Origin of the sequence: Candidatus Oscillochloris fontis (assembly GCF_004138135.1) — a bacterium.
In the GTDB taxonomy this organism is placed as follows: Bacteria; Chloroflexota; Chloroflexia; order Chloroflexales; family Chloroflexaceae; genus Oscillochloris; species Oscillochloris fontis.
In genome coordinates, this window is sequence record NZ_RYFD01000035.1 from 1 (window position 1) to 45,401 (window position 45,401).

General features: G+C 60.0%; 43 protein-coding genes. 17 read left to right on the forward strand and 26 right to left on the reverse strand.

Annotation, left to right across the window (positions count from 1 at the left end; all coding sequences use genetic code 11):
* Window positions 1-168 precede the first annotated feature (168 nt).
* The 5 genes from EKD03_RS13040 to EKD03_RS13060 all read right to left on the reverse strand — a co-directional run bounded on the left by EKD03_RS13040 (window position 169) and on the right by EKD03_RS13060 (window position 7,268).
* Window positions 169-1,080 (reverse strand): class I SAM-dependent methyltransferase, encoded by a 912-nt coding sequence (locus EKD03_RS13040; RefSeq protein WP_129631456.1) that lies wholly within the window; start codon window positions 1,078-1,080, stop codon window positions 169-171.
* Between the two features lie 22 nt (window positions 1,081-1,102).
* Window positions 1,103-2,338: an ABC transporter ATP-binding protein gene (locus EKD03_RS13045; RefSeq protein ID WP_129631461.1), complete on the reverse strand. Its 1,236-nt coding sequence runs from the start codon at window positions 2,336-2,338 to the stop codon at window positions 1,103-1,105.
* Window positions 2,339-4,177, reverse strand: coding sequence for an ABC transporter permease (locus EKD03_RS13050; RefSeq protein WP_129631464.1), 1,839 nt, complete (start codon window positions 4,175-4,177; stop codon window positions 2,339-2,341). It lies immediately after the preceding gene.
* 315 nt (window positions 4,178-4,492) lie between these two features.
* Entirely contained in the window at window positions 4,493-6,247 is a 1,755-nt protein-coding gene (locus tag EKD03_RS13055) for a polysaccharide deacetylase family protein (RefSeq protein ID WP_129631467.1), read from the reverse strand.
* A gap of 418 nt (window positions 6,248-6,665) precedes the next feature.
* A complete protein-coding gene (locus EKD03_RS13060; RefSeq protein WP_129631470.1) occupies window positions 6,666-7,268 on the reverse strand; it encodes a nitroreductase family protein in 603 nt (200 codons plus the stop codon).
* Between the two features lie 315 nt (window positions 7,269-7,583).
* On the opposite strand from EKD03_RS13060, the gene EKD03_RS13065 reads away from it, so the two are divergent.
* Window positions 7,584-8,906, forward strand: coding sequence for a polysaccharide deacetylase (locus tag EKD03_RS13065; protein WP_129631473.1), 1,323 nt, complete (start codon window positions 7,584-7,586; stop codon window positions 8,904-8,906).
* Between the two features lie 83 nt (window positions 8,907-8,989).
* On the opposite strand, the gene EKD03_RS13070 is transcribed toward EKD03_RS13065, so the two are convergent.
* Genes EKD03_RS13070 through EKD03_RS13080 form a run of 3 tightly spaced genes read right to left on the reverse strand, consistent with a single transcriptional unit; the run spans window position 8,990 to window position 11,377 of the window.
* Window positions 8,990-10,048 carry a type 1 glutamine amidotransferase family protein gene (locus tag EKD03_RS13070; protein ID WP_174842869.1) on the reverse strand — a complete coding sequence of 353 codons (1,059 nt, stop codon included), beginning with the start codon at window positions 10,046-10,048 and terminating at the stop codon, window positions 8,990-8,992.
* A complete protein-coding gene (locus EKD03_RS13075) occupies window positions 10,041-10,616 on the reverse strand; it encodes a methylated-DNA--[protein]-cysteine S-methyltransferase (protein WP_129631476.1) in 576 nt (191 codons plus the stop codon). Before EKD03_RS13075 ends, EKD03_RS13070 begins: the two co-directional genes overlap by 8 nt.
* On the reverse strand, window positions 10,610-11,377 hold the full coding sequence (locus tag EKD03_RS13080) for an alpha/beta fold hydrolase (RefSeq protein WP_129631479.1): 768 nt from the start codon (window positions 11,375-11,377) through the stop codon (window positions 10,610-10,612). Before EKD03_RS13080 ends, EKD03_RS13075 begins: the two co-directional genes overlap by 7 nt.
* Window positions 11,378-11,607: 230 nt before the next feature.
* Here EKD03_RS13080 and EKD03_RS13085 point away from each other — a divergent pair, with 230 nt between their 5' ends.
* The 3 genes from EKD03_RS13085 (at window position 11,608) to EKD03_RS13095 (ending at window position 13,072) form a co-directional block, all read left to right on the forward strand.
* Complete coding sequence (locus tag EKD03_RS13085; RefSeq protein WP_129631482.1) at window positions 11,608-12,261, forward strand: Crp/Fnr family transcriptional regulator; 654 nt, start codon at window positions 11,608-11,610, stop codon at window positions 12,259-12,261.
* 58 nt (window positions 12,262-12,319) lie between these two features.
* Window positions 12,320-12,505 carry a type II toxin-antitoxin system HicB family antitoxin gene (locus EKD03_RS13090; protein WP_129631485.1) on the forward strand — a complete coding sequence of 62 codons (186 nt, stop codon included), beginning with the start codon at window positions 12,320-12,322 and terminating at the stop codon, window positions 12,503-12,505.
* Between the two features lie 330 nt (window positions 12,506-12,835).
* Window positions 12,836-13,072 carry an indolepyruvate ferredoxin oxidoreductase subunit alpha gene (locus tag EKD03_RS13095; RefSeq protein WP_129631488.1) on the forward strand — a complete coding sequence of 79 codons (237 nt, stop codon included), beginning with the start codon at window positions 12,836-12,838 and terminating at the stop codon, window positions 13,070-13,072.
* 42 nt (window positions 13,073-13,114) lie between these two features.
* Here EKD03_RS13095 and EKD03_RS13100 read toward each other — a convergent pair whose 3' ends face one another.
* The 6 genes from EKD03_RS13100 to EKD03_RS13125 all read right to left on the reverse strand — a co-directional run bounded on the left by EKD03_RS13100 (window position 13,115) and on the right by EKD03_RS13125 (window position 20,296).
* Window positions 13,115-13,711 carry a nucleotidyltransferase family protein gene (locus EKD03_RS13100; protein ID WP_129631491.1) on the reverse strand — a complete coding sequence of 199 codons (597 nt, stop codon included), beginning with the start codon at window positions 13,709-13,711 and terminating at the stop codon, window positions 13,115-13,117.
* Complete coding sequence (gene selA / locus EKD03_RS13105; protein ID WP_129631494.1) at window positions 13,708-15,054, reverse strand: L-seryl-tRNA(Sec) selenium transferase; 1,347 nt, start codon at window positions 15,052-15,054, stop codon at window positions 13,708-13,710. Before selA ends, EKD03_RS13100 begins: the two co-directional genes overlap by 4 nt.
* Before the next feature lie 241 nt (window positions 15,055-15,295).
* Entirely contained in the window at window positions 15,296-16,582 is a 1,287-nt protein-coding gene (locus EKD03_RS13110) for a putative sugar nucleotidyl transferase (RefSeq protein ID WP_129631497.1), read from the reverse strand.
* A 4-nt stretch (window positions 16,583-16,586) separates the two neighbouring features.
* Window positions 16,587-17,771 carry a gluconeogenesis factor YvcK family protein gene (locus tag EKD03_RS13115; RefSeq protein WP_129631500.1) on the reverse strand — a complete coding sequence of 395 codons (1,185 nt, stop codon included), beginning with the start codon at window positions 17,769-17,771 and terminating at the stop codon, window positions 16,587-16,589.
* 15 nt (window positions 17,772-17,786) lie between these two features.
* Window positions 17,787-18,920 (reverse strand): phosphohexomutase domain-containing protein, encoded by a 1,134-nt coding sequence (locus EKD03_RS13120; RefSeq protein ID WP_129631503.1) that lies wholly within the window; start codon window positions 18,918-18,920, stop codon window positions 17,787-17,789.
* Window positions 18,917-20,296, reverse strand: coding sequence for a phosphomannomutase/phosphoglucomutase (locus EKD03_RS13125; protein ID WP_129631507.1), 1,380 nt, complete (start codon window positions 20,294-20,296; stop codon window positions 18,917-18,919). Before EKD03_RS13125 ends, EKD03_RS13120 begins: the two co-directional genes overlap by 4 nt.
* A gap of 445 nt (window positions 20,297-20,741) precedes the next feature.
* Here EKD03_RS13125 and EKD03_RS13130 point away from each other — a divergent pair, with 445 nt between their 5' ends.
* From EKD03_RS13130 to EKD03_RS13155, 6 genes are all read left to right on the forward strand, one after another.
* Window positions 20,742-22,250, forward strand: coding sequence for a trigger factor (locus EKD03_RS13130; RefSeq protein ID WP_129631511.1), 1,509 nt, complete (start codon window positions 20,742-20,744; stop codon window positions 22,248-22,250).
* Between the two features lie 141 nt (window positions 22,251-22,391).
* A complete protein-coding gene (locus tag EKD03_RS13135; RefSeq protein ID WP_420808804.1) occupies window positions 22,392-23,048 on the forward strand; it encodes an ATP-dependent Clp protease proteolytic subunit in 657 nt (218 codons plus the stop codon).
* A gap of 82 nt (window positions 23,049-23,130) precedes the next feature.
* Window positions 23,131-24,426, forward strand: coding sequence for an ATP-dependent Clp protease ATP-binding subunit ClpX (gene clpX, locus EKD03_RS13140; RefSeq protein ID WP_129631514.1), 1,296 nt, complete (start codon window positions 23,131-23,133; stop codon window positions 24,424-24,426).
* A gap of 45 nt (window positions 24,427-24,471) precedes the next feature.
* Window positions 24,472-25,209 carry a response regulator transcription factor gene (locus EKD03_RS13145; RefSeq protein WP_129631517.1) on the forward strand — a complete coding sequence of 246 codons (738 nt, stop codon included), beginning with the start codon at window positions 24,472-24,474 and terminating at the stop codon, window positions 25,207-25,209.
* A 110-nt stretch (window positions 25,210-25,319) separates the two neighbouring features.
* Entirely contained in the window at window positions 25,320-25,946 is a 627-nt protein-coding gene (gene upp / locus EKD03_RS13150; protein ID WP_129631520.1) for a uracil phosphoribosyltransferase, read from the forward strand.
* A gap of 2 nt (window positions 25,947-25,948) precedes the next feature.
* Window positions 25,949-27,052 carry a glycosyltransferase family 4 protein gene (locus EKD03_RS13155; protein ID WP_129631525.1) on the forward strand — a complete coding sequence of 368 codons (1,104 nt, stop codon included), beginning with the start codon at window positions 25,949-25,951 and terminating at the stop codon, window positions 27,050-27,052.
* 120 nt (window positions 27,053-27,172) lie between these two features.
* Here EKD03_RS13155 and EKD03_RS13160 read toward each other — a convergent pair whose 3' ends face one another.
* Together EKD03_RS13160 and EKD03_RS13165 are read right to left on the reverse strand one after the other, a co-directional pair.
* Window positions 27,173-27,397 (reverse strand): YiaA/YiaB family inner membrane protein, encoded by a 225-nt coding sequence (locus tag EKD03_RS13160; RefSeq protein WP_129631528.1) that lies wholly within the window; start codon window positions 27,395-27,397, stop codon window positions 27,173-27,175.
* Window positions 27,398-27,628: 231 nt separating this feature from the next.
* Window positions 27,629-28,366: a polyprenol monophosphomannose synthase gene (locus tag EKD03_RS13165; protein ID WP_129631531.1), complete on the reverse strand. Its 738-nt coding sequence runs from the start codon at window positions 28,364-28,366 to the stop codon at window positions 27,629-27,631.
* A gap of 131 nt (window positions 28,367-28,497) precedes the next feature.
* Here EKD03_RS13165 and EKD03_RS13170 point away from each other — a divergent pair, with 131 nt between their 5' ends.
* Both EKD03_RS13170 and EKD03_RS13175 read left to right on the forward strand, forming a co-directional pair.
* The gene (locus tag EKD03_RS13170) at window positions 28,498-30,015 is read left to right on the forward strand and encodes a hypothetical protein (protein WP_129631534.1); all 1,518 of its coding nucleotides are present in this window, start codon (window positions 28,498-28,500) and stop codon (window positions 30,013-30,015) included.
* A 233-nt stretch (window positions 30,016-30,248) separates the two neighbouring features.
* Window positions 30,249-31,760: a hypothetical protein gene (locus EKD03_RS13175; RefSeq protein WP_129631537.1), complete on the forward strand. Its 1,512-nt coding sequence runs from the start codon at window positions 30,249-30,251 to the stop codon at window positions 31,758-31,760.
* A gap of 11 nt (window positions 31,761-31,771) precedes the next feature.
* On the opposite strand, the gene EKD03_RS13180 is transcribed toward EKD03_RS13175, so the two are convergent.
* On the reverse strand, window positions 31,772-32,191 hold the full coding sequence (locus EKD03_RS13180; protein ID WP_129631540.1) for a response regulator: 420 nt from the start codon (window positions 32,189-32,191) through the stop codon (window positions 31,772-31,774).
* 137 nt (window positions 32,192-32,328) lie between these two features.
* A complete protein-coding gene (locus EKD03_RS13185) occupies window positions 32,329-33,747 on the reverse strand; it encodes a sensor histidine kinase (RefSeq protein ID WP_129631543.1) in 1,419 nt (472 codons plus the stop codon).
* A gap of 270 nt (window positions 33,748-34,017) precedes the next feature.
* On the opposite strand from EKD03_RS13185, the gene EKD03_RS13190 reads away from it, so the two are divergent.
* The 5 genes from EKD03_RS13190 to EKD03_RS13210 all read left to right on the forward strand — a co-directional run bounded on the left by EKD03_RS13190 (window position 34,018) and on the right by EKD03_RS13210 (window position 38,505).
* Window positions 34,018-34,845, forward strand: a complete 828-nt coding sequence (locus EKD03_RS13190; protein WP_129631546.1) for a response regulator transcription factor — start codon at window positions 34,018-34,020, stop codon at window positions 34,843-34,845.
* Between the two features lie 9 nt (window positions 34,846-34,854).
* Window positions 34,855-36,903: a hypothetical protein gene (locus EKD03_RS13195; RefSeq protein ID WP_129631549.1), complete on the forward strand. Its 2,049-nt coding sequence runs from the start codon at window positions 34,855-34,857 to the stop codon at window positions 36,901-36,903.
* A 21-nt stretch (window positions 36,904-36,924) separates the two neighbouring features.
* The gene (locus tag EKD03_RS13200) at window positions 36,925-37,671 is read left to right on the forward strand and encodes a hypothetical protein (protein ID WP_129631552.1); all 747 of its coding nucleotides are present in this window, start codon (window positions 36,925-36,927) and stop codon (window positions 37,669-37,671) included.
* 63 nt (window positions 37,672-37,734) lie between these two features.
* A complete protein-coding gene (locus tag EKD03_RS13205) occupies window positions 37,735-38,073 on the forward strand; it encodes a hypothetical protein (RefSeq protein WP_129631555.1) in 339 nt (112 codons plus the stop codon).
* Window positions 38,074-38,076: 3 nt separating this feature from the next.
* The gene (locus tag EKD03_RS13210) at window positions 38,077-38,505 is read left to right on the forward strand and encodes a SufE family protein (RefSeq protein WP_129631558.1); all 429 of its coding nucleotides are present in this window, start codon (window positions 38,077-38,079) and stop codon (window positions 38,503-38,505) included.
* A gap of 134 nt (window positions 38,506-38,639) precedes the next feature.
* On the opposite strand, the gene EKD03_RS13215 is transcribed toward EKD03_RS13210, so the two are convergent.
* From EKD03_RS13215 to EKD03_RS13250, 8 genes are all read right to left on the reverse strand, one after another.
* Window positions 38,640-41,627 (reverse strand): hypothetical protein, encoded by a 2,988-nt coding sequence (locus tag EKD03_RS13215; RefSeq protein ID WP_129631561.1) that lies wholly within the window; start codon window positions 41,625-41,627, stop codon window positions 38,640-38,642.
* Between the two features lie 151 nt (window positions 41,628-41,778).
* Complete coding sequence (gene rplL, locus EKD03_RS13220) at window positions 41,779-42,171, reverse strand: 50S ribosomal protein L7/L12 (protein WP_129631564.1); 393 nt, start codon at window positions 42,169-42,171, stop codon at window positions 41,779-41,781.
* A 70-nt stretch (window positions 42,172-42,241) separates the two neighbouring features.
* Window positions 42,242-42,778: a 50S ribosomal protein L10 gene (rplJ, locus tag EKD03_RS13225; protein ID WP_129631567.1), complete on the reverse strand. Its 537-nt coding sequence runs from the start codon at window positions 42,776-42,778 to the stop codon at window positions 42,242-42,244.
* Between the two features lie 283 nt (window positions 42,779-43,061).
* Window positions 43,062-43,778, reverse strand: a complete 717-nt coding sequence (gene rplA, locus EKD03_RS13230) for a 50S ribosomal protein L1 (protein WP_129631570.1) — start codon at window positions 43,776-43,778, stop codon at window positions 43,062-43,064.
* Between the two features lie 75 nt (window positions 43,779-43,853).
* Window positions 43,854-44,279 (reverse strand): 50S ribosomal protein L11, encoded by a 426-nt coding sequence (rplK, locus tag EKD03_RS13235; protein ID WP_129631573.1) that lies wholly within the window; start codon window positions 44,277-44,279, stop codon window positions 43,854-43,856.
* Window positions 44,280-44,430: 151 nt separating this feature from the next.
* Window positions 44,431-44,943 carry a transcription termination/antitermination protein NusG gene (gene nusG / locus EKD03_RS13240; protein ID WP_420808805.1) on the reverse strand — a complete coding sequence of 171 codons (513 nt, stop codon included), beginning with the start codon at window positions 44,941-44,943 and terminating at the stop codon, window positions 44,431-44,433.
* 80 nt (window positions 44,944-45,023) lie between these two features.
* On the reverse strand, window positions 45,024-45,251 hold the full coding sequence (gene secE, locus EKD03_RS13245; protein WP_129631579.1) for a preprotein translocase subunit SecE: 228 nt from the start codon (window positions 45,249-45,251) through the stop codon (window positions 45,024-45,026).
* Between the two features lie 76 nt (window positions 45,252-45,327).
* A partial coding sequence (locus tag EKD03_RS13250) for an EF-Tu C-terminal domain-related protein (RefSeq protein ID WP_153188297.1) occupies window positions 45,328-45,401 on the reverse strand: 74 nt, incomplete at its 5' end.

The window sequence follows — 45,401 nt, forward strand, 5'->3', positions numbered from 1 at the left end:
TGACTGATTTCCCCTTCCATCAATGCGGACAACCCGGTTGCCGTCGTTTGACCGAAGGAGCTAATGAGATAATCACTATAGAGGTCGAACAGTTCATCGTTTTTCATAGTTCAGATTGTAGCATATCCCTGATTTTCTGGGTGCGTAAGGTGAGCTAGGTAATTCATCCTACCCACGGCGTAACATACGCATGATACGCATAATCCGACCTGCTTCGATACGTTCGATGGTAGCCTTTAATTCATTGATCTGGGCGATCTTCTGAGCCAAATCCTGCTCAAGCTGCGCTGTATAGGCAATATGCTCTGCGTTGAGCCGTTCGTACTGGGCTTGGGAATGAGCCTGAGTTTCAGCCTGAATCATCTGATGTAACTCAGTAAGATTCTGGGCATGTTGGTGTAAGCCTTCGATCTGCTTGCGTTGCTCTACCGCTAGTTCACGCAGATCGGTATTAGCCTTCCAAAGCTCCCAAAAACGCCGCTCATAGTTGCGCACGATACGGTGCTGCGGCTCGCTGCTACGCCGGAACCGAATCGCCCATGGGGTGAGGAAACTGGCATCATAGTCTACATCGCGCACAAAGCCCTGGCGTGCAAAGAGATCGGCCCAGTATTCAATCGGATGCACATTACAGTGGGTGGCCTCTTTGAAGTCAAGCGGTGATGACGAGAAGAGAATATCGTCGCTATACTGGCAGAAGTTGATCACCGCCTGCTCGGCTTCTGCACACGGCATGTGTTCGAGTACTTCAATACAGACAATCAGATCGTAACGCTGGCCGAATGGTTCGGCGATAGAGCCAACCCGCATCAATGCTCGAATACTCTCAGGGGCACTGTTGATGGCATATTCAGAAATATCAATCCCCGCAACCTCAACCCCACGCAGATGCAGTTGCTCAACCAATAAGCCTAGCGCACAGCCGGCATCAAGTACCCGCTTGGGCGCAATGCTGGATACAATCTGCTCCGCAATGCGGCCAAAGAAGGTCATCCAATGCTCATCACGACGATAGGGCAGACCACAACCAGTTGCGTAATAGTATTCGTCATAGATATTCTGCGGATTTGGATCGCTCACAATTCAACTCCTCTATGTGTTTTTATCCATTCTGCTGCCACCCACCAGGAATGGAGAATATACCATACCGCTCACGCGCATTATTGCTGTGGACAACCAGGGAATAGATACGATCATGATGATCATACGTGTGCAGTTGGGTCGAATCGACGACTGCTGCGCTGATCCGGTAGTGTCCAGTGAGGAGTGGCAGATTCGGTATGCTATAGTCAATGCTGCCGGTGCCCTCAATCATTCCGATCTGAAACTGATCAAAACCGGTATTCGGCCCGGTCAGCCAGATTCCATTCTCCAGATAGATCCCGACTCCAAAAACCGGCCCCTGGATGGGTTGGTGGGCATGGTAGTGGATGCGGATGGTGAGGTTTTGGTGGGTGTGGAACGAGGCGCGTTCAAGGCCCGCAGCATCAAGCAACTGGACGCCGGTAATCTCCACTTCGCGGGTACCGTGGCGGAGGGGGTTATCATCGGCGTCGGCGGGGCGAGTGGTATGACGTTCCGCCGCCAGACGGATCTCCTCTTGGCGGTTGACATTGGCGAGGTAGGCGTCAATCACTTCGCCTGCGGCCCCACTCGCTCGCATCTCGCCGTGATCTAGCCAGACGGCCACGTCGCATAGCGAGCGCACCACTTCGAGCGCGTGCGAGACGAAGATGATCGTCTTACCGGCGCGCCGGAAGCTGTAGATGCGCTCCATACACTTGCGCTGGAAGGCCTCGTCACCCACCGCCAGTACCTCATCGGTGATCAGGATGTCGGGGTCTACCGCTGTGGCCACGGCAAATGCGAGGCGGGTGTACATGCCCGATGAGTAGTGTTTGATCGCCGTGTCAATAAAATCGCCAATATCGGCAAAGGCGATGATCTCCGGCAGCCGCGCCGCCATCTGTTCGCGGCTCAGCCCCATGAGCGAGCCGTACAGAAAGACATTCTCGCGCCCGGAGAGTTCGGGGTGGAAGCCGCTGCCCAGTTCGAGCAGCGCCGCGATGCGCCCACGTGTCCGCACGCTGCCACTGGTTGGTTCAAGGATGCGCGTCATCAGCTTGAGGATGGTGCTCTTGCCCGCCCCGTTGTGGCCCACTAGCCCCAGGCTCTGCCCCGGCTCCACACTGAAACTGACATTGCGCGTGGCCCAGAACTCCTCGCCGGAGGGGCGGCGGCTGAGTAAACCCGCTACGCGCTCCTGAATCGTGTCACGGCGATCCCGGTGCAGGATGAAGCGCTTCGAGACATTGTTGAATTCGATCACTGGTGCCATTTAGATCTCTTCCCCAAACTTGCCGCTGGTGCGTTCAAAGACCCAGTAGCCCGCAACGAGGATGACGAGGGCGGTGATACCCACGCGCAACATACTGGAGAGCGCGGGTACTGCCGGGGTCGGGATCTGACCCACCGCTACCGCCGCCCCATAGATGGTCTCGCGGTAGAACTCGATCAGCGAGGCCATTGGGTTGAGCCAACGGACTAAGCGCACGCCCAAGCCATCACCGAAGTTGCTCAACGGGTAGATCACCGGGGTTAGGAAGAACCAGATGTTGATCACGATCCCCACCAGATGCACCACATCGCGGAAAAAGACCGCCACCGCACCCAAGAACATGGCGATCCCGGCTAAGAGTGCCGTCTGCATGATGATCAGCACCGGGAGATAGGTCACGCTCCAGGCCAGATTCAGGTAGCCCAGGCTGCTCCACTGCACATAGGCGATCACCAGGAACATCATCGGTAGCGAGAGGATAAAATTGACGAGGCTGGAGAAGACGCTGACGAGTGGTAACACCTCACGCGGGAAATAGACCTTCTTGATCAGCGCGGCGTTATCAATAATACTGCGCGTGCCACCAATGATCGCCTCGGCGGTGTAGTTCCAGGGCAGCAGCCCGACGATGATGAAGACCGGGAATTGGGCGATGCCCCCCGGCATCAACACGCTGAAGACGACCACATAGACCAGCATCATGCCCAGTGGGGCGAGTTGGGTCCACAGGTAGCCCAGGGCACTGCCCTTGTAGCGCGTGCGCATGTCACGCATGACGAGGTTGCGGATCAACTCGCGGTAGGCCCAGATCTCCTGTACCTTCTCGGTTAGGCGCGCCGTGCGATCCACGGCAACCCCGGCCACCCCAAAGAGCAACCCGAACACGAGGGTCAGGCCGATCAGTTGCAGGGTGTAGCGTGGTTCGGGGGTGGTGGGCAGGCTGGCGGCCACGCGCTGCACCGATCCGGGCTGATCAACCAGGAAGGTTGCGTCATGGGTGCGGAGCAGGTAGCGTAGCGCGGCGTCAACTGCGCGCATGCGCGCAATCTCGCGGTTGCGCTCGATCAGTTCGGTATTGACCTTGAGATCATTCGCTGCACAGGTGAGCAAAGCCGTCTCACGAGTGGGATCTTCGGCAGTACCGCACCAGGCATCGAGCGTCGCATTGCGCGTATTGATCGCAAAGCGCCACAGGTCGTAGCGCGATTCGAGGGCACGCGCAATATCGAGCAACTCCTCGCGGGGCATGTTCTCTAAGGCGCGTGGCTCGGAGAAGGGTTCCAGATCGCGGGACATCGGGAATGCCTGGGTGCGCACAATCTCGCGCAGCAACAGATCAAACTCGTTCAGGCTGAGGGCTTGCTGATCGAGTGCTAACCAGAGTTCCCAACCCAACATATTACGCAGGATCTCGCGCCCACCGGCAGCGCGAATCTGGCGCGCCAACTCGGCGGCCCCAGCGTTGGCCAACGTCTGCGCCTCCGCCGCCGTCGGGGCCACCCCGCGCACCAGCACCGTACCGGGCGTTTCGCCGGGGATGAAGGTGACATCAAAGGTGGGCAGTCCCAACCGTAGCTCACGCCGCGCCAGCGCATTCTGGCGCAGAGTCTCAGCCGCATCACTGATGGCAACGTCTAGCCCGGTACGCGCCGGCCCGACGAGGCTATAGATCCCGCCATAGCGCTGCATATCAAACTGAGTCTGGGCGGTGGCGTAGTAGATTTCGGGTTGGGAGAGAATGCGCGGCATGGCCACGGCTAATGCTCCAACGAGTGTTAGGAGCATCCAGATCCAGTGGTAGGAGCGCAGGTTGCCAGCAATAGACTTCAGGCCGGTCATAATGTTCCTATTAGCATCCCGATTTTAACGCAAAGACGCTAAGGCGCAAAGCCTTTAACATAGACTCCAAAGTAACTGTTCACGATGGAGGTAAACGGATTGCCACTCTTACCCAAAATGACAGGTTGACGCCAAGGCGCGAAGACGCAAAGATCGCAAAGATTGGGGTTGGTTCCCCAATACCATGCGTTGCGTCTTGGCGTCTTGGCGTCTTTGCGTCAAAATCTTGATGTTCGGGGCAGTGTGAATAGTTACGACTCCAATCAAACCCTCTGCGTCCTTGCGCCTTGGCGTCAAAAGTAAGGCTCCACATCTTCACCCTCCGATCTCCAGCGTCTGCCCCGCGCCCAGATCTACCTCTACGCGCTGGTCGCCAAGCTGGAGCGTCAGCCCCGGCAAGGCCAGATCACTCGGATTATGCAGACGGTAGCGCCCCGCCCCCAACGCTTCAATCTGCACCTGGGCCACCGCGTGTTGCCACGCGGCGATCTCGCTGAAGGGGGCCACCCACACCGCCGGGTTTTCGGCGGCAGCCTGCACCACCCGCTCCCAGGCAGCGCGTTGCTCTGGGCTGATCACCTCTTCGGTGTGCGCCCAGATGTCAATCATGCCACCCTGCTCCACCGCGCGCTCGATCTGTGCCAGTGCCAGATCGGCGCGTTCGGGCTGCAAGTAGAAGTCGGGGCAGGCCAGCATGCGCCCCTCGCGCCCCGGCAACCAGCGGCAGCGCGATTCAGCGACGAGACCCGCCGCGTCGAGCGCGAAGAGGTTGTACTGGGCCTGGTCGCTCAGCCGGGTGACGGCGCTGATCCCGGCTTGCTCCAACGCCTCCCAGGATCGCTCGCTCATCCCGGCGCTGCTGCTCCACGGGAAGGCCAGCGCCTGGGCTGCGGGCACACCCGCCTCGCCAGCGATCTGGTTCCAGGTGGCTAGATCGCTCTGCCAAGTGGCCGCGTCCACATAACCACCATAGAAGTGGCTAAAGGTATGGCTCTGGATCTCGTGGCCCGCCCCGCGCAGGATCGGCACCAGATCGCCAAAGTACCACGCCGGATCGCTCTGCACCGTTCCGTATGGGTCATCGGCGAACCAGGGGGTGCTACGCCAACGCTCGGCCAGCCAGCCATGCTCCGGGGTGGCCCACGTAAAGGTGGGGTTATTCATGAACTGCCGCCGTTCCACATTCCCCATGAGGAAGTTGTAGCCGGTGGCAAAATAGGTCGCCCGCACATCATAGCGGGCAAAGATCTGCATGGTGGTGGTGACGCCCTCGCGCATGCGCAGCCCACGCGCCAGCGGGTCTTGGTCGAAGTTGGGGTCGCCGAGCGAGCGCGAATGCACCAACCCGCCCATGGCGGTCTCCCAATCGAAGCTGAAGGCAACCGCAGCGCGGCGACCGTTGGGCCACGCGGCGATCTGGGGTTGGAGCGGATCTTCCGCCGCCAGATCAGCCAGATCCTCCCCGCCACGTTGCAGGTGCATGGCATCCAGGTAGAGGCGATCATCCGAGGCGGCCTCGATACGCACGCGCAGGCTACGTGCATCGGGGGGGGCAACGAAACTGGCTTGCAGCGCCGACCAGCCGCGCAGATCGGGTGTCCAGAGGCGTACCGGCTGCCAGATGCTGGCCGCCTCGGCGGTGGGAGTGCCAGCGGCGTTGTACCACTCGAAGACCAAGCGGGCGCGGGTGGGCGAACTCAGCGGCGAGTCGGTCAGTGCGAAGCCGCTGAAACAGTAGCGTTGCCCCGGTTCAACCGGGGTGATCGGGGTTTGTACCGCGTTGGCGATGCCGATCAGTTGCAGCGCCCGGCCATCGCCATCGAGATCGAAGCCCGCACCATCCACCGCTGGGCCACGCAGTTGCACGCCACCGGCGGCGCGGCTCCATCCGGCGGGCATCCCCGCCACCTCACCGGGGCTTGCGAAATCGTGGTTGGGCAGCAACTCAGCGGCGAGGAGCGGCACGTAGGCACAGCGGGCGATCCGCTGTTGCGTGAAGATCAGCACCCCCAGCATTCCGACCAGGATCGAAACCAGGGCCGCGCTGATCAAGATTCGTTTGGAGAGCATCAGTCGTTATGGTTACGCTTCTGAGAAGCTGGGTATCTTGTCAAGCGCCCCATTGTATCATACTCAGCTTGTGCTTCTGCGTTAGGGCATGTACAAAGTCACCTCCGGTGAGGGTTCGGGGGCGGCGAAGTCGCACTCGAACATTTTTTCTGTGTTGTTTTGTAACGACGAGGAACAACAAGGCGTGTTGCGCGACACTGTCGCCCTCTTGCCCCCAGCTGTGCGCGTGATCGTGTTGGCCAATAGTGTGATGACCAACCTTCCTGCGACGTGGCAGACCTACCCTATCGGCAGTCGGCGCATGGGGATTGAGACCATTGATTTGTGTATAATTGACACCATCAAAAAGTGGCACCCTTTGAGGGGGTGAGGATCATGACGCACGTGTCAAACAGATTTGTCCCTTCTGAAACCATGTCTAAGCACGGAATGTGGTGATGCGCTCAACACGATGACGATGATGTGGGTAGCCTGCTTCATCTGGGCGACCTAGCGCAATCATCGCCGTAATCGTGGCATGAGCGGGCAGGTTGAGTAAGGTCTTAACCTCTTCATGCATAAAACCAAGCATTGCAGAAGTTGCGTACCCCATGCTTTGTGCTGCCAATACCAAGAAACCGAGGGCAATGTTGGACTGCGCATTGGCCCAGTTGGCGCGTTCTTCGATACTCATCTTGGCAAAGTTCTGGCGCATCCCTTCAGCTCGACTGCGAACCTGCTCCTCACCCATCCCCGGATGAACGGTCTCCTCCGCATGAGCCAGCGCATCCTCCATATCGCTATAGATCACGATCAGCGCCGGTGCTGCGGTTACCTGTGCTTGATCATAGGCAACCACCCGCAACTGCTGCTGAAGTTCTGCATTCTGGATGACCACAAAGCGCCAGGGCTGAACATTCATCGAACTAGGTGCCAGACACGTGAGCCGCAGGATTTCGTGCAAGTCAGCTTCACTGATCGGTTCTGAGGTATAGCGGCGAATACTGCGACGGGCTTCGATGGCGTTGGGAACGGTTAGCATAGGATAGTTCCTTTATTATATGTGAATGTAAGCACAAGAAATCAACATGAGAAGTATACCACAACTGTATCGCGTAACTATTCACACGTCTCCTATCATCTCGGTTTTGACGCAAAGGCGCAGAGGCGCAAAGACTTCAAGAATATGCCCCCATCAAAACCTTTGCGTCTTTGCGCCTTTGCGTCAACCAGAGGTTTCTTTTACCCCCAAGTGTGAACAGTTACTGTATCGCGTAGTCTGGACAGCACCCGACGCCCGTGCTATAGTCCGGGGTGCTGAACGAGGGCCGCGAACTGAGAACAAGCGTGGTGCGCGATGGTCATCCCATTCCAGATTGTGGTGGAAGCACGGGGCGAGGGGTATGTTGTGCGGGCGGCATCGGCGGGGCGTAGTGCCGAGGCAGCGTTAGAGGTGCCAGACCTCAAGGGCGAATTGGGGGCCGATGGGGCGGCGCTGGGGCAGGCGATCTTTGCGCCACCGATCCGTCAGATGCTCATGGATGTGGCCCAAGAGGCCGATGATGCTGGGGCACGTATGCAGATCCAACTGCGACTGCCGCCGGCGGAGTTCAACACGCTGCCCTGGGAGTGGATGACGCTGGGAAGTAGCACGCTCTGGCAACCCGCCCTGCGCGATGACTACGCCCTGGTGCGGATCAATCCCGCTGTCTTGGCACCACCCACGCTGGCGGTTACACCACCGCTGCGCCTGGTGATCGCCACTGCCCCCGGTTGTGATCGCCAAGCCGATGTGCTAGGAGTCGCGCTGGCCAGTGAGGTACGGGCGCGGCGGCTGATTGTGGATCGGCTGCGCGATGCCGACCCCGATGCGCTGGCTGATGCCTTGGCCGAAGAGCCGTGCCACCTGCTCTACCTGATCGCTCCGGCGCTCTCCAGCACACGTGGAGGCCCAGCACGGGCCGCTCAACCACGCATGCGTCTGGGGCGAAACATCGATCCCCTGGCACTGACCCGCATTATTGCGGAGTACCCCGACCTGCGTATGGTGACGGTGGCCGCCGATGGCCCCGAGTCAGAGGCGGGGGTAATGGAGTTTGCGGCGATGTTGCACGCCAGCAGTGGGGTGGCGACATTGGGCCTGGGCAACTTCGAGCCGAGTAATGCGGCGGGGTTCTGTGCGACATGTTTCGGGGCTTTGGCGACGGGTGAGCCGGTGGATCTGGCAGTAACGTATGGCCGCGCACGCTTGGCCGAGATGGCGGGGGCGTGGGGGGCCGCCCAACTCTCTGTCGGCAATGGTGGGGAAACCCTCTTCCGCATCGGAACACCCGCGCCGATCACGCCGAGCGCCCCGGCGCGTTCGAGCCGCCCGTTGCGCTCGGAGCCGCGCCGTCGCAGCAAAGCGACCTATACGCCCAATGATCCGGTGCGCCCGGTGCGCCGCGAACCCGAAGCGGATGATGTCCCTTTACCGAGTATCAGTATCCCTTCCTGGCTAACGCCAAAGGTGGCGGCCTTAATTGTGGCGGGTCTAATCCTCGTCATTCTGGTCAGCCAGAACCTTAGCCACCCGGAGCCAACCGCACCGCCCGCAACACCCACGCCACCCCTGGTGGTGACGATCATGCCATCGGGAACGGTACCGTCCGACATGCCCACCCCGACGATGGTGCCGTAGAGACGCAAGATATTGCGTCTCGGACGCAAGATATTGCGTCTCGGACGCAAGATATTGCGTCTCGGACGCAAGATATTGCGTCCCTACGCACCACCGGGATCAATAACCGGGCCATCCGGGGTATCACGCACCTGCCAACCTGCGGCCACAATGTGCGCCCGCAGCCGGTCGGCGGCGGCCCAATCACGCTGGGCGCGGGCAATCTCGCGCTGCTCGACCCAGGCCATGATCGCGGCAGGTGGAGACGAAGAGGAGGAACGATCAGGCTGAGATGCACTTGCCGCCCACACAGCGGGCGGTATGCCCTGCGCCGGATCAATCATCTGGAAGGGGCCGAGGTCGGTGAGGGCAAACTGCTCACGCCGCGCATAGGATCGCGTCTCCCCGCCGCGCATGACCGTCACCCCGCCGCGCCCCAGCACCTGGGCGTGGCCCGCGCCGAGATCGAGCACCAACCCGGTATGCTCATCAATCCCAATAACCGTCTGCTCAGGGGGTAACAGCGCCAGCAGTTGCGTAGAGCGCGCCCGCCCCATAAAGCAACAACTGGTATCCAATTCCGTGCCGCCATCGCTATTGTTCCAGTGCGGCAGGAAGATGAGCGAGAGGCCATAGGGGCCGAGCAGATCGAGACCCGGTTGCCAGTGCAGGTCGGCCCCAACTTTGTAGATCTCATAGACCGGCAGGGCCAGGCGACCCATCGCTATCGTCGCGGCGCTAGCCGTGACCAGCGCAGCCCCCCGACGATGGCGGGCTTGTAGGCGTTGCCACGCGAGGCTCCCCGCAAGTTGGCGCACGGCATAGGTTGGGCTGCCCGGCCCCAGAAAGATCATGTCGGAGTGAAGCAGCGCCGCGCTGATTGCCGGGTCATCGGGGCTGAAGGCGGTGCCACGGGCACGGGCGGGCACCAGCGCAATGTCGGGGCGCAGACTCTGGAGGCGCACGCGCAAGAAATCGGCCACCTTGGCCGCGACCGATTCGGAGTTGGGTTGAAAGCCCGCCGGGGTTTCCAGAACCGCCACCTGCAAGGGTGGTTCGGCGTGGCGGGTGAGCCGATCATAGACCACCCCGCTACTCGGTGCGGTCTCGCCAGAGCCGAGGAGCGCGATCATCCCCGGCTGGTGTGGTGTAGCGTTAGGCATCCAGAATCCCTCGCTCCAGATCAAGAAGCGCTTGTTTGTAGTTCGGTTCCAAGAATTCTTTAAGTTCTTTCGTGGCTCCAACCCGCTCCAGATCAAGAAGCGCTTGTTTACGCGCCAAGCCCCAACGAAACCCATGCAGTTTCCCATCGCTACCCACGGCCCGGTGGCAGGGCACCACGAGTGAAACCCGATTGGTGGCACAGGCACGTCCCACCGCACGTACCGCCTTGGGGTTGCCCAAGGCGGTCGCAAGCTGAAGGTAGGTACGGGTCTGCCCATAGGGAATGGCGCACAACGCATGCCAGACCCGCTGCTGGAACGGCGTCGCCACGACATCCAATGGCAGATCGAGGCACGTCGTCTGGCCCACCAGATAGCCCAGGATCGCCGCGAGCGCAGGCGGCGGGGTTACGGCGGGCATGAGCGTGGCCTGAGGATAGTCGGCCCGTAACGCGGCCTCCAGGGTGGCATCGTCATCGGCCATGGCGACGGCACACAGCCCCTGGGGGGTAGTGGCGACGAGCAGGCGGCCAAGCGGCGAAGTGGCGATTGCGTAGGTAATCAGCATACCTGCTCCAAGAACTCACGAATCAAGCGGATCAAGCGTTCCGGCTGATCATCCTGAATGGCATGACCCGACTGAGCCACAAACTCCAGGCGCGCATTGGGGATACGTTCAGCTAAACGGCGTACATCCTCTGGCAGGTTATTCACCTCACCATCGCCATTGATCAGCAACACCGGGCAGCGGATCTGATCGGCCTGATCATAGACAATATTCCCACCAGCGGCCAGAATCGCCGCCACCGCCGCCGCCCAGCCAGCGATGAGCGGTTCGAGCATGGCCTCGCCCTGGGTAGCGATAATCTCAGTGCGCCATTCCGCCCGGTTCTCACCCCATGCCGAGACAGGCAACCAGCGTTGCGCCGCCGCCGCCATTGGGGGCGCGATCACCCCAGCGACGCCCCACGCCACCACCCCGCGCAGCAGATCGGGGCGACTGGCGGCCAGCACCAAGGCACTCTCGGCCCCATCGCTAAAGCCCAACACCACCACTGGGCCAGGAGCAAGTTGTTCGAGCAGCGCGGCCATATCAGCCGCATCACGCTGGTAGAAATCGGGCGGAAAGTCGCGGACTGGCGGACGACTCGCGCCATAACCACGCAGATCGGGCGCAATCACGCGATAATCCCGCGCCAGATCATCTATGAGGCCACCCAGGTGGCTACGGGCGGTGCCGGTAAAGCCGTGCAACACGAGCAATGGCGGGCCAGCGCCGAGATCGTGGTAAGCCAGAGTAGCCCCGTCGGGGAGAGTTATCTGGTGCATAGGTATTTCCGAAGGTTTTTTTGGCTTCAGCTTCACTGATTAGGGCATGTAGAAAATCCTTGGGGCTACGCCCCAAATCCCAATTTTTGGTGTGTTTTGGCGGCTTCGCCGCCAAAACACACCAAAAAGATTTTCGGGGGCGGCGTAGCCGCCCCCGAACCTCCACCGGAGGTGACGTACTGATAGCCATACTACCACCAATCCCCAGCGCAATGGTATACTACATCCAAATGTCCACTACCAATGATCTGCGGGGCATCCCGCTACTTGCCAGCCTAGATACACCGACCCTGGCCGACACCGCCCGCCGCATGCGCCATTGCACCTATCGTCCTGGTCAGTATATCCTGATTGCGGGCGAGCAAGCGCCGGGGCTCTTTTTCGTGTTGCAGGGCAAAGTACGCCTCTCGCGCACCGCCCCCGATGGGCGCGAGCAGGTGTTAGCCATGATCGGCCCCGGCGAGCCATTCGATCCCGTCCCGCTCTTTGATGGTGGCCCCAACCCCAGTAGCGCCCGTGCGATGAGTCCCGTCAAATGCCTGCTGCTCTTACGTGAAGATCTGCTGGTGCTGATCGAACGCCACCCCGGCTTGGTCTTCTCGATGCTCGGCCTGATGGCCAGCAAAGTCCGCGAACTAGCCGGGTTAGTTGAAGATCTCGCCTTCCGCACCGTGCGTGCGCGCCTCGCCCGCCAACTGCTCGCCGAGGCCGCCGAGGGTTCAGCCGATCTGACCCACCAAGAGTTGGCCGAACGCACCGGTACCATCCGCGAGATTGCCGGGCGCGCCCTGCGCCGCTTGGCCGAAGAGGGTCTAGTGCGCCTCGAACGGGGCCGGGTGATCGTCCTTGATCCCGAAGGGCTGACGAAGGTCATTGAGGAGTAGGTAGGGTGATACAATAGTGTTGGGTTTGTCTTCTTGTAACACCCCATGGGAGAAACCAATGACGTTTACTATTGAGACTGAACAAGAAAACGATAGGCGCTGGATCGCAGAAATCTTAGAACTTGCGGGTGTACTCGCCTATGGTCGCACTCAAGAAGAAGCTGTTGCACGGGCGAAGGCATTGGCTCTGCATGTACTTGCAGACGCGAAAGAAAACTGGGATGCACCGCATGGTTTCAATTAAGGAACAGTGCGTAGGGGCGCGTCGTGACGCGCCCCAGGCGTCCTCAAGCCTTATGTCGCCGCGATCATCACGCCAGAGGGCGCGTCGCGACGCGCCCCTACGCATGCAGGTAGCACCGGCTTCCAGCCGGTGCTACCTGCATGCGTAACCAAATGTATATCAGGCTTCGCCGCCAAAACACACCAAAAACTGGGATTTGGGGCTTCAGCCCCAAGTTAAGGAACTAAAGTCCTATACAACCCATCCAAAACCGAGTAATCTGAGATCGAACAACGGCGGAATTGGCTGCCTGCGTAGACCTATCGTGCTAATGCCTAGAGGAGTGACACCGTGGCGTATGTGATTGCTGAGCCGTGCGTGGGGACGAAGGACGGGGCGTGTGTGGCGGTCTGCCCGGTAGATTGCATCTACGAGGGCGAGGATCAGTACTACATCAATCCTGATGAGTGCATCGAGTGTGGCGCTTGCGAGGCCGAGTGCCCGGTTGAAGCCATCTTCGCCGGCGATTCCGTCCCCTCCCAGTGGGTCAGCTTTGTTGAGAAGAACCGCCTCTTCTTCGGTGCGTAGAATGAGGTACGGCACACGGGCGGTAGGAGAGGGCAATCCTTCCTACCGCCCGTGTCTGTTTTGCGCATAATCGGCGGGTGTGTCGAGATCCACCACCACCGCCGGATCATCCACCGCCACCCGACACACCCGGTCGGGGTACGCGGCGAACACCGCCCGCGCCCCCACATCCCCGTCTAGTTCCCGCAGGTGATCAAACATCTCGCGCCCCAGAATCGTCGGTGTCCCGCGTTGCCCCTGGTAGGTTGGCACAAGTGCCAGCGCATCCGGTTGCGCCCGGTAGGCGGCGATCAGATGATCGATCAGGCCGGGTGTCACCAGCGGCTGATCAACGAGCAACACCAGCACCGCCGCGCTCTGCGCAGGCAGCGCCGCCAAGCCCACCCGCAACGAACTGGCCTGCCCCGTCGCATAGGCGGGGTTCTCGATCAGCGTTAGGCGCGGCCCTAGCCCCGCCAGTGCGGTGCGTACCTGCGGCGCAGCCGCCCCCAGCACCACAATCACCCGCTCAACCGCGCGCGCCGCGAGGGCTTGACGGGCCACATGGCGCACCAGCGGCTGGCCCTGCCACGCTAACAACTGCTTGGGTTGCCCCATGCGCCGCGAGCTTCCCGCCGCGAGCAGCAACGCCGGGATCATCGGGCGGCCCGCACAGCTTGAACCAGATCGGCATCCTGTTCGGGGAGCACCGTGCGCAGATCACACACCAGGTGCCCATCGGTGAGCCGCGCCACCAGTGCTGGTTCACCCAGGCGCAAACGCCGACTCAGCGCCGCATCCCCGCCGTGCAGCACGAGGCCCACGCTGGGTAGCGTGGCCCCCGGTAGGGAACCACCACCCACGGTACTGACACATTCCACCCGGCTGGCTGCGTTGCCCAACTGGCCCACGAGTGCTTCGGCACGCTGTTCTAGTTCGTTCAACGGCGTGGCGATCATCCGCCACACCGGAATCTCGTGGATGGCCCGCCCATGCAGGTAGCTCAGCAGAGTCGCCTCCATCCCCGCAATGGTGGTCTTGTCCACCCGCAGCGCACGCGCCAACGGGTGGTGCTTGAGTTGCTCAACTAGGCTACGCCGCCCAACGATCAGCCCCGCCTGTGGCCCGCCTAACAGCTTGTCGCCACTGAACGTGACCAGATCGGCCCCGGCGGCGACACTCTCCTGCACGGTAGGTTCGGGGAAGAGGCCATACGCAGCGGTAGGGAGGAGTGTCCCACTGCCCAGATCATCCACTAGGGGCAGCCCGCGCTCCTGGCTGAGTGTGGCCAGTTCAGCCAAACTGGTCTCGTGCGTAAAGCCAATCACGCGGAAATTGCTGGTATGCACGCGCAAAAGCAGCCCCGTGCGCTCCGTAATTGCGGCAGCATAATCGCGCAGGTAGGTGCGGTTAGTGGTACCCACCTCCACCAGATGCGCTCCGCTCTGGCGCAACACATCGGGGATGCGGAACCCACCACCGATCTCGACCGCCTGCCCGCGCGAGACGATCACCTCGCGCCCCAGTGCCAGCGCACTCAGCACCAGGTAGATCGCGGCGGCATTATTATTCACCGCCAGCGCCGCCTCAGCCCCAGTGATACGGCACAACAGGGCTTCCAGATGCACCGTGCGGCTACCCCGGCTACCCGCATCGAGATCATATTCCAGGTTGGAATAGCCCGCCCCCACCCGCTGCATCGCCTCTAGCGCCGCCCGGCTAAGCGGAGCACGCCCCAGGTTGGTCTGGATGATCACCCCGGAGGCATTGATCACCGGGCGCAACGTCGGGCGCAGATCCGCATCCAGACGACTCAGCACACGCTGAATCAGGTAATCGCGCAGCGGAACTGCGGGCCGCTCGCCCTGCCGCATCTGCACCCGCAGCCGATCCACCTCCTCGCGAGCAGTGGCACGCAGCAAGGCGTGGGGTAGATCGGGCACCACTGCGACCAGCGCAGTTAAGAGCCGATCAACACTGGGAATATCGCGGAGATTCGTCATCAATACCTCATGCGTAACAATTCAGCCTTCTCCTAGCGCCCAGATGTTGACGCAAAGACGCAAAGACGCAAAGACGCAAAGCTTCCAATACAACATGCACAACCAATCACCCTTCACATAAATAATATAAATCTGCGTAATCTGCGTAATCTGCGGACAAATCCGAAATATAATCTGCGTAATCTGCGTAATCTGCGGACAAATCCGAAATATAATCTGCGTAATCTGCGGACAAACCCACTTACCCCACCAACGCCGCCCGCGCCAACACCGGCAGATCAAGCACCTCACCCCGGCTAGTCCGCGTGAGATCAAAGACCGCCCGCAGCAACGCCTCATACGAACCACTCATCTCGCGCTTACGCCGCCCCATCACCGTGCGCGCCACACGGATCATATTCTCGATCCGGTACTCGCGGAAGATCTCGCCACCCCACGTAAAGGGCGGGATCGTCTTGGGCGCACTATGCACCCCAAAAATATTACTCGCCGTGCCGATCACCGTGCCACCATTCAGGTGCAAGCCAATCCCCAGTTTCACATGATCAGCCAAGAAACAGCCCAACTTGATCAGTCCACTCTCCACCTGACCCAACCCGTCCAGCGCCACACGCACACTGCCATAATTATTCTTCAGATCGGAATTAGTAGTCATGGCCCCAATATTGACCCACTCACCCAGCCAGGAATGGCCCAGAAAGCCATCGTGGTGTTTGTTGGAGTACCCCTGAATGATACTCGCCTCCACCTCGCCCCCGATGCGACAGACCGGGCCAATACTCGTTTCGCCCCGGATGCGGGCACTAGAAATCAGGGTCCCGGAACCAATATAAGTTGGCCCCTGAATAAAGCTGAAGGGTTCAATATGCGCTCCAGCTTCAATACAGATCGGCCCATCGCGAGCATCGAGCACCAGCGGCCCATCGAGACGCGCCTCTGGCGCGACGAAGACATCCGTGCCACGCACCACCACATGCGGATCATCGCCCTGGTAGCGCGGCAACCGCGCCTGGAGCAGCGGCAGATCGCGGATAATCTGCTCCCCCGACTGCGCAATCAGATCCCAGGGGTAGACGACGCGGGCGGGATGCTGGGCGGGCGCTAATTCCACCACCCGCGCAAAGCGCAGCAACTCATCACGGGCATCGGCGGAGTATTGCGCCCGCAGATAGTAGAGCACCGCACTCGTCAGCGCAGGCGTGAGGCGCGCCCCAATCAGATCGCCCTCGGCCAGATAGATCGTATTGATCGGCTCTTGCAGTAGGCGCGGCAACCAAGCCAGATCGAGACAACGCCCATTGACCAGCACCGTCGGTTCGGCGCTATACATCGCCGCCAGACCCGTTGGCGGGCCAAAATGCCCCATCAGGTGTGGGCGTGCCAACCCCAGCACCTGATCATGCCCCAGCAACGCCGCCACCCGTTCGCGCACAGTATAGCCACCGCAGCGCAACTCAAAGAGTGGGCGAGCCTGGGCAATCGTGGCCAGATTGGGCCACATCTCATCTTCAAAGACGATCAGACTCATAAGCCTAGGTTCGCCGCAACAACTCTAAAATCGTCGCCGTCAACTTCTCACCATCATGGCGCAACACCCGCACCGCCCGGCTCTGGTTGGGGTTCTCCAGCGTCGCCGTATACTGAATGACCGACGACGAGAGATCAGCCTCAATCACCACACTCCCCTCGACGACCAAGCGCCGCTGACTATCACGATCCCCGGCCAGCACCGCCGTCTCCTCATACTCTTCGGGCGAGAGATAGACCGGCGACTGATTCGCCGCCGCATAGAGCCGATGCACCTCTGAATCAATCCGCTGCGCATTCACCAACACATAGTCGGGGCTAAACCCAGCATACTGCTTGATCATCCGCAGATGATCGCCAACCCCAAAGCCGGTGGTGCGACCCGGTTCGGTCATCAGATTGCAGATATAGATCTTACGCGCCCGACTCTGAGCCACCGCTTGGCGAAACGCATCGAGCAACAGATTAGGTAAGACGCTCTCGAAGAGACTCCCCGGCCCCAGGATGATCGCATCCGCATCGCGGATCGTCTCAGCCACCACTCGTGGTAGTGGCATAGCGGCGGCAGCGGGGTCGCGCAGTATCAGGCGTTCCACATGGCGCTCGGCCAAGGCCGGATTCAAGGCCACATGACGCACATCCACCTGCTGGCCATCGTCCAATTCAGCCAAGACATCCAACGGCGTCGGGGTGGGCACCACATAATAGACATTCTGAAAGTTGAACAGCCCCGCAGCGCGGTAGTAATACTCAACCGGATCATGGATCGGCACAATACAGGTCATCTTCTCGACATGCGACCCCAGACTGGCCAATACCAACATCCCCGCTCCACCCGAAAGCACCACCACCTGTGGCGGTTTGCCCGCCTGTTGGAACCCAACCACCAACTCACCATCGGGGCTTTGGGTATGCTCATCCACCGGGATGACCACCAACTCACTCAACTTCCACAAGCCATACCCAAGCACCCCCAACCCAAACACCAGCAACAGGATGCCACGCCACAAGCGCGGGATGAACTGGAGAGTAAGGAAACTAAAGACCGGCGGCAAGCCCTCCATCGTGCGGTAGGCATGAATGAAGAGATACGCCACCCCCAGCGAGAGCAGCACAATCCCCACAAAGGTGAGCGCTAAAGGGGCCGTGAGATAGACAAGACGCCCAAGGCGTCGGCTAATCATTCGCATCAGAGAGTACCGCACCTACTTGAGTTGATCACGCTGCGCATCGAGCAGGGTGCGCAAGCTCCCCCCACTCCGCGCCACCATCTCGGCCACCAGTAACCCTGCCAGCAGCGCGTCAGGGTAAGCGGCGAAACGCCCGATGCTGATCTCACCATCACGATTGACGCCCAAAAGCAGACCGGGGCGATCCTGGGCCAGCAACTTAGCCATTCGTGCATCGGTATCCATCGTCAACTCAAGCTTGATGCTATTTGCATCCTCCCAAGCAGCCAAGCGTGTCGCATTAAAGGGCGAATCACTCGCAGACGGAGGAAGCAATACCAGCCCTTTGTGGCGATGTTGGCGCACCAAATAACTACTCAGCAGCAAAGCGACATCAATGAGGCTCAACTGCTCACCACTCTTATCAATCACCGCCAGAGCCGTTCCATCCGCCGAGATGGCCAAACCCAAATGCGAATCACTCTCACGCACCAACTTCTTGAGTCGCAACAAACCCGACTCACCGGGGTGCGGCGTCACTTTCGCGAAGTGGGGGTCAGGCTCGCGATTAATCTCAATCGCCCGTGTCTGCCCACCTTCCCCTAACAGCGATGTCCAAGCTCCCGCCGTCGTCCCATGCATCGAATCGACAAAGATCGTCATCGAGACCCGGCGGATAAGATCGAGATCCACCACCCCACGCAGCGTCTCAAGGTACCCAGCGCGCAGATCGGGCAGATTAGGCGGCAGCGGAGCAGGATCGATCAGGGGCGTAAAAGCAGATTGCGGTTGGTCATCAGCCATCCCCAGCGTAATGCCGGGCGGCGGCGTGATCAGCACCAAACCATTATAATAGTAGGGGCGTTTACGTGCGGTAACAACGAGCGCACAATCAGCCATTCGGCGTTCAAGCGCCGCATAGACCGCCGGAATAGGCGTAGGGCAAGCCGCCAAATGCGCATTAACCCCGCGTGCCAGCAGATCGGCATGCAGTGCGCGCGCAAAGAGATTGCCCATAAAGCGCGTATCATAGGCAACCATACACGTCCAACCACGCGAAGCCAAACCCGCAGCAATCATCGCCCCACGGCGCCGCACCTGATCCAGCGTAAAATCAGCAGCGTAGACCGCTTCCCACGTATAATCGAGCGAACGGTAGTGCGGGTTCATAATTGGTTGCGGAACTCCTCTACCGCCGACAACATCATGGCACGAATCTCACATGCACGATCCATGGTCAATGCCTCAAAACGGGTAGTGATGGCTGGCTCAGTATTAGAGGCCCGTACCAACCCCCAACCATCACCAAAATCCACCCGCACGCCATCAATAGACACCACTGGATAGTGCGGAGCGAAGCGCGCATACAGATAATCGATCACCCGAAACTTCTGCTCCTCGGCAAAGGCGATCCGCCCCTCATCTATTGAAGATCGATCCGGGTAGGGCGCCAACACCTCGCGTAAGGTGGTGCCCATCTGAGCCAGCGCGAAGAGCAGGTGCGCACCAGCAAAGACGCCATCATCAAAATAGTGGCCGGGGTAGGTGGCAAACGTATGCCCACTCAAATCGGCACCCAACACCGCGTTCAGTTCGCGCATCTTGGCCGAGATGCTAGGGTAGCCGGTCTTCCACATCACTGGAATGCCGCCCAGTGCGGTAATCGCTTCGGGCAATACCACACTACATCGCACATCAAAGATCACATGGCCGGAGCGCTGCCCTAAGAGGTAGGTCGCAAGTGCAATCAGGTAGCGGTCGGCAAAGACAATCTGGCCCTGGTTATCCACCACCCCCAGGCGATCACCATCACCATCCAGGCCAATCCCAATATCCGCGCCATGCTCGCGCACCGCCGCAATCAGATGTTGCAGATTCTCCGCCTTGAGCGGATCGGGATGATGGTTGGGGAAGGTGCCATCAGGCTCAATAAAGAGCGGCACCACATCCAACCCCAGCGCCTGATAGGTACGCAGGCCAATCGGGCCACCTACCCCATTGCCCGCATCGAGGACAACCTTGGGGCGACGCCCTTGGAAGGGTAAGAGCCGACAGACCGAGGCCACATAGGCATCACTCACATCCACCCGGCTGAGCGTCCCCTGGCCTTGGGCGAACTGACCGGCCAGCGCCACCTGACCCACCTCCTGCACATCCTCGCTGGTGAGCGGTTCGCTGCCAAAAGCTACCCGGCCACGGCGTAACTTCAGTCCGTTATAGGCGGGCGGATTGTGGCTCGCCGAGACAATCGCCCCCGCATCTAGGTTCAGGTGTTCAACCGCAAAATACATCACCGGCGTTGGCACTTGGCCAATATCCACCACATCCATACCGGTGGATTGCAAACCCGCGATCACTGCCGCCTGGAAGCGCGGTGAACTCAGGCGCGCATCACGCCCTACCGCTATAGTGCGCCGCCCCTGAGCCAAAAAGATCGTCCCAACCGCCTGACCCAAGAGCCGGTAGATCGCCTCATCGAGATCAACATCAACAACGCCGCGAATGTCATAGGCGCGGAAGATGGTTGGATTGAGCGCCAGGGCCATCGCATACTCCCCACTAAGAGGGTGGTAACAGATGCTTCGATCCTAGCGTGACGGCTCCCACGGGTGAACACGTGGGCTTCTCCGGTATCACAACCGAGGCCATGCCGCCCCAGGGCCATTGTTTACGGGCTCGACAGAACGTTTTACGCAGTGCGCCGGTGACGTTATGCGCTACAACCACCCGAACGTTCACTTGTGCATGTGCCACACGCTATCGGGATTATAGTACAAGCATCCACTCTGGTCAATGGTCTGCCGCTAAAACATGCTTATTATTTCTTTGCAACACCCCACAGACATGCTATAATGGCCAATAGCATGCCCTCGGAGGGTCTTGTATGTTGCGTGTTTCCTACGTTGTGTCTCAGGTGCGCCCGTGCCATCTCGTTGGCGCTGGAAGCAACCTGTCGCTACCTTGTATCTATAGAGATGGAGAGTATCAGGCGTGAAGGTTACGACTGAGAAGCTTCCTAAGAGCCTATTGGCCTTAGAGATCGAGATTGACCCGGATCAGGTCGAGCGTGGCTTAGACAAAGCCGCCCGCCGTCTCTCCCAGAAGTTCCCGATTCGCGGTTTCCGCCCTGGGAAGGCCCCGCGTTCAATCATCGAGCGCTCCTATGGACGGGCCGCCCTCATGGAAGAGGCCACCGATGATCTGATCAACAAGGCATACCGTGACGCCCTCGAACAGGAGAAGATCGCTCCGGTCGGCCCACCCAACCTTGAATCGATCACTTCATCCGAACCGTTCATCTTCCGGGTCACGGTACCAGTTGCGCCAACCGTAACCCTCGGTGACTACCGTGGGATTCGTCTCGACCTCGAAGCGGCCAGCATCAGCGAAAAAGACATTGAGCGCGAACTTGAGCGCATGCGCGAGAAACATGTGGTGCTCAAGGAGCTAGATGAACTGCGTCCCGCCCAGGAGGGCGATCAGATCTCGGTGATCCTCGATACGGAATTTGAGGATGACGACGAGGAGGACGAGGAGGACGACGACGACCGTGACGACGACGAGGACGATGACCTCGAAGACGATGAAGACGATGCGGATGATCAGGACGATGAAGACGATGAAGACGATGCAGACGACGATGAAGAGATCCAGACCCTGGATCTGATCCCCGGTCGTCTGGTTGAGGAACTGCACCAGGGTCTGATCGGCCTCAGCGTGAATGAGTACACCGAAATCACCGCCGTCATGCCCGATGATCATCAGGAAGAGTCGGTGCGCGGCAAGACCATCACCTTCAAGGTGAAACTGAAGGGCATTCGGGAGCGCATCCTGCCGGAGTGGGACGAGCTACCCGGCCTGGAGAACTTCGAGGGCAGTCTGGACGATCTACGGGCCAAGACCCAGAGCAATCTGGAGCAGACCGCCCGCACCAACGCCGAACGCACGTTGGTTGAGACCTATGTGAGCCAACTGGTCGAAATGACCGAGTTCGATATCCCCGATGTGATGGTGCAGGAACTGGCCCACGAAATGCTCCACGAGCAGGGGCACCAGTTCGAGCGCTACGGCATCACCCTAGAGCAGATGCTTGAGTACCGTGGCCAGACCCACGATGAGGCGGTTGAAGCACTCATGCCCGATGCCGAGCAGCGCACCAAGACCACCCTGGCGCTCAGCCGTTTGGTTGAGCACGAGGGGATTGGTGGGATCGTACCTGAGGATGTTGAGGCGCAAATCGAGCTCATCGCCAGCGATTACGATGAGGCGCAGCGCCCCAACGTGATCAATGCGTTGCGTACCCAGATGATCCATGATGTGGTCAATATGGTCATTGATCGCAAGCTACGCGCTCGCATCGTTGAGATTGCCACTGGTACGGCTCCCGCGCTTGAAGCCCCGGCTGCCGAGCCAACCGCAGAGGCTCCCGCGCTTGAAGCCCCGGCTGCCGAGCCAACCACAGAGGCTCCAGCCGAACCCACTACCACTGAAAAAGAGTAGGTAGGAACCGATCCTGTCGGGAATAGTCAAACCCCTCCCGACAGGATCGCCCCTATTTGTATGCATGTGGTATGCTGATCAAGACCCATCCGTTCCTCCTGCCTGCCTGATCGCAATGATCAACCCGAAAGAGGCGTCTCTATGAAATGGATGAGCCCCTATCAGAGCAGCCCCCCCGCCCACGACCATCCCAGTGCCCTGATTCCCATGGTGATCGAGAGCAGTAGCCGTGGCGAACGTGCGTTTGATATCTATTCCCGCTTGCTCAAAGAGCGGATTATCATTCTCGGTACCCCCATCGAAGATCAGATCGCAAACCTGATCGTGGCCCAGTTACTCTTCCTTGATAGCGACGATCCCGACCGTGATATCTGGCTCTATATCAATAGCCCCGGTGGTTCGATCACGGCGGGCTTGGCGATCTATGACACCATGCGCCATATTCGCTCCAGTGTCGCCACGGTCTGTGTGGGAATGGCGGGCAGTATGGCCACTCCGATCTTGGCGGGTGGTGCCAAGGGCAAACGCTACAGTCTGCCCCACTCGACCATCCACATGCACCCGGCAGGTGGCGGCGCACGCGGCTATGCCCCCGATGTCGAGATTATGGCCCGTGAGTTGCTGCGCGAACAACAACTCATCCGCGAGTTGCTTGCCACTGATACTGGCCAACCTATCGAGCGAATCGCCAAGGATTTTGATCGTGACCTCTTCATGACCCCGATCCAAGCCAAGGAGTATGGGATTATTGACGAGATTCTGACTCGTGAAGATATCGCTGGCGGCGAGAAAAAGTAACGTGGGTGGTCTGATGTGCATCTGATCGGGGTGGAGTGATCCCCCCGATCATTGTCATCCTCTGTCACCCTGGAGATAGTCCATGACCCGAACCCGCAATACGACTGGCCGTGGTACCTATGTCTGCTCGTTTTGTGGCCGAGGCCAAGATGAGGTGCAACGCCTGATCGCTGGCCCCGGCACGGTCTTTATCTGCGATGAGTGTGTCGCACTGTGTAGCGCGATCATCGCCGAGGAGACCGAGCAGCAGATGTCGGCACCACGTCGCAGCGCACCGATTGGCCCCGCTCGCCTGCCGACCCCGCGCAAGCTCCGCGAGAAGCTTGATCAGTATGTGATTGGTCAGGATCGCGCCAAGATCGTGCTTTCGGTCGCGGTCTATAACCACTATAAGCGGATTAAGGCCGGTGCCAAGGTTGATGATGTTGAGTTGAGCAAGAGTAATATTCTGCTGCTTGGCCCAACCGGCAGTGGGAAGACGTTGTTGGCTCAGACCTTGGCGCGCATCCTTGATGTGCCGTTTGCGATTGCGGATGCGACCGCGCTCACCGAGGCGGGCTATGTTGGTGAAGATGTCGAAAATATTCTGCTGCGCCTCATCCAAGCATCTGATGGCGATCTTGAGCGCGCCCAAAGTGGGATTATTTATATTGATGAGATTGATAAGATCGCCCGCAAGGCCGATAATCCCTCGATTACCCGCGATGTCTCTGGTGAGGGCGTGCAACAGGCGCTCTTGAAGATCCTGGAGGGTGGTGTGGCCCATGTGCCGCCGCTGCCCGGTCGCAAACATCCCCAGCAGGAGTATATCTCCTTCGATACCACCAATGTGCTCTTCATTTGTGGTGGAGCCTTTGAGGGCGTCGAAGAGATTATCTCCCAGCGCATGCGCGGCAAGAGTACTATCGGCTTTACCAGCCAGCACATGCAAGAAGATCTGAGCGAACATGCTCGCATGCTCAGTCAACTCAATCAGGACGATTTGCTCCACTATGGCTTCATTCCCGAATTTATCGGGCGCGTGCCGGTGATTGTCTCGCTTGAGCCACTTACCAGTGAGGCGATGCTGCGTATCCTGACCGAGCCGCGTAATGCGGTCGTCAAGCAATATCAGAAGTTGCTTTCGCTCGATCATGTCGATCTGGAGATTACTGCCGATGCGCTCGATGCGATTGTCGAACAGGCCATGCAGGCCAAGACTGGCGCACGCGCTCTGCGTAGTATTGTCGAGGCGGTACTGTTGGATGTGATGTATGAGGTGCCGGCCCAAGAACATATCGGGCGCTGTATCATCAATGCCGAGGTGGTGCAAGGCCGGGGCTACCCCATCCTTGTGCCGCGTACCGAGTTCCGCCGTCGCTTGGACGAAGCTGTCTAATTCGGAAGCCCAAGGCCCATGGGCCTTGGGCTTCCTGCTGTGCTTATGCCACCGATTCGTCGTACATCTGAACGCACCGCCGAAGAGGCTCAGGCTCCGCGCCGCATCCTGATCGCCGATGATGATCCCTCCATCGCCGCATTGATCCAGGTGACGCTCAAAGACCCGCGCTATGAGATCGCGGCGGTCTCGAATGGCTTAGAGGCGCTTAAAGCCTTTGAGAAGAAGCCCTTCGATGTGGTCATCCTTGATGTGATGATGCCCTATGTGGATGGCTTCGAGGCGTGCGAGCGTATTCGCGCCCAGAGTGATGTGCCGATTGTCATCCTTACCAGCCGTGATGGTACCGAGGATGTGGTGCATGGCTTTGAGCTCGGCGCTGATGACTATATCACCAAGCCCTTTAAGACGGTCGAGTTGATCGCTCGCGTCGAGTCGATCCTGCGCCGCGTCGAGGGCTATACGGCACGCCGTGCCCCACCCGTGGTGCGTGTGGGCGACCTCGAAATAGACGAGCCACGCCACCGGGTCTCCGTGCGCGGCAACGATGTCAACCTCACCCCCATGGAGTTTGAGTTGCTCTATTTCCTCGCCGCGAATGCCGGTCAGGTCTTCGACCGCGAGACGCTCTTCCGCGAGGTGTGGGGCTATGAGTATGTCGGTGAGACCAATCTGGTGGATGTCTGTGTGCGCCGTCTACGCGAGAAGGTGGAGTTGATCCCTTCGCGGCCCAAGATTATTCTGACCGTGCGCGGGGTGGGCTATAAGCTGGCTGAATACTAGGTAACTGTTCACACTTGGGGTAAGAGAAACATTATTGTTCACGCGAAGGCGCGAAGGCACGAAGGTTTTTTACCCCAAGTGTGAATAGTTACAATACTAGAGGGTGTTGCATGGAAGAGGTGCATGTCTCGACCCATCCACTCGTGCTGCATAAACTGGCTTTGCTGCGCAGCGAGTTGACCGAACCAAAGAAGTTCCGCGAGTTGGTGCGTGAGATCGCCCAACTCCTCTTCTATGAAGCGACGCAAGATCTCCCCTTAGCCCCGCTCACAGTACAGACGCCCCTCGCCACCGCCCAGGGCTACGAGGTTGCCGAACAGGTCGGGGTGATCCCGATCTTGCGCGCCGGGTTGGGCATGGCCGAGGCGATTGTTGAGATCCTGCCCACCGTGCATGTCTGGCACCTGGGGCTGTACCGCGATCACGAGACGCTTCAGCCAGTGACCTACTACAACAAGTTGCCCGCCGAACCCGATATTGACATCTCGATCATTGTAGACCCGATGTTGGCCACGGGTGGCTCGGCAGTCGCAGCAGTAGACATCCTCAAGCACTGGGGGGCCAAACAGATCAAGTTCTTGGGCCTCATCGCCGCCCCAGAGGGGGTGCAACTGCTGCGGACAGCCCACCCCGATGTGGCGATCTACCTGGCGGCGATTGATAGCCACCTCAATGAGCGCGGCTATATTGTGCCGGGCCTGGGCGATGCTGGAGATCGCCAGTTTGGAACAGGATAGTCATGCTGAGTGTTGCGTTGGCCCTGACTCTGCTGACTGCTTTTGGGGTGACGGTACTCTTGATTCCCCCGCTCATCCGGCTGAGTGTGGCTCAAGGGTGGGTGGCCAAACCGGGGCCGCGCCATGTTCACCGTACTCCCACCCCGACCGTAGGCGGCTTGGCGATCTTTGCCGGGTTTAGTGTGGCGTTGCTGCTCAGTTTTGGTCTGGAGCAGTTCGACCCACTCCTCAACCGCTCGCCCTTCGAGCATGTGCGTTTGGGCCTGTTGCTATGCGGCGCAACCCTGATCGCCATTGTGAGTCTGCTCGACGATATCTTCGATCTGCCCGCGCTGCCGCGCTTAGGGGTACATATCCTAGCCGCCCTGATTGCGATTGGCCCCTACCTCTGGGATCAGACCCTCTACCCCGATGCGCTCGGTGCGCCCACCGAGGCGCAGGGGATCATCATCACCGCCTTCAACTTCCCCCTACTCAACCAGATCCCATTGCACCAGATCAGCCCCTGGCTGGCGATTGGCGCGACCATCTTCTGGGTGGTGGGCATGCAGAACATGGTGAACTGGTCGGACGGGCTAGACGGGTTGGCCGGAGGGGTCACGCTGATTGCGGCGGCGATCCTGGCCCTGCACACGCTGCAACTCGATCCGCCGCAGTACACCGTAGCACTCTTGCCGCTGGCGCTGGCCGGGGCATGTGCCGGGTTCCTGATCTTCAATTTTCACCCCGCCAAGCTCTTTATGGGTGATGTGGGCGCGATGACCATCGGCTACATCCTGGGGTTGAGCGCGATCATCGGCGGGGCCAAGCTGGCCACCGCGCTGCTGGTGATCGGGGTGCCGCTGATTGATATGGCGTGGCTCATTCTCAGCCGTACCCTCCGTGGTGGCTCCGCCGCCCGCGCCGGACGCGATCATCTGCACCACCGTTTGCTCGACATGGGGCTTTCGCAGCGCCAGGTGGTTCTCTTCTACTACAGCCTGAGTGCCGCCTTCGGGGCAATTGCGCTGCTCGATTTCTTTACCCCGCTGCTCAAGTTGGGGGCACTCTTCTGTTTGGGGGTGTTGGTGATTGGGATTTTGGCCTATACGGGGCGAAAAAAGTAGCACCGGCTGTAGGGGCGCGTCGCGACGCGCCCTCCGGCGCGATGATCGGAGCCTTTATTATGGCTTGGAGACGCATGGGGCGCGTCACGACGCGCCCCTACGCGGTATTTCTTAACCACACTAAACCACCGTGCGCCGCATCTCATACTGGTCGCGCAGCGTCTTGGCGAGGCTGAAGGTGGAGCCGATGGTGAAGAAGAAGCCCATCGCAAAATAGCCCTTCACCCACACATCAACCGGCAAATACCAGATGCCAATGACCATCAGCACTGACGAGACGACAAACGAGATCCATACAAACGCGACCCAAGCGGGTGAGTCCTTCTGATTCTGGTAGGTATCCATGGGGTTGCTCCTCTGGTGTGTGCTGCTTTTCTCTATGTTGAGCATAGCAGAGCCAGCAGAGGCGCACGGTAGCCAAAGGGTGAAGATGTAACCTTCGGTGGGGGTTCGGGGGCGGCTGCGCCGCCCCCGAAGATCTTTTTTGGGTGGTGTTTGGCGGCGAAGCCGCCAAACACCACCCAAAACTGGGGCTTGGGGCGTAGCCCCAAGAATATTGCCCATACTGTGAAGATGTTAGATTAACCCGAAGCGCAGCTTCCAGACATTGATCAGGGCTTCAAGTACAATGCGGCGCGACATTTTGGATTTACCGACGCGACGGTCGGGGAAAATGATTGGGATCTCTCCAACGCGGGCACCGACCCGCAGGGCGCGATAGACCATTTCGACCTGGAAGGCGTAGCCGTTGGAGCGCACCGCGTTGAGGTTGATCTTCTCAAGAACGCTGCGGCGGTAGCAGCGGTAGCCGCCGGTTGCATCAGCCACGGGCAGACCGAGGATGATGCCGGCATAGAGATTGCCGCCCCGGCTGATCAGTTTGCGGCCTAGCCCCCAGTCGGTGGTGCCGCCACCCTTGACATAGCGCGAGCCGATCACCATGTCGTAGGTGGTAGAAGCCGCAGCGATGAGTGGGGCCAGGTAGCAGGGATCATGCGAGAAATCGGCATCCATCTCGATGATCATATTGGCATCCTCGGCGAGGGCGCGGCGGAACCCGGCGATGTAGGCGGTGCCGAGGCCGAGTTTACCGGGGCGCGAGAGCAGGCCGATGCGGGAGTCATCTTTGGCCATCTGGGACACAATAGTGCCCGTGCCGTCGGGCGAACCGTCATCTACCACCAATACCCGGCAACGCGGATGGGCCAAGATCTGGGGGATGAGATGGCCAATATTTTCGGCTTCGTTATAGGTGGGGATGATCACCGTACAGTCGGCCATGTCAATCTTGCGACTGCGAGCAGATTCTTCCATAAAGATCTCGTTGAGCTTCCGAGAAGCTAGGATCGTAACATCACCGTGCTATTATAGCCCCGCATTGTATGGGGGGCAATCAGCTATCCATAGCTGATTAGTCCTAGCCCTTGTGCGGAAAGAGTAACCCCATGAGTACGCCCCCGCGTTTACAGGTTGGCTTGCGCCTCGAACATCTCTGGGTGGTGTTGGCGGTGTGTCTTGTGGGCGGGTTTGTGAGCCTAGTGCCCACCAAGCCGAACGATTTTTGGTGGCATCTGAAGGCGGGTGAGTTGGTGGCGACGAGTGGCATTCCGAGCACCAATCTCTTCGCCTGGACGCTGCCTGCCGAGCATCCCTACATCTACCAGAGTTGGCTGGGCGAGTGGCTCTTCTACCTGCTCTACCAGATCGGTGGCCTGCCGATGACCATCTTCGGGCGCAACCTGCTGGCGACGCTGGCGTTTGGGTTGGTGGCCTGGGAAGCGCGACTGCGCAGTGGCTCGTGGCGGCTGGCGGCGCTGGTAGTGGTGCTGGCCGGGGCGATGACGATCAACAACCTGAATGCACGCACCCAGAATTGGTCGTGGCTGCCCTTTATGGGCACGCTGATGATCCTGAGCGGCTACGCGGCGGGGCGTTTAGGGCCGCGCTGGCTGTTGGGGTTGCCGCTGATCATGGTCTTTTGGGTGAATGCCCACGGCGCATTCATCATGGGAATCCTGGTGGCGGGGGCGTTTGTGGTGGGTGAGACGCTGCGGCGGTGGCTGCGCCAACCGCGTGCGCTGAGTTGGGCCTTGTTGCAACGGCTCTATTTGGCGGTGGCGGGCATGGTGGTGGCAACGATGGTGAACCCGCTGGGGCCGGGGGTCTTTGGCTATGTGGCGAGTCTGCTGGGCGATGATGCGAGCCAGGGCTTGATTAACGAGTGGCAGCCACCTAGCCCGCAGACCCCGGCGGGGATGTTCTTTGTCATCGGGGTGCTGGTGCTGATTGCGGCCTTCGCCTTTGCGCGGCGGCGACCGAGCATCAGCGAGGTGATCCTGGTGTGTGGGTTGGGCTGGCAAGCCTTTATGGGGGCGCGCTATGTGGTGTGGTTTGGGATGGCAGCAATGCCGCTGGTCGCCCAGTCGCTGGCCGCGCCGCGCCCGATCTTGGGGAGTGCGCCCGCTCCAGCCCGTGCGGGTAATCTGGCCAATCTGATTCTAGCACTCGCCCTGGTGGGCGGATGGGGAACCTTACAGCCCTGGTTCAAGTGGCGCTTGCCGCTGCCCGCCGAGTACCAGGCGATCTTTGTCGCGATGCCCGGAGCGCCACAGATCTTTAGTGCCGATACGCCGGTGGCGGCGGTGGAGGAGTTGCGCAACGTGCCATGCGCAGGGCCGATCTTCAATGAGATGGGCTACGGCTCCTATATGGCGTGGGCGCTCTATCCACAGGCGCAGAGCTTTATTGATCCACGGGTCGAACTCTTCCCGCTCGAACAGTGGCGTGATTATGTGGCGATCACGCGGGGGCAAGAGGCGTTAGCCAAGCTCGATCAGTATGGGATTGCGTGTGTCTTGCTCGATGTTCACCTCCAACCCGCCTTGGCTAGTGCCTTGGATGAATCGAGCATCTGGGAGCGTACCTATCAGGATGCGCAGAGCGAGATCTGGCGGAGAAGGTGAGACGATTATCCGCAGATTACGCAGATTACGCAGATTACGCAGATTACGTAACTGTTCACACTTGGGGTAAAAGAAACCTCGTGTTGACGCAAAGACGCAAGGACGCAAAGGTTTTGTTGCCGGCTTTGCGCCTTTGCGTCTTGGCGTCAAAACCTGGAGGCTAGGAGAAGTGTGAACTGTTACCAGATTACGCAGATTTGTGTAGAGTGAGATCTGGTGCAGAAGGTGAGACAATGCAAGCAGCAGGCAAACCACGGGTAACGCTCGATCATGTCTGGATCTTTGCCGCGTTGGCCTTTATTGCGCTGCGCGCCCTGCTGACGCCGATCCAGCCGCAGGATTTTTGGTGGCACATGGCCACTGGCAAGATCATTGTCGAGACGGGGCAGATCCCAACCGTAGATAGTTTCTCCTACACCCAGGCGGGGCAGCCCTTCTACAACCAGAGTTGGTTGGGCCAAGTGCTGATGTACGGGCTGTACCAGATCGGCGGCCCGGCCCTGCTGGTGATCGTACAAGCCGCGCTCCTGGCCGCGACCTACGGGTTGCTGTTGCGGATCTGTGTCGAGCGCACCCAGCGGCTACGGCTGAGTGTAATCTTTCTACTGCTGGCCACCATGCCCGCCTCGTTCGACAACTGGATCGTGCGCCCGCAGACCTACGCGCTGAGCCTCTTCATCATCTACCTCTACGTGCTGGATGGCTGGCGGCGCGCCAATCCCGGCTATCGCTGGCAACTCTGGCTGCTGCCCGCCCTGGCGGTGGTGTGGGTGAACCTGCACGGCTCGTTCGTGCTGGGCGGGGGGATGATCGGGTTGACCTTTGGGGCCGAGTGGCTGCGGCGCTTGGTGGTGGATGTCGGGCAGCGGCGGGCAGGCTCGGTGGCTGTCGCGGAACCACGCGCCCCGTTGGGGCCACTCTTCCTCAGCGGGGTGCTCACGGGGGCGGCGTGGCTGCTGAACCCCGGTGGGTTCGCGGTGCTGGGCTATGTGCGCAACCTGCTGGGCAGCTCGGCAGTCACCCGCTTGGTGACCGAGTGGGCACCGCAGACGGTGCGCAGCACCAACGGGGTGATCTTCTTCCTGTTTGTGATCGTGGGGGTGGTGGTGCTGGCCTACGCACCGCGCCGAGTCAACCCGGTCGATCTCTTTCTAAGCGGGGTCTTCTTCTGGTTAGCGTTGGGGGCGGTGCGCAACAACCTGTGGTTTATTGCCGTCGCCACGCCCATGGTGGTGGTGCAACTGGCCAGTTGGCTGCCACGCAACGAACGCCCGGTCTTCCAGGGAGCAACGGCGATCAACAGCGTGCTGGTCGGGATGATCGGGCTCATGGTGGTGATGAGTCTACCCTGGTTCAAGCCCTACCTGGGGCTACCGCCCGCAGTCGGCGCGGTAATCAGCCCGGAGACTCCGGTGGCGGCGGTGGCGTTCTTGGCGCAAGAGCCGGAGCGGCCTGCGCGGCTCTTCCACGATATGAGTTATGGCAGCTACCTGATCTGGGCCTTGCCGAAGCAGCGCGTCTGGGCCGATCCGCGTATCGAACTCTACCCGTTGGAGCAGTGGATAGACTACCAGTTCTTTGGCAGTGGCGCGAACATGGAAGAACTGTTGGCACGCTACCAGATTGATGCCATGCTGCTGAGTAACAAGAACCAGAGCACCCTGATCGAATATGCCCAGGCGCACCCGGAGGTGTGGGAGCAGCGCTACGCGGATGACGAGGCGACCTACTTTGTGCGGCGGTGAGTAGGTTCTGTTTAATGATAGACACTCATCCGTGAGGGGAAAGCGCTTGGCATTGGCACCGTCTGAAGCGCCGCAGTCACGATTGGCAACAATTCCTTGAAGTCAATTGGTTTGGCAGCGTAGTAACTCACCCCTAAATCGCGCATCTTCGCCCGCAGACCAGGCGTATCATAGGCGGTGAGGACAAGGATGGGCGTGGTGGGTCGAAAGGCATGCATGGCCCGTACAAGCGCACTCGCTGAGCCACTCCCTGCACCCGGATCAACAATCAAGAGATCGACATCACCGTGGGCACAAGCCAACCACGCCGCATTGGGCGAGGATGCGACCGTGACGGTATAGTTCTCGCCAAGGAGTGTCTGGAGACCCCGCTGGGTGATCAGCGCCGCTGCCGGGTCATCGTCGCAGATTTGGATCTGCCTGGGTGGCATGGCTGAATCCTTCATGCAGGTGGACAAAAGGTGTCCAAGCATTATCGTACCAGCCTGTACCGCTCTAGGGAGAGGGGAGGTGACAACTTTATGTGATAAAGCGATAACCGGGGAAAGGGGTATTTCTAGGGGTAGAATCAGTCTTGGTTCGTGGGCAGGAGGATACTAAAGGTCGTTCCCTGGCATACTTCGCTCTCAAGCAGAATGCGCCCATTATGTTGGCTGATAATATGGGCACTGATCGCTAAGCCCAGCCCGGTGCCGTGGGTTTTGGTCGTATAGAACGGCTCAAAGAGGTGCGGACGGTGTTCAGGCGGGATGCCCACACCCGTATCGCAGATATCAATCTCGATAGTGGTTGGCGCTTCGTAGCGGGCCTGAAGCATGCGCGTGCGCACCCGTAGATCACCACCATCAGGCATGGCATCGCAGGCATTCAGAATAATATTCAGAAACACCTGCCGCAGTTGGTCGGCATGGGCAATGATGACCGGAATATCGCTACTCAGCTCGGTCATCGTATTGATGTGACTGTGGCGTAGGTGGGTCTGCACCAACTCCAGTGTTTCGCGCAGCAGCACATTGATATTCGTGGCGGCCAGTTCCGCTCGCGCCGGGCGGTAGAAGTCGCGCATGCGGGTGATGATGCGCGCAATGCGCCCCAACTCCTGCTGTGCAATCGTGAGGAAGGCGCGTTCGGGGGCATCCGCACTCAGATCCTGTTCGACCAAATAGAGGCTATTGCGGGCCGCGTAGAGCGGGTTATTGATCTCGTGGGCGACCGAGGCTGAGAGTTCGCCCACGGCGGCGAGTTTCGCACTCTGGAGGAGTTGGGCTTGGGCGGTATTGAGGCGGGCTTCGGCCTCGGCGTGCAGCGATTGGGTAAGCGCGAGATCGCGTTGCAATGCCGCAGCCCGCGTGCGCTGGTTCAGTTCATCAATCGAGACCGCAGCTAGATCGGCAAGCGCCTGGATGAACGGGATGTCGCGGGGATGGTAGAGGTGCGCGTGGACACCACCATAGAGCACGATAGCCCCGAAGCGCTGGCTGTCCACCCGTAAAGGGGCGATCAGCGCACTCTGGGGCGGCCACTCGTGCATACTATTGCGTAGATCAGCGAGATGGTACGGATCGAGTTCATTGAGCGTCAGTTCCAACTCTGGGCCAACCAGCAGCATAGCGCGTGGTGCCAGGATTGCTTTTCCAGGAAGACCATGCAGAGGGTGGGTGATGATGGTGCAGGGGTTAGCACTGGCGCTAGCACGCAGAATGAGGGTATTGCGCTCATGATCGACCAAGAAGAGGTGGGTGGCACTCGTGCCGGGAAAGAGCGTGGCCGCCTCGCGAATGATCAGTTGTACCACTGTATCCACATCGCGGCTGTTGGGCAAGGCGGCAGAGAGCGAGAGAATGACACTCAAACGGGCATTCAGATTGATCGCCCGCGTCATCTGGAGGGCAGCCTCACGCTCTACCGTCTCGGCCTGAGCGTGAACTTCGCTCAGACGCTGTTCAAGTTCGGCGACGCGCTGTCGGAGATCTTCTAGCTCACCCATAATTGCTCTTAACCTCAGGGCATGTGCAAAACTCTTGGGGCTGCACCCCAAACCCCAATTTTTGTTGTGTGTTGGCGGCTTCGCTGCCAATACACAACAAAAAAAGATCTTCGGGGGCGGCTACGCCGACCCCAAACCCTTACCGGAGGTGACTTTGCGCATGCCTTACTCTCAACCGGCTACGTTGACATCGTAAAGCCGTGCATGCTATGATGACCCTACCTAAACTATGCAACACTATAGTGCGTTTTTTCTTGGAGCGCAAACGGAATGAGTGACTTGGCGAATATCTTGGTGGTTGATGATGAACAAAATATCCGGCTGACTCTGAGTGCCCTCCTACGCCGATCTGGATATGCAATTACGACCGCATCGAATGGTGAGGAGGCAGTAGCACTCTTTAGTACGCATTCTTTTGATCTGATGCTGGTAGATCTTCAGATGCCGGGGATCAATGGTATTCAGGTTGTTGATGCGCTGCGTAGCCGGGGCCTCGATACGGAGGTGATTGTCCTTACCGGCCATGGTTCGCTTGAGTCGGCGATTGAGGGCATCCATCATGGTATCTTCGATTATATGTTGAAGACGAGTGATCCGGCCCAGATTATGGAACGGGTGGCCGCCGCACTGGCTGAACGCCTCAAGCGACAACGCCAGAGTACCTTGATTAGTACGATTGGCCAGGCTGCAAAGGAACTGGTTGGTGATAGCGTACCCACTTTGCAATCCGATCTCTCTCCGATTGCGCCTCCGTCCACCCCTTCGACACCCGTCGCGGCGGGCCACGAGCGGGTGGTGATCATTGGTCAGTTGCAACTCGACACCTGGCACCAGACAGCAACGCTCAGTGAGCGCTCGCTCAATCTGACGCCTACTGAGTTTCGGCTCTTGCTCTGTTTGGCCGAACACTCCGGCCAGATGCTCTCCTATACCCAGTTGGTGCGCTGTGCCCAGGGCTATGAGACGAGTGAGTTGGAAGCGGGGGAACTGATCAAGCCGCATATCCACCATCTGCGCCAGAAGATTGAACCTGATCCTAGCACACCACGCTACCTGCTCAATGTGCGCGGGAAAGGCTACATCCTCCAGATTGATTAAGGTTGAACTATGGCTAGCGAACTGCTCTACTTCAATGGCGTGAACGGCAGCCGTGGGACCTATGGTCGTCAACCAATGACTGCGGATCAACTCTCCGCCCTGATCCGGGGTGAAGATCCAAAGCCCGAAAATCTTGACCCCGATTCTGAACAGCGTCAGGAATTGCAACGCCGGGCCACGCAGGTGCGCACCGGCAATTTTGGTGTCAAAGAGGGGGTTAACGAGCGTGACCTAGCCCAGACGGGGTGGGGGGTCATCTTCCCGGCTGGCCCCCAGTCGGCCTCCATCCGCGAGGCGCTGAGTGAGTTGCTGGAATGGCGCAAAACCCAGGCCGGGGATCGCTATCGTGAGTGCATCGGCCCAACCGGCTATCGCCCCAATGAGAGTAAGGCCGATTTCTTGCGCCGTCAGAGTACCGCCACCTCTGGGCCGGTTGACCCAGATAAGTTCCCCTATTACCTGCTGCTCGTGGGTAGCCCTGAAGAGATCCCCTTCCGCTTTCAGTACCAGATTGATGTGCAATATGCGGTGGGGCGGATCTATTTCGAGACACTCGATGAGTATGCGCGTTATGCACGGAGTGTGGTGGCCTCGGAGCGTGGCGAGGTGAAGTTGCCCCGGAAGGCAGTCTTTTTTGGGGTGCGCAATTTTGACGATGCGGCCACGACTCGTGCTGCCGATGAGTTGATCTTGCCACTTGCGCAGGATATTCGTAAGAATGAGCGCGCTGATGGCTGGAGCATCGAGACGATCATTGGGGATGGGGCTAAGAAGGAGCGCCTGCGTGGTTTGTTAGGCGGCGAGGAGACTCCGGCGTTGCTCTTTACCGCCAGCCACGGGATGGAGTTTGATCCCGGTGACATCCATCAGATCCCGCACCAAGGGGCGATTCTGTGTCAAGATTGGCCGGGGCCGCGCCTGTGGCGTGGGCCAATCCCGCAGGAGTTCTACCTCGCGGGTGAGGATCTCGACTCGCGGGCGCGTCTGCTCGGTACGGTCGCCTTCTGTTTCGCCTGCTTTGGGGCCGGTACACCGCGTAACGATGATTTCCCGCACCAGAAGGGTATGCAGAGCGCGATTGCGCCCCACTCCTTCCTCGCGCACCTGCCCCAGAAGATGCTTGGGCATCCCAATGGTGGTGCGCTGGCCGTGATTGGCCATGTGGAACGTGCATGGACCTTCTCGTTTAGTGATGCCCGTGGTGGCCGTCAGATCGAGACCTTCAGCAGCGCCATGCGCCGCATGATGCTCGATGGTGCGCCGGTGGGCTGGGCACTGGAGTTCTTCAACAATCGTTACGCCGAATTGGCCTCGGTGCTGACAGAAGATCTGGAGAATGCCCATTGGGGTGTGAGTGTTGATCCGTTTGAACTCTCCACCAAGTGGACCGAACATAACGACTCGCGTAGCTATGTGGTGATCGGCGACCCGGCGGTGCGTCTGCCCCTCGCCGATGTTGGGGCACCGCCGAGTACTACCGAACGTACCACCATCTCGGTCGTCAGCGCTCCTACGTCCCCACCACCCCCGGTCGCTCCGGTTGCCCCGGTCGCTCCGGTTGCCCCAGTCGCTCCGAGTGTCCCCGGTATCCCCGGTCTAGGCACCCAGCCCATGATGCCCACCGGCATGCCCGATGGTGCGGGGGCCAGCTTTGGTCTGTTCGGTTCGGGCGACAAGAGTAGTGGCGAGAAGGGCGCGGTGAGTGAGGTGGTGCAGAAGTTGACCGCCTCGATCCAAGATTTTGCCGAGCGTATCGGCGAAACCCTCAAGCGCACGATTGAAGATGCGTCGCATCTTGAAGTTGAGACCTATGTCGCCGATGATCTCACCGCTATCAACTACCGCAATGGAGATTTCAATGGTGCCCATTTACGCGCCGTGACTCGGATGTCGCTCGATGGTGATACCCAGGTTGTGGTGCCGCGCCGCGAGGGCCAGATTGATGAGGAACTCTGGGCTATCCACCTGAGTATGGTGCAACAGGCTCAGGCCAATCGTGCCGAGATGATTCGTACCATCGCCAATGCTGCGGCAGGCTTGCTGGGGGCAATCAAGTAGATCCGTGGTGGGACAATAACCATGGCCATCTTCGAGGTGATCGATCCTGTCCTGGGGGCCACCACACCGCCCGGCCCATGGGTGACGCGGCCTGCGCCCCCCGTCTCATTTAGTGTCGCCGCTGCGCCTGAGGAGGCCGGGACGGTCTGGCGGGTCAATCTTCCCGCTGATCTCCAGGCGGCTCAGACGGTGCTCGATGGTGCTGATCGCAGCCTGCATGCCCAGGAGGTGGCATTAAGTACCGCCACCGCCCGCATCCAGCATCTGGCGCGTGGTGGGGCGAGTTTCTCCACCCGTATGCCCGCGCCGGAGGCGGAGTTGATGGGGTTGATGATGGAGGCCCGCGCCGCCCAGAGCGGGGCGTCTAGCTTTGGCCTGCGTGAATCAGTGACGGCGGGTTGGCAAGAGGCTGATCAGCGCTTTCAAGCCTTCTCCAACCAAATCCAAACCACGCTCACGACCTATGCGGTGGTCGAGACGACCATCGAACAGGTCGTGATCGGACGCTCACGGGTTGACCTAACCGGAGGGATTCAATCGCTCTTCCGTAACGACTTCCAACCCCATGAGATCGATCTTCATCGTAGAACGCTCAATGTCGCCTTAGCCTCACGCGCTGCGCTGTTGCGTACCTTCACCACGGTGCTACGCGGAGCAACAATCGTGGCAACCATGTTCAGTTCGCCGGTGGGAGCAATTACTGCGCTTCCCGCTGCTTGGAAATTTGTCGATCAGTTGCTCGATGATATGCGGGCAGCTACTGCCTAAGAGACACAGCCCCAAACCCCCACCGGGAGAAGTATCACCCCTACAACAAAGGAGCAATCGGTCATGGCTACCGAACTTGAGAACTCGATCCGCACCGCTGCTGAGAAGGTTGCCCGCTATATTGAGGACGCCGCTGAGATGGAAGTCAAGACCTACTATGTGTTGGTGTCGGCGCGTGAGATACCCAATTTAGAGACCGAGCGCCCCGGTGCATATACGGTAGTCAAGCTCGATGGCGATAGCAAGACGATTGTGCCCATGCGCGAGGCGCGTGAGGGTGGCCTGGAGATTGATGGCCCGCTCTTCGCCATTCATGAGCGCAATGTGACTACGGCGACCGAGTACCGTGCGCGGGTGCTCAACTCGTTGGTGGGTTTGCTTCAGCAGCGGAGTGGCAGGTAGCCCATGAGCAGCCCAGAACTACCGCCACGGTTGCGCGAGATCGTCGAGGAGTTTCGGCAGTGCGACCGCGACGAGAAGTTGGAGCTGTTGCTGGAGTTTGCGGATCGCTTACCGCCACTGCCGGAGATGCTTCAGGGCCATGCCCACATGCAGCAGGTTCACGAGTGCATGAGTCCGGTCTTTGTCTATGCAGAACGTGAAGGAACGGGGGTGCGCTTCTATGTGGATGTGCCCCCCGAAGCCCCCACCACGCGGGGGTACGCGACTCTGCTGTCCGAGGGGCTGCATGGGGCAACGCCGGATCAGGTGGTGGCTGTCCCCGCTGATTTCTTCTATGCGATGGGGTTGCAGCAGGTACTCAGCCCGCAGCGCCTGAATGGGATCAGCGCGATTCTGGCCTATATGAAGAGGCAGGTGTTGAAGCTAGGCTAGTGGTACACCATATCAACCGCAGAGGACACAGAGGTACGCAGAGGGATGGGTTTCTACAAACCCATAGATACCTACGGTTTTTCCTCTGCGCTCCTCTGCGTTCTCTGTGGTCAAAAAACAGAGATCAATTGGGATTACGCATCCAACTCAGCAATCAGCGCTGCGGTTGCCGCCAACAACTCACTCCCACCTAGCAGCGCCAGCGTCGGTGCCGCCCACTCCAGCGTCCGCAGGGTCTCCTCGCGGCCACTGCTGGTCGTCTGGAGGGCAGCGGCAAGCGCCGCCACGGCCTTGTCGGGGGCGATCTGGGCGTAGGTATGGGCTACGGCAACCCCGGCACGTGCACGCGCCGCAGGCCGCCGGATGTGGCGGAGCAGATCATTCGCCACATCGGGGTGCCCCGTCTCGGCGAGCGCAATTGCGATGCCCGCCATATACCGCCCCCGCGCCTCCCCACTCGTCAGCCGGGCCACATGTTCTGGAGCTAGGGCAACCTGACTCTGCCCCGCTGCCACCAACAAGGGCGCGATCAGGGTTAGCGCTCGCGCCCGTTCGCTGTCCACTTCAATTCCACTCGCCTGGTTCAAGGCAGCGAGTGGTTCACCCGATCTGGCGCGTTCAATTGCCAGATCGGCTGCACTGTGCGCCCGCTGATCATCGGCGCTCATACTATTCACGAGAACCCAACTCTCTTCCCAACCGCCCCCAGCGGCCAGGATGCGCGCAATCTCGTCCTTGGCCCAATCCCGCTCGTCATCATCATCAAGCTGAGCCAGAATCTGCTGCGCCGCGTGGTAGTCGCCACTCTGGGTGATCGCCACCGCCACCTTGGCCAAGGCGCGATCCCGTTCTTCACCAGTGGGGAGTTGGGCGGTAATCGTGAGCGCCGCCTCGCGCCGCCCAATCAGCGCGTGCGCCGCTGCTAGTGCCGCCAACAGTGGCGCACGATCATCGCCGGTGAGGCTGCCAATATCACTTGTGGCCCGTTCTAGCGCCAACATCGCCACCAAGCCATCGAGGGTCACACGCAGATCGAGCAGCGCCGCCACCCGGCTCTCCACCGCACTGATCTGCTCGGCGGCGGCCAGCGCATCACCATCCTTCTCGGCCAACGCCAATGCGTGGGCCAGCCGCGCCAACCCACGATCCCGCTGGCCTGGACTCGGCAGCGCTTCAATCCGCGCCCAGGCCGCCCGATCATCACGCGCAGCCAGGTCACAGGCCAGTTCAATCTCCGCCCAGGCCCGCACCGTCTCTAGGCTGATCTCCTCCAGGATCATACTGCCGCGCTGATCCCCGGCACGCACCAGCGCCACCCCCACCTCAGCGCGTGCCCAAGCGCCCATACCTTCGTGCAGCACCCCGTGGGCCACGCGGCGTGCCTGCGCCAGATCGCCAGTGGCAATCAGGTGGCGGACAACCTGCGTCTCGACCATGGCCCGCCGTTCGAGGTGCTCAATCCGCTCGGCAATCTGAAGCGCCACCGTGATCGCCTCCAGGCTGATCGCAGCTTGGGCGAGGGCCACAAAGAGTTGCTCGCGCTGTTCGCGCCAGGTGGGCGAGGTGGGGTTGGCCTCCAGATCGAGGGCGCGTGAGAGCAGCCGCATCGCCGAGGTGCGCATTCGCCCCGCATAACAGATCTCACCCAAACGGCGCAGGATCTGGGCCTTGTCCATCCCATCGGGCAGCCGTTCCACCAACTCCGTCACCCGCTTGAGCGCCGCATCGCGGCTACCCTGTTCCAGCCCCAGCGTCAGGGCGGCAACCGCGCTATCCGCATCCAGGCTGCGCGCACGGGTCGCGAGCATGCCGGTAAGGGTAGCCGCCCGAATCAGGCGCACAATTGGCCCGGATGCGGCAGCGTGCAGTTCCCATGCCGCATCACGTTGTGCATCGGCCAGCGAGGCCAAGCGCGAATGGTTACGCACCCACTCGTGCGAGGTGACTTGGGCCAGCCGGGTGGCGCGTTCGCTCGGCGGGCCAAGGGCGGCGTGGCGTGCCAGATTACGGGCCAGGTAACGCAATCCCGGCGTGGCCTGATTAATCGGGCGACTCAGGTGGTGCAACGCCAGCGCCGCGAGGGCGTCGTGGCTTGCGCTCAAGCGATCATCCCCGGCGAGCTTGGCAATCAGTGGCGCGAAGGCCGGATGGGCCAGACTAGCCAGGAACAGCGGGCCATCGCTCCCCGCCTGCATGGTGAGGTCAATCAGTTCCAGGCTCTCCCAGCCACTGAGCAGCGGCTCCGGGTCGGTCTGCACGAGTTCAGCGATCACCAGGAGTGGCAGTGGCTCAGCGGCGGCGGCCAACAGCAACGCCACCTGCTGTGCGCTGCTATCCAAGCTCTGCCACCAGAGACCGAGCAACCCTTCCAACCCTAGCGGTGGGCTACGCAGATCGAGCGACCCGGACTCATGCCAGCACAGTGCCAGCCGCAGATAGAGCAGGTTGCCCTGGGCCGCATGGATCACCGCAGAGCGCTGCGTCTCTTCAACATCGGCCAAGATCTGGGCGCTGAGAGCCACCATATCGGGATCAGCGGCGGGGAGCGTGAGCCGCAGACGTGGCACGCTGGGCAGTGGGGTGCCGGGGACACACCCGACCACCACGGTCAACCCGGCTGGGATCTCGCCGGGTACAATCGGCGGGAAGGGGCTTGTGGGTGGGGCATGCGGGTTGGGCAGATCGATCAGCAGCACCAACGGCTGCCCCGCACTTGCCAGCGCCTCACCGAGCAAACGATCCAGCGCCATCGGATCAGTCAGCGCGGCGGGGTCAATCAAGGGCAACCCCGGACGCCAGAGGGCAATGATCTGGGCATAGAGCGCCGCCAAACCCAGCGGCTCATCATCAGCCAGCCAGAGGGGGAAGGGTTGCTGCGCCGCGAGCGCCACAAGGAGGCTCGTCACGCCCGTTCCCGGTGCGCCTTCAAGAACCACCAGCCCCCCAGCGGGGTCGGCGCAGGCGTGCTGGAGAGACTCTAGGAGGGTAGGCCGGGGGAGCGCGCGGGAGAGCGCGGCAACTGCGCGAGCCGCTTGACGCTGGAGCGTCGGGGCAACTTCGGCATGCAGCGCGGGGAAGGACTCAAGGGCAGCGAAGGCTTGTGGCAGAAGGCTTGTCATCATGGGCATCCCGTAGGAGCATGGGCAAACCCCTTGGGACTATGCCCCAAACCCCAGTTTTTGCGGTTGTGTGGCGGCTTCGCCGCCACACAACCGCAAAAAAAGATCTTCGGGGGCAGCAAAGCCGCCCCCGAACCTCCACCAGAGGTGGTTTTTACTTGATCTCGATTGTGGCACCAGTCTCGGCCAGCTTGGCCTTGGCAGCCTCAGCATCTTCCTTGCTGACAGCCTCCTTGACCGGCTTGGGAGCAGCCTCGACCAGATCCTTGGCTTCCTTGAGGCCCAGGCTGGTCAGTTCGCGTACCACCTTGATGACGGCGATCTTGTTGGGGCCGACTTCCTTGAGGATGACATCGAACTCAGTCTTCTCCTCAACCGGAGCCGCCGCCTCAGCCGCTGCCACCGGGGCTGCGAAGCCACCCATCATCATCGGGGCAGCCGCCGTCACGCCCCACTTCTCCTCCATGGTCTTCTTCAGCTCGACCAGCTCAAGGACGTTCAGGGTCTCGATCGACTCAATAATCGCCGCAATCTTCTCGCTCGACATTACGTTATGCTCCTTAAAAGAAATGATGAACTTACAAGAGACAATCAACCAGGACGCACATGATCAGCAACTAGGCCGCGTCGCTGGCCGGCTGCATCTGATCGATGCGTGCCTGAAGGGTGTAGACCACATTGGAAACTGCGGCATTGAGCACACCGACCACACCGGAGACGGGGGCCGAGATCCCACCGAGTACCTGTGCCAGCGCCTCTTCGCGGGTGGGCAACTTGGTTACATTCTCCAGGCCATCCGCCGGAATGAGGCTGGAACCAAGGAGACCGCCGCGTAGCACCAGCGGCTTGACCGGCTTGTTGCTGGCATCCAGCAAAATCTTCGCGACCTTAGAGATATTGTCATACGCGAACGTAATTGCCGTGGGGCCTTCGAGCAGCGGCTCAATCGTCTCGCGCCCGGTATTGCGGGCAGCCAGACGCAGCAGCGTATTCTTGGCGACCACCATTTCGGCACCGTTCTCGCGCAGTTTGCTGCGCAGCGCCGTCAATTCAGCCATCGAGAAGCCCCGGTAGTCGGCGACGACCGCAAGCTGCATGCGCTCCATTTTGTCGGTCAGATCATCAACAATCTCAACCTTACGTGGTGTTGGCATTGTATTCACCTCCTCTCTTGGTTGGACATAGATCAAAAAAACCACCGTGTCAGCCAGACACCGTGGCGAAGAAACACACACATGGTTGAGCGGAGAACATCCGCCGCATCACATCCGTGCAACCTCGGCTGGCGGCCTGCTGGCCATTAAGGGGCGCCCGTGCGACCCACCGTGCTGTCTGGGGTGGCTATCTAGTTATTGAACCGTGCCGATTATACCATATCTTTTGCGCTTGTTTTTGACGGCTTCGCCGTCAAAAACAAGCGCAAAGAGGATTTGAGGCTTAGCTCAGCGCCAAGGTCTGCGCGAGGCTCGGATTGAGCGGGATTCCCGGCCCCATGGTGCTAGTGAGCGTCACCGTGCGGATGTAGGTTCCCTTAGCCCCACTCGGCTTAGCGGCCTTGACTGCGTCCATCAGGGCAATGAAGTTCTCGGTGATCTGCTCAGGGGTAAAGCTAACCTTCCCGATGGCCACATGCAAGATACCGGTCTTATCGTTACGGAACTCGACACGCCCACCGCGCACTTCGCGGATGGTACGCGGCAGTTCCTCGGCGGGAACGATAGTACCGCTCTTGGGGTTGGGCATCAAGCCACGCGGACCGAGCTTACGCCCGATGCGACCGACCTTACCCATCATGTCAGGGCTGGCAATTGCCACATCGAAATCGAAGAAATTCTCCTTATCGATGCGAGCAATCAGGTCATCACTCCCGGCGAAATCGGCACCGGCATCGAGGGCGGCCTGAATCGCCTCACCCTGGGCGAAGACCAACACGCGCACCGTCTTACCGGTACCGTGGGGGAGTGCCACCGTGGTGCGGATATTCTGATCGGCGTGGCGCGGGTCGATCCCCAGGCGCATATGCACCTCAATCGTGGCATCAAACTCGACGAAGGAGGTCTCCTTCACCAGATTGATCGCCTCTTCGGGGCTATAAAACTGGTCTTGATCGACCTTTGCGGCTGCCGCGAGATACTTCTTACCGTGCTTCGGCATTGCAGAGATTCCTTTCGTGGTCAGACGGGCCTCAGGCCCTCCCACAGGGTCAGACGCCCCAGTGGGGGCGTACTGCTAATCAACAATCTTAATGCCCATGCTGCGGGCGGTTCCGGCGATAATCTTCTCGGCCCCTTCGACATCAAGGGCGTTCATATCGGGCAGCTTCTGCTGGGCGATCTGGCGCAACTGGGCACGGGTAATCTGGCCCGCCGTGGTGCGGTTGGGCGTTCCCGAACCCTTCGGGGCACCAGCAGCCTTGCGCAGCAGATCGGCAGCCGGCGGGGTGAGCAGCTTGACCTGGAAGGAGCGATCCGAATAGATCGTGATCTCAACCGGCACAATACTCCCGGCCTGTGAGGAGGTCTTCTCGTTATACTCCTTCACAAAGCCCATGATGTTAATACCGTACTGGCCCAGGGCGGGGCCGACGGGCGGGGCCGGAGTGGCCTTTCCAGCCGGAAGCTGGAGCTTAACAACCGCGACGAGTTTCTTTGCCACAACGATACTCCTCTGTAATGGAGTGAGGGCGTTTGCCCGCTCCTCCCTCGCCACACCGTTCGGCTTCGTCAAACCGGCGGCGAGGTGTCAGACATACGTGTGGGGGCCAAACGGCCCCCAGCATACCGCAAACGAAGCTTGCGGGTAGAACCTAATCCACGAGCCGCGTGACCTGGAGGAAATCTAGTTCCACCGGCGCTTCGCGCCCGAAGAACGAAACCAGGACGCGCACCCGCCCGCGCTCGTGATCGATGGCATCAACGATGCCCTCGAAATCGGTGAATGGCCCATCGGTAATCTTGACCGCCTGGCCCTTCTGGTAGCTGACGCGCACCTTGGGTGCCTCGCCCTCCATCTGCTTGAGGATGGTCTTGACTTCATCGTCCTCAAGGGCAGTGGGCCGATTACCATGGCCGACAAAGCTGGTCACACCCGGCGTATTGCGCACTACATACCAGGAATCATCGGTCATGTGCATCTGCACCAGCACATAGCCGGGGTAGATTTTCTTGTTGACCGTGCGGCGCTGGCCGTTCTTGATCTCGATCTCCTCTTCGGTTGGCACGATCACACGGAAGATCTGGTTACGCATCTCCATCGAATCGATGCGATGCTCCAGATTCTGCTTCACCTTGTTCTCGTAGCCTGAATACGTGTGGATCACGTACCAGCGCCGTTCCTCGGAGGTCTCGGTGCTCTCTTTTTTTTCTTCCTCTGCCAAGGCAGCCCTCACATCACTAGCTCTTAACTCAGAAGCGACACGAGCTGCGTGTACAGGAACAGGAAGATCGAATCGCCAATAAACAGAATCAAGCCAATAGTCACAGAGATGGCGATGACGACGATCGTCAGACGAGTCGTCTCTTCACGGTTGGGCCAGACGACCTTCCGCAGTTCACTACGTGTCTCACGGATGGTGCGGGCAACCGCATTTTCCTGCTGCTCTAGCTCTTTTTCTTTGGCCACGGCCATTCTATTCCCTTAGCCGAATGTGAAGCAACTACGCAGGGGTTCAGTTCGCTGAACCCCTGCGTCGTCAGTGCTTCGATTATTCGACAATCTTGGTGACAACACCCGCGCCGACGGTACGCCCACCCTCACGGATGGCGAAGCGCAGACCCT

Excerpts from the sequence above, each read along its gene's own strand:
- EKD03_RS13155 (WP_129631525.1), top strand. The coding sequence starts at position 25,949 with ATGCTGAGTGTTGCGTTGGCCCTGACTCTGCTGACTGCTTTTGGGGTG.
- rplJ (WP_129631567.1), bottom strand. The coding sequence starts at position 42,778 with ATGCCAACACCACGTAAGGTTGAGATTGTTGATGATCTGACCGACAAA.
- EKD03_RS13190 (WP_129631546.1), top strand. The coding sequence starts at position 34,018 with ATGAGTGACTTGGCGAATATCTTGGTGGTTGATGATGAACAAAATATC.
- EKD03_RS13200 (WP_129631552.1), top strand. The coding sequence starts at position 36,925 with ATGGCCATCTTCGAGGTGATCGATCCTGTCCTGGGGGCCACCACACCG.
- EKD03_RS13170 (WP_129631534.1), top strand. The coding sequence starts at position 28,498 with ATGAGTACGCCCCCGCGTTTACAGGTTGGCTTGCGCCTCGAACATCTC.
- EKD03_RS13175 (WP_129631537.1), top strand. The coding sequence starts at position 30,249 with ATGCAAGCAGCAGGCAAACCACGGGTAACGCTCGATCATGTCTGGATC.
- EKD03_RS13135 (WP_420808804.1), top strand. The coding sequence starts at position 22,392 with ATGAAATGGATGAGCCCCTATCAGAGCAGCCCCCCCGCCCACGACCAT.
- EKD03_RS13160 (WP_129631528.1), bottom strand. The coding sequence starts at position 27,397 with ATGGATACCTACCAGAATCAGAAGGACTCACCCGCTTGGGTCGCGTTT.
- selA (WP_129631494.1), bottom strand. The coding sequence starts at position 15,054 with ATGACGAATCTCCGCGATATTCCCAGTGTTGATCGGCTCTTAACTGCG.
- EKD03_RS13060 (WP_129631470.1), bottom strand. The coding sequence starts at position 7,268 with ATGCTAACCGTTCCCAACGCCATCGAAGCCCGTCGCAGTATTCGCCGC.
- EKD03_RS13080 (WP_129631479.1), bottom strand. The coding sequence starts at position 11,377 with ATGCACCAGATAACTCTCCCCGACGGGGCTACTCTGGCTTACCACGAT.
- EKD03_RS13045 (WP_129631461.1), bottom strand. The coding sequence starts at position 2,338 with ATGGCACCAGTGATCGAATTCAACAATGTCTCGAAGCGCTTCATCCTG.
- EKD03_RS13075 (WP_129631476.1), bottom strand. The coding sequence starts at position 10,616 with ATGCTGATTACCTACGCAATCGCCACTTCGCCGCTTGGCCGCCTGCTC.
- EKD03_RS13070 (WP_174842869.1), bottom strand. The coding sequence starts at position 10,048 with ATGCCTAACGCTACACCACACCAGCCGGGGATGATCGCGCTCCTCGGC.
- EKD03_RS13195 (WP_129631549.1), top strand. The coding sequence starts at position 34,855 with ATGGCTAGCGAACTGCTCTACTTCAATGGCGTGAACGGCAGCCGTGGG.
- EKD03_RS13050 (WP_129631464.1), bottom strand. The coding sequence starts at position 4,177 with ATGACCGGCCTGAAGTCTATTGCTGGCAACCTGCGCTCCTACCACTGG.
- EKD03_RS13090 (WP_129631485.1), top strand. The coding sequence starts at position 12,320 with ATGACGTTTACTATTGAGACTGAACAAGAAAACGATAGGCGCTGGATC.
- EKD03_RS13115 (WP_129631500.1), bottom strand. The coding sequence starts at position 17,771 with ATGCGAATGATTAGCCGACGCCTTGGGCGTCTTGTCTATCTCACGGCC.
- clpX (WP_129631514.1), top strand. The coding sequence starts at position 23,131 with ATGACCCGAACCCGCAATACGACTGGCCGTGGTACCTATGTCTGCTCG.
- EKD03_RS13055 (WP_129631467.1), bottom strand. The coding sequence starts at position 6,247 with ATGCTCTCCAAACGAATCTTGATCAGCGCGGCCCTGGTTTCGATCCTG.
- secE (WP_129631579.1), bottom strand. The coding sequence starts at position 45,251 with ATGGCCGTGGCCAAAGAAAAAGAGCTAGAGCAGCAGGAAAATGCGGTT.
- EKD03_RS13210 (WP_129631558.1), top strand. The coding sequence starts at position 38,077 with ATGAGCAGCCCAGAACTACCGCCACGGTTGCGCGAGATCGTCGAGGAG.
- EKD03_RS13100 (WP_129631491.1), bottom strand. The coding sequence starts at position 13,711 with ATGATCCCGGCGTTGCTGCTCGCGGCGGGAAGCTCGCGGCGCATGGGG.
- rplL (WP_129631564.1), bottom strand. The coding sequence starts at position 42,171 with ATGTCGAGCGAGAAGATTGCGGCGATTATTGAGTCGATCGAGACCCTG.
- EKD03_RS13145 (WP_129631517.1), top strand. The coding sequence starts at position 24,472 with ATGCCACCGATTCGTCGTACATCTGAACGCACCGCCGAAGAGGCTCAG.
- EKD03_RS13065 (WP_129631473.1), top strand. The coding sequence starts at position 7,584 with ATGGTCATCCCATTCCAGATTGTGGTGGAAGCACGGGGCGAGGGGTAT.
- EKD03_RS13125 (WP_129631507.1), bottom strand. The coding sequence starts at position 20,296 with ATGGCCCTGGCGCTCAATCCAACCATCTTCCGCGCCTATGACATTCGC.
- EKD03_RS13185 (WP_129631543.1), bottom strand. The coding sequence starts at position 33,747 with ATGGGTGAGCTAGAAGATCTCCGACAGCGCGTCGCCGAACTTGAACAG.
- EKD03_RS13120 (WP_129631503.1), bottom strand. The coding sequence starts at position 18,920 with ATGAACCCGCACTACCGTTCGCTCGATTATACGTGGGAAGCGGTCTAC.
- EKD03_RS13165 (WP_129631531.1), bottom strand. The coding sequence starts at position 28,366 with ATGGAAGAATCTGCTCGCAGTCGCAAGATTGACATGGCCGACTGTACG.
- upp (WP_129631520.1), top strand. The coding sequence starts at position 25,320 with ATGGAAGAGGTGCATGTCTCGACCCATCCACTCGTGCTGCATAAACTG.
- EKD03_RS13215 (WP_129631561.1), bottom strand. The coding sequence starts at position 41,627 with ATGATGACAAGCCTTCTGCCACAAGCCTTCGCTGCCCTTGAGTCCTTC.
- EKD03_RS13110 (WP_129631497.1), bottom strand. The coding sequence starts at position 16,582 with ATGAGTCTGATCGTCTTTGAAGATGAGATGTGGCCCAATCTGGCCACG.
- EKD03_RS13205 (WP_129631555.1), top strand. The coding sequence starts at position 37,735 with ATGGCTACCGAACTTGAGAACTCGATCCGCACCGCTGCTGAGAAGGTT.
- EKD03_RS13180 (WP_129631540.1), bottom strand. The coding sequence starts at position 32,191 with ATGCCACCCAGGCAGATCCAAATCTGCGACGATGACCCGGCAGCGGCG.
- rplA (WP_129631570.1), bottom strand. The coding sequence starts at position 43,778 with ATGCCGAAGCACGGTAAGAAGTATCTCGCGGCAGCCGCAAAGGTCGAT.
- EKD03_RS13085 (WP_129631482.1), top strand. The coding sequence starts at position 11,608 with ATGTCCACTACCAATGATCTGCGGGGCATCCCGCTACTTGCCAGCCTA.